The sequence below is a fragment of the uncultured Bacteroides sp. genome (assembly GCF_937912035.1).
Lineage (GTDB): Bacteria > Bacteroidota > Bacteroidia > Bacteroidales > Bacteroidaceae > Phocaeicola.
In genome coordinates this window covers 1-57,671 of record NZ_CALDPF010000023.1, presented here as the reverse complement: position 1 = coordinate 57,671, position 57,671 = coordinate 1, and the positions used below count along the sequence as shown (strand labels likewise).

General features: G+C 40.4%; 45 protein-coding genes and 1 tRNA gene (1 of these 46 running past the window's edge). 13 read left to right on the top strand and 33 right to left on the bottom strand.

The window, feature by feature from the left end; translation table 11 throughout:
* Together Q0486_RS04040 and Q0486_RS04035 are read right to left on the bottom strand one after the other, a co-directional pair.
* Positions 1-65, bottom strand: partial view of an ATP-binding protein gene (locus Q0486_RS04040; protein WP_299230476.1) — the beginning only. Its footprint begins 1,183 nt before the window's first position; 65 of the gene's 1,248 nt are visible here — the first part of the coding sequence; it begins with the start codon at positions 63-65; its stop codon lies beyond the left edge, outside the window.
* The gene (locus Q0486_RS04035) at positions 62-1,420 is read right to left on the bottom strand and encodes a sigma-54 dependent transcriptional regulator (RefSeq protein ID WP_299230474.1); all 1,359 of its coding nucleotides are present in this window, start codon (positions 1,418-1,420) and stop codon (positions 62-64) included. Before Q0486_RS04035 ends, Q0486_RS04040 begins: the two co-directional genes overlap by 4 nt.
* A gap of 259 nt (positions 1,421-1,679) precedes the next feature.
* Here Q0486_RS04035 and Q0486_RS04030 point away from each other — a divergent pair, with 259 nt between their 5' ends.
* Positions 1,680-2,141, top strand: a complete 462-nt coding sequence (locus Q0486_RS04030; RefSeq protein WP_299230472.1) for a hypothetical protein — start codon at positions 1,680-1,682, stop codon at positions 2,139-2,141.
* The gene (locus Q0486_RS04025; protein WP_299230471.1) at positions 2,138-2,338 is read left to right on the top strand and encodes a helix-turn-helix transcriptional regulator; all 201 of its coding nucleotides are present in this window, start codon (positions 2,138-2,140) and stop codon (positions 2,336-2,338) included. Before Q0486_RS04030 ends, Q0486_RS04025 begins: the two co-directional genes overlap by 4 nt.
* Before the next feature lie 76 nt (positions 2,339-2,414).
* Here the strand turns inward: Q0486_RS04025 and Q0486_RS04020 are convergent, their stop codons facing one another.
* The 8 genes from Q0486_RS04020 to Q0486_RS03985 form a co-directional block, all read right to left on the bottom strand.
* On the bottom strand, positions 2,415-4,754 hold the full coding sequence (locus Q0486_RS04020) for an ABC transporter permease (protein WP_299230469.1): 2,340 nt from the start codon (positions 4,752-4,754) through the stop codon (positions 2,415-2,417).
* 15 nt (positions 4,755-4,769) lie between these two features.
* On the bottom strand, positions 4,770-7,106 hold the full coding sequence (locus Q0486_RS04015) for an FtsX-like permease family protein (RefSeq protein WP_299230467.1): 2,337 nt from the start codon (positions 7,104-7,106) through the stop codon (positions 4,770-4,772).
* Between the two features lie 18 nt (positions 7,107-7,124).
* Positions 7,125-9,515, bottom strand: coding sequence for an ABC transporter permease (locus tag Q0486_RS04010; protein ID WP_299230466.1), 2,391 nt, complete (start codon positions 9,513-9,515; stop codon positions 7,125-7,127).
* A gap of 49 nt (positions 9,516-9,564) precedes the next feature.
* The gene (locus Q0486_RS04005) at positions 9,565-11,916 is read right to left on the bottom strand and encodes an FtsX-like permease family protein (RefSeq protein WP_299230464.1); all 2,352 of its coding nucleotides are present in this window, start codon (positions 11,914-11,916) and stop codon (positions 9,565-9,567) included.
* A gap of 80 nt (positions 11,917-11,996) precedes the next feature.
* The gene (locus tag Q0486_RS04000) at positions 11,997-12,677 is read right to left on the bottom strand and encodes an ABC transporter ATP-binding protein (protein WP_154043934.1); all 681 of its coding nucleotides are present in this window, start codon (positions 12,675-12,677) and stop codon (positions 11,997-11,999) included.
* Between the two features lie 135 nt (positions 12,678-12,812).
* Positions 12,813-15,158 (bottom strand): ABC transporter permease, encoded by a 2,346-nt coding sequence (locus Q0486_RS03995; protein WP_299230461.1) that lies wholly within the window; start codon positions 15,156-15,158, stop codon positions 12,813-12,815.
* A 13-nt stretch (positions 15,159-15,171) separates the two neighbouring features.
* Complete coding sequence (locus tag Q0486_RS03990; protein WP_299230460.1) at positions 15,172-16,431, bottom strand: efflux RND transporter periplasmic adaptor subunit; 1,260 nt, start codon at positions 16,429-16,431, stop codon at positions 15,172-15,174.
* A 16-nt stretch (positions 16,432-16,447) separates the two neighbouring features.
* The gene (locus Q0486_RS03985; protein WP_299230458.1) at positions 16,448-17,824 is read right to left on the bottom strand and encodes a TolC family protein; all 1,377 of its coding nucleotides are present in this window, start codon (positions 17,822-17,824) and stop codon (positions 16,448-16,450) included.
* 293 nt (positions 17,825-18,117) lie between these two features.
* On the opposite strand from Q0486_RS03985, the gene Q0486_RS03980 reads away from it, so the two are divergent.
* From Q0486_RS03980 to Q0486_RS03955, 6 genes are all read left to right on the top strand, one after another.
* Positions 18,118-18,378 carry an OadG family protein gene (locus Q0486_RS03980; protein WP_154043931.1) on the top strand — a complete coding sequence of 87 codons (261 nt, stop codon included), beginning with the start codon at positions 18,118-18,120 and terminating at the stop codon, positions 18,376-18,378.
* Positions 18,379-18,405: 27 nt separating this feature from the next.
* Positions 18,406-20,250: a biotin/lipoyl-containing protein gene (locus Q0486_RS03975; RefSeq protein WP_299230455.1), complete on the top strand. Its 1,845-nt coding sequence runs from the start codon at positions 18,406-18,408 to the stop codon at positions 20,248-20,250.
* 7 nt (positions 20,251-20,257) lie between these two features.
* Positions 20,258-21,493, top strand: a complete 1,236-nt coding sequence (locus Q0486_RS03970; RefSeq protein WP_235339505.1) for a sodium ion-translocating decarboxylase subunit beta — start codon at positions 20,258-20,260, stop codon at positions 21,491-21,493.
* 128 nt (positions 21,494-21,621) lie between these two features.
* Positions 21,622-22,479 (top strand): enoyl-ACP reductase, encoded by an 858-nt coding sequence (locus Q0486_RS03965; protein ID WP_299230452.1) that lies wholly within the window; start codon positions 21,622-21,624, stop codon positions 22,477-22,479.
* An 11-nt stretch (positions 22,480-22,490) separates the two neighbouring features.
* The gene (locus Q0486_RS03960; protein WP_299230451.1) at positions 22,491-23,486 is read left to right on the top strand and encodes a gliding motility lipoprotein GldB; all 996 of its coding nucleotides are present in this window, start codon (positions 22,491-22,493) and stop codon (positions 23,484-23,486) included.
* A gap of 16 nt (positions 23,487-23,502) precedes the next feature.
* Positions 23,503-24,207, top strand: coding sequence for an SAM-dependent methyltransferase (locus tag Q0486_RS03955; protein WP_299230449.1), 705 nt, complete (start codon positions 23,503-23,505; stop codon positions 24,205-24,207).
* Here the strand turns inward: Q0486_RS03955 and Q0486_RS03950 are convergent.
* The 12 genes from Q0486_RS03950 to gdhA form a co-directional block, all read right to left on the bottom strand.
* Positions 24,198-25,154 (bottom strand): hypothetical protein, encoded by a 957-nt coding sequence (locus Q0486_RS03950; protein WP_299230447.1) that lies wholly within the window; start codon positions 25,152-25,154, stop codon positions 24,198-24,200. The two genes, Q0486_RS03955 and Q0486_RS03950, sit on opposite strands and share 10 nt — an antisense overlap.
* A 64-nt stretch (positions 25,155-25,218) precedes the next feature.
* Positions 25,219-26,070, bottom strand: a complete 852-nt coding sequence (lipA, locus tag Q0486_RS03945; protein ID WP_299230446.1) for a lipoyl synthase — start codon at positions 26,068-26,070, stop codon at positions 25,219-25,221.
* Between the two features lie 81 nt (positions 26,071-26,151).
* On the bottom strand, positions 26,152-28,353 hold the full coding sequence (locus tag Q0486_RS03940; protein ID WP_299230444.1) for a S9 family peptidase: 2,202 nt from the start codon (positions 28,351-28,353) through the stop codon (positions 26,152-26,154).
* Positions 28,354-28,371: 18 nt separating this feature from the next.
* On the bottom strand, positions 28,372-29,757 hold the full coding sequence (locus Q0486_RS03935) for a TonB family protein (protein ID WP_299230442.1): 1,386 nt from the start codon (positions 29,755-29,757) through the stop codon (positions 28,372-28,374).
* Between the two features lie 115 nt (positions 29,758-29,872).
* On the bottom strand, positions 29,873-31,138 hold the full coding sequence (locus tag Q0486_RS03930; protein WP_299230440.1) for an ABC transporter permease: 1,266 nt from the start codon (positions 31,136-31,138) through the stop codon (positions 29,873-29,875).
* A gap of 14 nt (positions 31,139-31,152) precedes the next feature.
* Positions 31,153-32,325, bottom strand: coding sequence for an ABC transporter permease (locus Q0486_RS03925; RefSeq protein WP_289090766.1), 1,173 nt, complete (start codon positions 32,323-32,325; stop codon positions 31,153-31,155).
* A gap of 9 nt (positions 32,326-32,334) precedes the next feature.
* Positions 32,335-33,321: an efflux RND transporter periplasmic adaptor subunit gene (locus Q0486_RS03920; protein WP_289075448.1), complete on the bottom strand. Its 987-nt coding sequence runs from the start codon at positions 33,319-33,321 to the stop codon at positions 32,335-32,337.
* Positions 33,322-33,330: 9 nt separating this feature from the next.
* The gene (locus Q0486_RS03915; protein WP_299230434.1) at positions 33,331-34,794 is read right to left on the bottom strand and encodes a TolC family protein; all 1,464 of its coding nucleotides are present in this window, start codon (positions 34,792-34,794) and stop codon (positions 33,331-33,333) included.
* Between the two features lie 102 nt (positions 34,795-34,896).
* Entirely contained in the window at positions 34,897-36,249 is a 1,353-nt protein-coding gene (locus Q0486_RS03910) for a S41 family peptidase (protein ID WP_299230431.1), read from the bottom strand.
* A gap of 31 nt (positions 36,250-36,280) precedes the next feature.
* Positions 36,281-37,153, bottom strand: a complete 873-nt coding sequence (locus tag Q0486_RS03905; protein ID WP_299230429.1) for a hypothetical protein — start codon at positions 37,151-37,153, stop codon at positions 36,281-36,283.
* 89 nt (positions 37,154-37,242) lie between these two features.
* The gene (locus Q0486_RS03900; RefSeq protein ID WP_299230427.1) at positions 37,243-38,943 is read right to left on the bottom strand and encodes a fimbrillin family protein; all 1,701 of its coding nucleotides are present in this window, start codon (positions 38,941-38,943) and stop codon (positions 37,243-37,245) included.
* 183 nt (positions 38,944-39,126) lie between these two features.
* Positions 39,127-40,464 (bottom strand): NADP-specific glutamate dehydrogenase, encoded by a 1,338-nt coding sequence (gene gdhA, locus Q0486_RS03895; protein WP_299230425.1) that lies wholly within the window; start codon positions 40,462-40,464, stop codon positions 39,127-39,129.
* A 312-nt stretch (positions 40,465-40,776) separates the two neighbouring features.
* Here gdhA and Q0486_RS03890 point away from each other — a divergent pair, with 312 nt between their 5' ends.
* The gene (locus Q0486_RS03890) at positions 40,777-42,246 is read left to right on the top strand and encodes a sialate O-acetylesterase (protein ID WP_299230423.1); all 1,470 of its coding nucleotides are present in this window, start codon (positions 40,777-40,779) and stop codon (positions 42,244-42,246) included.
* A 90-nt stretch (positions 42,247-42,336) separates the two neighbouring features.
* Entirely contained in the window at positions 42,337-45,234 is a 2,898-nt protein-coding gene (locus tag Q0486_RS03885) for a glycoside hydrolase family 2 TIM barrel-domain containing protein (RefSeq protein WP_299230421.1), read from the top strand.
* 155 nt (positions 45,235-45,389) lie between these two features.
* Here the strand turns inward: Q0486_RS03885 and Q0486_RS03880 are convergent, their stop codons facing one another.
* The 6 genes from Q0486_RS03880 to Q0486_RS03855 are packed head-to-tail and all read right to left on the bottom strand — an operon-like array spanning position 45,390 to position 49,711.
* Entirely contained in the window at positions 45,390-46,403 is a 1,014-nt protein-coding gene (locus tag Q0486_RS03880; protein ID WP_299230419.1) for an FAD:protein FMN transferase, read from the bottom strand.
* An 18-nt stretch (positions 46,404-46,421) separates the two neighbouring features.
* Positions 46,422-46,988: a manganese efflux pump MntP family protein gene (locus Q0486_RS03875; RefSeq protein WP_299230417.1), complete on the bottom strand. Its 567-nt coding sequence runs from the start codon at positions 46,986-46,988 to the stop codon at positions 46,422-46,424.
* Between the two features lie 3 nt (positions 46,989-46,991).
* On the bottom strand, positions 46,992-47,699 hold the full coding sequence (locus Q0486_RS03870) for a DUF6048 family protein (protein ID WP_299230415.1): 708 nt from the start codon (positions 47,697-47,699) through the stop codon (positions 46,992-46,994).
* Complete coding sequence (locus Q0486_RS03865) at positions 47,650-48,198, bottom strand: DUF6452 family protein (protein ID WP_299230413.1); 549 nt, start codon at positions 48,196-48,198, stop codon at positions 47,650-47,652. The genes Q0486_RS03870 and Q0486_RS03865 overlap by 50 nt, the downstream gene beginning before the upstream one ends.
* Positions 48,199-48,204: 6 nt before the next feature.
* Positions 48,205-49,155, bottom strand: coding sequence for a glycosyltransferase (locus Q0486_RS03860; protein ID WP_299230411.1), 951 nt, complete (start codon positions 49,153-49,155; stop codon positions 48,205-48,207).
* A gap of 22 nt (positions 49,156-49,177) precedes the next feature.
* Positions 49,178-49,711 (bottom strand): DUF4199 domain-containing protein, encoded by a 534-nt coding sequence (locus Q0486_RS03855; RefSeq protein ID WP_299230409.1) that lies wholly within the window; start codon positions 49,709-49,711, stop codon positions 49,178-49,180.
* Between the two features lie 300 nt (positions 49,712-50,011).
* Here Q0486_RS03855 and Q0486_RS03850 point away from each other — a divergent pair.
* Positions 50,012-50,085 (top strand) — tRNA-Thr (locus Q0486_RS03850).
* A 172-nt stretch (positions 50,086-50,257) separates the two neighbouring features.
* Here the strand turns inward: Q0486_RS03850 and eno are convergent.
* The 3 genes from eno to crcB all read right to left on the bottom strand — a co-directional run bounded on the left by eno (position 50,258) and on the right by crcB (position 52,758).
* Positions 50,258-51,547 carry a phosphopyruvate hydratase gene (gene eno / locus Q0486_RS03845; protein ID WP_005785741.1) on the bottom strand — a complete coding sequence of 430 codons (1,290 nt, stop codon included), beginning with the start codon at positions 51,545-51,547 and terminating at the stop codon, positions 50,258-50,260.
* A gap of 147 nt (positions 51,548-51,694) precedes the next feature.
* A complete protein-coding gene (locus Q0486_RS03840) occupies positions 51,695-52,360 on the bottom strand; it encodes a pentapeptide repeat-containing protein (protein ID WP_005785742.1) in 666 nt (221 codons plus the stop codon).
* A gap of 14 nt (positions 52,361-52,374) precedes the next feature.
* A complete protein-coding gene (crcB, locus tag Q0486_RS03835; protein WP_005785744.1) occupies positions 52,375-52,758 on the bottom strand; it encodes a fluoride efflux transporter CrcB in 384 nt (127 codons plus the stop codon).
* A 154-nt stretch (positions 52,759-52,912) separates the two neighbouring features.
* On the opposite strand from crcB, the gene Q0486_RS03830 reads away from it, so the two are divergent.
* Positions 52,913-55,072 carry a glycoside hydrolase family 97 protein gene (locus Q0486_RS03830; RefSeq protein WP_045899175.1) on the top strand — a complete coding sequence of 720 codons (2,160 nt, stop codon included), beginning with the start codon at positions 52,913-52,915 and terminating at the stop codon, positions 55,070-55,072.
* Between the two features lie 411 nt (positions 55,073-55,483).
* Here the strand turns inward: Q0486_RS03830 and Q0486_RS03825 are convergent, their stop codons facing one another.
* Together Q0486_RS03825 and Q0486_RS16150 are read right to left on the bottom strand one after the other, a co-directional pair.
* Positions 55,484-55,843 carry a helix-turn-helix domain-containing protein gene (locus Q0486_RS03825; RefSeq protein ID WP_032496694.1) on the bottom strand — a complete coding sequence of 120 codons (360 nt, stop codon included), beginning with the start codon at positions 55,841-55,843 and terminating at the stop codon, positions 55,484-55,486.
* Complete coding sequence (locus Q0486_RS16150; protein ID WP_005795714.1) at positions 55,815-56,033, bottom strand: hypothetical protein; 219 nt, start codon at positions 56,031-56,033, stop codon at positions 55,815-55,817. Before Q0486_RS16150 ends, Q0486_RS03825 begins: the two co-directional genes overlap by 29 nt.
* A 37-nt stretch (positions 56,034-56,070) precedes the next feature.
* Here Q0486_RS16150 and Q0486_RS03820 point away from each other — a divergent pair, with 37 nt between their 5' ends.
* Positions 56,071-57,585 carry a hypothetical protein gene (locus Q0486_RS03820; RefSeq protein WP_032572851.1) on the top strand — a complete coding sequence of 505 codons (1,515 nt, stop codon included), beginning with the start codon at positions 56,071-56,073 and terminating at the stop codon, positions 57,583-57,585.
* Positions 57,586-57,671: the final 86 nt, after the last annotated feature.

The following is a 57,671-nucleotide window of genomic DNA, read 5'->3' as shown; positions in this document are numbered from 1 at the left end:
GAAATTATTGCAGATATTAATGCAGTTGCAATAATGATTAATATGACATTTTCATACGAAATCATATATTATATTTTTTCAGTTTCGTATATAGGGTAGGGCGGCTTATGTTCAACGATTTTGCCACATGAGTAAGATTGCCGTTATATCTTTCCATTGCGGCACGTATGGTTCTTTCCTCCACTTCTTCCAGTGTTTCTTCTCCTGATGCTGATACTTGCTGAACCTCATAGGTGTGCTGTCTGTCAGGCAGACAGAAGTCCGAAAGCTGAAGCTCCGTACTGTCGGTCAGGATTACAGCCTTTTCTATCGTGTTCTGCAGTTCACGGATGTTTCCGTTCCATCTGCATGAAACCAATGCCTTTTCCGCTTCACTTGAAATACCCGATACTTCACGATGATATTTCTCGGCATATCTCTTTATGAATATTTCTGCCAGAGGGATAATTTCGTCAGTCCTTTCTCTTAACGGAGGAAGTTGTAGATGCATGGTGTTGATACGGTAATAGAGGTCCTCGCGGAACTCGCCGTTTCGTATCATTTCCTCAAGGTTGCGGTTTGTGGCACAGATGAGGCGTATATCTACAGGAGTTGATTGCGAACTTCCCACCTTGCTTACCGTCCTGTTCTGAAGAACTCTGAGCAATTTGGCCTGCAGATTAAGAGGGATATTTCCTATTTCGTCAAGAAACAGGGTGCTACCGTTTGCCTGTTCTATTTTTCCCACACGGTCTGTATGGGCATCAGTAAATGCTCCTTTTACATGTCCGAACAGTTCGCTTTCGAATAATGTTTCCGTTATCGCTCCAGCATCCACACAAACCATCGGCTTCATTCCTCTGTCCGATAGACGGTGAATTTCTGCCGCAAGCACATCTTTTCCCGTACCGTTTTCTCCCGTAATGAGAATGCTTGCATCTGTTGAGGCTATTTTATTTACAGTGCGGAATATGTTTTTCATTGCAGGACTGCTACCCCAGTGCATTGTTGCAGTCTGACTCACCGCAGGTTTTATGTTTTTCTTTTTTGTTCCTGCATCCCTGTGCTTGTAGGCGGCATCAAGCACAGAAATCAGTTTATCGTTTTCCCAAGGTTTTACAATGAAGTCGAATGCTCCGCGCTTCATTCCCTCTACCGCCAGTGATATGTCAGCATAAGCGGTGAAGAGTACAACTTCGGTAGTAGGGCTTGTCTTTTTGATTTCCGAAAGCCAGTACAATCCCTCATTTCCGGTATTGGCAGACGACTGGAAGTTCATATCCAGCAAAATTACGTCAGGCATAAATTCTCTTAACTGTGAACTTATGACGTTTGGTGATGCCACAGCCTTTACTTCCTTGAAGTATTTAGGCAGTAGCAGTTGGAGTGCTGCCCTTATTCCGCTATTATCATCTACTACTAATATTTTGGCTTTGTTCATAGTTGTTGTATATAAAAAACAATTAATGCAAAAATAAAAGTTTTATATGTCATGTTTGGCATAATCATATAAAAATGTTAGTTCAATCATAATTTGCACAATTGTATAGATCTATAATATTTATATCAAAGTCTCTTTTTTATGTTAAATAAACACGATATAATGTAAAGTATACTTGTCTATATGGAAAATATACTTTATATTTGTGGGGAGATAAAAATAAATAGTACATTGTCTGTTTTCTTAAAATTAAATCATTATGAAAAAGAATTATTTATTACCGCATCGTTACATGAAGATTGGTCTTTTCATGTTGGTCCCGTTTTTTATCATGGCTTGTATTGATTTTTTAGGTATGGCACCCTCTATTGAAATTTCTTTTCCTTATATTTATAATGATTTGTTAACTTCCAGGCACTGGTTCAGTATTGCAGAAGGAGAAGATGTTTTTATGGAGATATGGATGCTAGGTGTTTTTTCATCTCTTATATTCATAGCCCTGTCAAAAGAGAAAGTAGAAGACGAGATGATTATGCAGATTCGTCTTCAGTCAATGTTGTTCTCATTAAGATGTACAGCGGTCATATTTATTTTTGAAACTATATTTTTCTTTGGCTTTGCTTATGTATATTGTTTGGGAGCATTGTTTTATATATTCCTTATTGTGTCTGTATTGAGGTTCAGATATGTACTTCATAAACTAAACAAAATTGAAAAATGAAAAATACCATAAGAATAGAGCGGGCTATAAAAGACATCACCCAGCAGGATCTGGCCGTAGCGGTAGGGGTCAGCCGTCAGACGATAAATTCCATAGAGTCAGGTAAATATGTTCCTTCTACAGTTCTTGCGCTTAAGATAGCGTCTTATTTTGGCAAGACGGTGAACGATATATTCCAACTTGAGGAAGATGATTGAAATATTATCCGCAGGCACATCCATTCATCACGAACAGGTGTAGCCTGCGGATTGATTAGAGAGAGATTTTTTTTATTTATTCGGTCTCCAATGATATGTTTGGAGATTCAAGTGCCAGTGAATTATATCTCACGACTACAAGTATTGCAGTAAGCACCTGTATGAACAGGAACACCAGCAGGAATATCCACCATGACACATTTACTTTCATGGCAAATCCCCGGAGATATTCGTTTATTGCTGTCACTGCTACGGGTATTGAGATTATGAAACCTGCCAGGACAATAAAGAAGTACGGCTTGTTTCCCAGCCAGAGTACATCGGTGTAGTCTGCACCGAACACTTTGCGGATGGCTATTTCCTTTCTCTTATGCTGAATGTCGAATATTACCATAGAGAAGACGCCGACCAGTGACAATACTATTGCTATTATTGAAAAACATAGCATCGTGCGGGCGAAAGAATTCTCACGCTGATATTGTGCGGCAGCCACATTGTCGTAGAACAATACTTCGGTAGGATATTCGGGTTCCACTTTGCTGATTATCTCCTTTATGCGGGATGCCGCCGCGGTTCTGTCGTGTCCGGAAGCAAGTCTCACAAACATATCCGACAGATATCCGCTTTCAGTCGGTAGGGAAATGAAGCATACAGCACTCTGGCTTTTGCGCATGGACGTGAAGTTTACATTGTCGCATATACCTATTGCCTCCGCTTCCATGGAAGGGATGTTCCCGAGTTCCATACCGTAATTGTCTTTCATATAGCGGTTTACTATGATGTCTCCTTTGCTCGTTTTAGGGAATGTTTTCCCTTCTGTCATCTTTATTCCCATCACTTCAGGAAAATCAGGAGTGACATATATCAGGAAGCTCGGAATGTCTGTTCCGTTATATTCTATTCCCTCAGTGCAGTAAGTGTCCTGTGCCCCGAATCTTTCGGACGTGAATGCCACATTTTCTATTTCAGGATATTTCTGAAGTTCTTCCTTTATCCACGAGCCTTTGTTCTTCACTATATCGCTTGTCAGTCCTACAATGGCTATGCGATCCTTGTCAAACTTCGGGTCGAACTGAAGCATCATCCTGTTCTGCAGATAGATTGCCGCTATAAACAGAATCAATGAGCACGAAATGGCATACTGCACGCACAGGAGGGTTTTCTTGATTTTCATACCAGAAGAACTTAGGTTGAAGTTGCCTCTCATTGCAAGTTCTCCGGTATATGATGTGGCGAAAAATGCAGGATATATTCCGGAAAGCATTCCTCCGGACAGAGCCAGAAGCAGTGTTATGATTACGATGGAGGAATTCTTCCCGAAGCTGAACACAGTGTTTACGATTCCTATTTCCGTGACAGCAGGAGAGAGGAAAACGACTGCAATCACAGCTCCGGCAAATGCTATGAGCGACAGCAGGACAGTTTCCTGAATTATCTCCATACGTATCGTACGGGTGTCCTCGCCAAGTATAATCCTGGTGTTGATGGATTTTAGTCTTGACGGAATGAGTGAGGTATAGAAATTTGTGAAGTTCAGCAGACCGACAATGATTATGAGGAATGAGATAATGGTCAGTACATTGTATTGTGTGAGACTTCCGCTCCGGAATACACGTCCGTCCGATTTCTCTTCCTGAAAATATACGTCAACCAGCGGTGTGAGATAAATTGGGGTGAGACCACGGTATTTATCAAACTCGAACTTGCTGTTGAATTCATCCTCAACCAGAGAAACATTCCCGTTGTCATCAAGACGGAGATAGCATACAAAGTTGCTTGCCCCGAAGTTCTGAAGGAAAAAGTCCGGAATCTTCATGTATATCTCGTTACGTATCTGCGAGTTTGCGGGCAAGTCCTCGTAAACGGCACCTACAGTCCATTTGTCGGAACGCAGAAATCCGGTACCGGACTTAATCTTCACCTGTTTACCTATGGGGGATTCGTTGCCGAAAATCTTGCGTGCCATGCTTTGAGGAATGGCAAGCTGTTCGTTTTTCGACAGTGTTGCGGAATCGCCTTCTACAATCTTTATTCCGAAGACCTTGAAAAAGTCTTCACTCACCACATTGGCGGTTTCTATGAATCCGCTGGATACTCCGTCTTTCATAGTGGTGATATATACCTCTCCCAGAAACGGACATACCACTGTTCCCGCTACTATATGACTTGAAGAGCGTATAACCTCGTCCGAAAATCCCGGAGGAAGAATCGAGCGGAAAATGGTATTGTTGTCCGAAAGATCCACCCTGTAGATGTTCCCGGCATCAGGATGGAATCTGTCGAAGCCTTTTTCGAAGTCCAACTGTACGGATATGAGCATAAAGGCGCTGAATGCCAGAATCAGACCTATAAGGCTCATAAGCATTGGAACGAAGTATTTCCTCAACGTATATTTTATGTTTCTCAGTGCTTGCATATGAATTCGTGTTTGTTATTCATTTTTAAGTGACAATACCGGATTTGCATTCGATATTTTCAGGCTGCAGATTACCACAGTAGCTACTACTATTATAGCTACTATCAGGTCTGCTGCAAGGAAATATAGCAATGACAGACTTACTTTCTCGGCAAACTGTTCCAGCCAGAGTCCTGCCACATAATATGCCAGTGCGTCGCCTATGATAAAGGCAACAACGAGCCATTTCATTATGCTGGCTACGAAAAGCGAAAGGATTTCTGCCGTAGTGGCTCCGTTAATCTTGCGTATGGCAATCTCCTTGCTTCTTCGTTGTGCTTCATCGCGGACGTATCCCACGAGTCCGAGGAAGGCTATCGCTATGGAGAATATACTTCCGGCAAGGATGGTATTCTTCATCTTCTTGTTGTCATCATACATGCTGTTCATTACCTGTTCGTATGAGAAAACTTCCATCTCCTTTTCGGTAATCACTTCACCCAGCTTCTTCTGAATCTTGTTTATTGTTTCAGGATTGATATCCTTTACCTTTATAAGTACGTATGGCATATATTCATTCTCAGCATTGCCTGTAAAGCGTACGCTCGGACGTTCGTCCATTCTGTTCAGCAGTCCGATACGGTAGTCCTCGTAAACTCCCGAGATTGTCAGAATTCCAAGATTCATTGCCGAAGAGTCTGAATGTTCGGTCAGATAAATGCCTTTTCCTATCGGGCCGTCATTCCAGTCTGTAAACTCTTTCATCTTTTCCACGAAGCTGCGGCTGACGGCAATCTCGTTTTCTGCGGCGGGCACACGTCCTTCAATTATTGGAATGTCAAAGAACTCGAAGAACCCTTCTGTGCCGGCATACTGGTCGGCTATGTTGAAAAGTTCGCTGTCGCCTCCGGGAAGATATACATTGTTTCCAGAGCAATAGTCGAATGGAAGAGTGTATGCTCTCTCTACGTCAACTACATCTGGAAGCGATGATATTACTTCCACGCTTCTAGATGCCTGTACGTTATCTACTCCTCTGACATTATAGTATAACACGTTGTCGTAATTATATCCCGGATCATCATTCAGAGCCTTGTCGTACTGAGCGGCAATGATGAAAACAAAACTCAGAAGGAACACGTTTATGATAAACTGGATGAACAGCAGACATAGTTTCCATTTTCTTTTGTTCTCCTTGTAGTTCATGAACGCCACGCTTACCGGAATCTTGTTGTAAAGATATCCCGGAAGTAAAGCCGAAACCAGGAACAATACCAGTATCACTCCGCAGAGTACAATCATCGTCTCTTTTATGAAAAGAGCCTCCAGACTGACTCCGAGCAGATATTCTATCGTCTGTCTGAATCCCAATATCATCAGGAATGCCAAAAGCAGTGAGAAGAACAGATAAACTGATGTCTCTTTTATCAGCATACCGTATATGTTTGTTCCTTCTGCGCCATAGCATTTGTGGATACCTATCTCCTTCGAGCGTTTCACCATTTCCGATATGGATATAAGCATATAGTTCATCAGTGATATCAGTACCAGTACAAACGAAACTACGGAAAGGATGATTATAAGATTCCTTACGTACGGTTCGGATGTATGAAGCTTATGGAACGGACTGAGTACGCACCATATCTCGTATCCGCTTTTCTCAAGTTCTTCCATTGGCAGGTTCTTGTCCATCATCTTGCGTATGGCTGGATCGATGGATTCAGGTGTAACACCTTCTTCAAGTTTTACGTATCCTTTGTATCTGTCATTTCCGAGCCAGTTGTCAGTACTTTCCTTTGGATAAGTTTCCATTGAAAGCAGAATGTTGTAATACAGACTTCCGTTTTCCGGGAAATCTTCATATACTCCTCCTATGGTAAACTTTAGTTTGGGCGCCTCTTCGTTATAAATAATTTTTCCTACTGCCTTGTCAATGCCTCCCAACTTTTCGGCAAACGAACGGCTTACCATAATGTTGAATCTCTGAGCCAATACTTCCTTCGGGTTTCCTGCCAGAATCTTACGGTCGAAGACATCGAAGAATGCGGTATCCGCTAAAACCAGCATACCGGTTACAAGAGCCTTTTCTTCCGTATAGAATTTTTCGCTTTCGAAAAGGAAGGTGGTGCGTGTGGCGCTTTCCACTCCCGGTACATATTTCTTAAATCCGGGAGCGATACCGCCACTCACCTGATCAGATTCATTAACTTCGCCCCTGAGTGAATAATTCGGTTTTATCAGATATATCCGTTCCAGGCCTTTGTAGAAATTGTCGTATGACGACTCAAAGCATACCTTGGCTATAAGAATACATCCTATGGCAAGACCTATTCCTAGAGACAATATCTTCAATATGTTGTTGAACTTGAACATGATATTATTATTTATCGGTTATTCATTTTTCAGTGTTTCAGCCGGATTTTCCGAAGCTGCCTTATAACTGCATAGTGTGACAACTCCTACGGTAATTATTGCTACCATGACGAATGCCAGCAGGAATACCCACCAGTGCAATGGAGAGCGGTAGGCAAATGTGCTATAGTAATAATCCATTACAATATATCCCACAGGCGCAGCTATCAGGAAGCTTATAAGCAGTATGTAGAAGAACTTGCGGTTGAACATCTCCAGTATCTCGCGTATGCTTGCTCCATGAACTCTTCGCAGACCTATTTCCTTTCTGCGGAACTTGGTTTCGAACATAAGTAGACCTATTATTCCCATCAGTGATATGATTACTGCAAGTATGGTGAACAGCGTTATAAGGCTGATTAGTTTCTGTTCCTTACGGTATTGTGTTCCAAGTTCCTCGTCGAAGAACTTCAGGTTTATTTCTTCGGTGTTGAAGTTTGGCGAAATATCGGCCACCACTTCTTTCACTGCCTGAAGTACTTCGCTGTAAGTTGCTCCAGGATTGCTTCGGATATACAGGTGACTTACAGGCCACCACGGTTTTTTCCCGAAAACGTAGAACGCGAACGGTTCTTCCTTATAATGAAGTGGCTTGAACTTGAAGTTCTCGCAGAAACCGGCAATATCAGTTTCACCTATATGTCCGCTAACTTTGCTCTCAAGGCTGAATCCGAATTTCTCTTTAGCAATTTCGTTGAATATGAAAATACCTTTCTCGCATTTTTCGTCTGCCTGTGTGAAGTCGCGTCCCTCAACAATATCTATCCCCATAAACTTCAGAAAGTTGTATGAGACTGGATAGCTGATGAAGCTTATATTCTTACCGTTGAATTCTCTTCCCCAACCCATTCTATATACGCTGACCAGAGATGATGCTCCCCATGCCACTTCCTTGATGGCTGTCTTCTTCTGAAGTTCGGTAGTGTATAAATTGTGATTGTTTGAGTTTACCGGAACGTATGCCGTGAACAGCGATTCCTTATTGAATCCCATGTCGTAGTTCATCATATAGTCGTATTGCATCTTGATGAAGAATGCGCACAGCACGAACAGGATAGATATAAAGAATTGGAATCCTACAAGTATATATCTGAATGACTTGCCTCTGCTCACTGTGCCCATTGTACCCTTAATGGCAAGGGCAGGAGAGAATGAAGTGACGTGCATTGCAGGATATATGCTTGACGCTACAGTCATTATCAGTGCGACAAAAACCGTCAGTACCGCCACTGCGGCATTATATCCAAGATCCAGCGGACAACTTATAAGTTCGGCGTATGTGGAACTGCCTATAATCTTTATTACAATATATGAAAAGAAAAGCGAAACCACCACCAATATAGCCGATTCAGCCATAAAGCCCATTACGAGCGACAGTCTGGAACTGCCAAGAATTTTCCTTGTATTTACAGAACGCAGCTTTGCCGGAATCTGTGCCATGAAGAAGTTCAGATAGTTTATCAGTGTGATGACAAGAATAAGCACTGATACTATGAACAATGTTATTGTAGTGATAATGTTACATTGGTAAACTATGGTATTGTCTGTAATGCTTAACTCGAATTGAAATCCTTCTAGCGGGAATAGTTTTACCGTATTTCTGCCTATGTATTCGTCTATCTCTTCCTGAGTAGGAAGTTCCATATCCGGATTGGAACTTATCATTTCGTTGACCAGATTTTTAGTAAAGTTGGTGGCATTTTCGCTGAAAGCATTTACGTTGTTCTTGTCATTAAGTTTTATAAAATATCTGTAAGACCATTCGCCGAAATTGTCTAATGACTCTTTCTCATAAATATTACTGTACAGAAGATCTGTTTCTCCGAATATGGAATTCATAGCCATATCCTTGAAGATGGCAGAAACGGTTCTCTTGTCCTTTTCGCCTTCCAGCTGGATTGCATCGCCAAGTTTCAGGTTCAGCCTGCGTGACGCTCTTTCGCTGAGTGCCACTACATTTTCCTCACCTATACCTTGGAAAGTACCTGCAACGGCTTCTATTCCGAATACATCATATGTGCCGCTTGTCACCTGCATGGTGTTAAGCTCGAATGCCCTGTTGTCATTGCCGTCTGCTATTTTTATTTCAGTCTGAATATTCCCTTGTAGAACAGCATACGATTCAACCATTGACGATTGTTCTATCAATGATTCCATAACAGGGCGGCTCATGTTCACACTGTATTTCCCTTCGTCGAACCAGTCCCTATGTGTCACAACGAATATACGGTCCAAGTCTTTGATTTTGCTGTTGTAGTTCCAGTCGTAATTCACCTGGACCATTATAATGTATATTGCTGCAAAGGCAACTGTCATACCTAACAGGTTAAGTATTCCTGCACCTTTGAATAGTCTGATAATGCTTCTCATCACTTTGATTTTTTTAAAGTTGTTATAGATACTACAATCAAGTTCTTTATTATTCGCTTTTAAGATTGTTCACCGGATTGTCCGATGTGGTTTTCAGGCTGATAAGCCAGACGGAACCTAACGAAATGACAACCACCAAGACAAAAGCAGTTACCGGTATCCACCACTGGAAGTGAGGATCGTATTCCACAAACTTGTCTATCTGACGTATGCCTAAATAGATGAGCGGAGTGGCAATAACCAGACTTATGAGCAGTGATTTCATTGAGAATTTCATCAGATTGAATTGTTCCATCCATGAACTCGAACCGAAAACCTTGCGTATGGAGATGTCGCGTTTACGTTGTGATACGAAGTAGAGGCTCATGGCTGTAAGTCCCAATAATGATATGATGAGTGCCGCAAATGTGAATATGACGATAGTCTTGTTCAGACGTGTTATATTGTCGTATGTGTTGAGCACTTCGTCATGATACCATTTTGAGTCGAAAGGTATTCCGCCTATTATTTCATAGAACAAACCATCGAGCTGACGCTTGTATTCCTCATTCGCCGATGTGGTTTCTACCAGAACATTCCACGGTGAAACTTTTTCTACCGGAAGAATTCTCATCTGAAGAGGATGAACTTCACCCATCAATGAGCGTATCTTGAAGTCCTTGAACTGACCGAGAATATTGTATTTATATCCATATCTGTTGACGTAGTAATCAGGTCCCTGACCGATTGAAAGCAAATCTTTCATGGCATTTTCGCTGACAAAATAACTGTCATCAGTGTTTCCGAGTCCGCGGTCTTCAGTAATCTTTATGTTAAACATCTGCAAGAATGATGAATCAGCGATAAATGTCTGGAAACTCATACATTTCAGTGTGTCGGCACTGTTGAAGTAGTTTGTATTGTTGTTTCCTCCATTGTTGGGTGTCCCGCAAGCGAAAGAAACCCTTTTTACGAAAGGCAGTTTCAGGGCCTCACTACGGAACTGTCTCATCTGCTCATTGCCCGCCATGACAGGATAGTCTATTATACTGCCATATTCATAACCAAGCGGAGCATTGAGAATTCTATATATCTGCATGCTGAAATAGAAAGAACAAGTCAGCAATGCTATAGTAAGACAGCTTTGGAATATATTCAGTCCGCGGAAATACACCAGTTTGGTCTTGCGTCGGAACGTTCCCTTTACCACATCCATAGGATTATATCCTGACAATATTGATGCCGGCACAATGCCTGACGCGAATGCCAGAACCGCAACCAACAGTATGTATGATATTACTGTAATATATGATAAGTCGCCCAGTATATCAAGTTTTACTTTAAGCAAATCCATGGCGTATGGTTCCACTACCAATGCAAGTATGAAGGATATAATGAAAGATGCTGCTGTAAGTATAAACGACTCAAGTATCATTCGCCAGAAAATATCTTTCCGTGAAGAGCCTAAGATACGTCGTGTCGCCATTTCCTTTGCCCTGTAACTGGTCTGCGCCACACTCATACTCACGTAATTGAATATAGCCATAAGCAGGATGAGCACTCCTATTATTATAAAGGTCACAACAACCTTATAATTGTACTGTTTCAGGCCTATTGAAGACTGTATGTCTGAAAAATAAAACTCACGGATAGGAATGAATTTTACAGTTTTTTGTGTTCCGCCTTCGTATATCCAGAAAAATGTTTTGAGATATGAAACTATATCGTCAGCCTTGGAATTTAGATCTGTGTTAGGTAGCAGACGGCAAAACAGATTTGCTCCGCCGGCATTATTCATGTGTGTATTCTCTATTGCAGAACCATAGTTATAATACTTCATATTTTCGAATGGTAAAATAATTTCCCATTCGCTAGGAAAGACAGAGTTGTCTATATCCTTCATGATACCTGCCACTTTGTATTCGTTTGTTGCCATTGGCTGTATAGTCTTGAAAGTCTTGCCTATACAATCTGTGGTTCCGAACATCTTAATAGCTGCCGACTGGCTTATAACAGCATTGTCATTCGAAATCAACACATCATCAGGATTTCCATACAGAAGAGGAAAACCGAAGAAACTGAAGAAGTTCTTCTTTGCCAGACCTGTATATAAACTCATCTGTTTATCTTCAGCCATTATTGGATATTCAACACATCCGGAAATGGCACACCATTCCTCTATTTCGGGATAGCGGCTTTGCAGTTTGTCTCCTAAATTATAATGTCCTCCGGCGTATTCATCGCTTGCCATTATATACGTCCTGTCGGCATCCTTCATATCTTTATCTACTGTAAGTTGCCTGAATACCATGTTTGATATCAGCAGTATGAACATGAGCGAGATGCTCAGTCCTGCAAGATTTACCAACGTGAAAACCTTGTTTCGGCTCAGGAACTTAAAGTATGTCTTATATTCATTCATATCATCTTGAGTTTTTGAGATTTAAGTTTTTGAGTAGGTTGATAACCGACTCAAAAACTTAAAAACTAACAGACTTGCATTTACAATTCATTTCTTACATCACCCACAATACGTCCGTCGAAGAGGTTGATGATTCTTTGTGCTACTGAAGCGTCTTTCTGTGAGTGTGTCACCATTACTATGGTTGTGCCTTCCGAGTTCAGTTCTGTAAGCAGATCCATAACCTCCTTACCGTTCTTTGAGTCAAGGTTACCGGTAGGCTCGTCGGCAAGTACCAGCTTAGGGTTTGACACTACGGCACGGGCTATTGCCACACGCTGCTGCTGACCACCGGACAACTGCTGTGGGAAGTGGTGTGAACGGTGGCTGATGTTCATTCTTTTCAGAATCTCCGTAACGCGCTGTTTGCGTTCTGCCGCACCGATGTTGAGGTATTTCAGAGGCAGTTCCACGTTTTCAAATACATTCAGTTCGTCTATCAGGTTGAAGCTTTGGAACACAAAACCAAGGTTACCTTTGCGGAATTTGGTACGTTCGCGTTCTTTCAGGTTTGCCACTTCCTGTCCCAGCAGTTCATAGCTGCCTCCTGTAGGATTGTCCAGCAGACCGAGGATGTTCAACAATGTTGACTTGCCGCATCCTGACGGCCCCATGATAGCTACAAATTCACCTTCGTTTATTTCGAAAGACACTTCGTTCAATGCTGTAGTTTCAATTTCTTCTGTACGGAAAACTTTGCTGAGGTTAGTTACTTTAATCATATTCTTTAGAGTTTTTAGTTGTTAATTTTTCATTTATATATTTCGTATGATAATTATGTATAAAACGCTCTGTCGTTTTAGTCGAAATGCTTTGTCATTTCAGTTAAAATGAACTGTTGTTTTTTAAAACTTTTTTTATTCGTTCTTTAATGATCTCACAGGGTTGGTATTCATCAGTTTTATCATTTGCCAGCTTATGGACAGCAGTGCTATGACAATCATTATCACTACGTCTATAATGTAAATATATATCGGATTGTCTATCTTGTAATTGTATCCTTCAAGCCATTTGCTGACGGCTATCCATGTAATCGGCAGTGCAATTATGATGGAGATTCCTACTGACTTTATGAACCCTGATGAAGTTTCGATAAAAAGCTGCAGTCTGTTGCTTCCCATTACTTTTTTCAGAGCGGCTTCTTTTGAGTGCTGGCGGGCATAATATGTGCTCATGGCAAACATGGCCAGTATAGTCAGCAGAAGGGTAAGCATGGTGAATACACCTATGAGCTTAAGGTCTTGTTGCTCTGAGTAATACAGATCGGAAATCATTTTATTATAAGTTTTTACTATTATTTCATCTTCCGAAAAACCTTTACTTTTGTAGAAAGCCTTTATATCGTTCTCTGCCTTGTTCTCGTCGCCGGAAACTTTCACTACAAGTGTTCGCAGGATTCTGAAATCTTCTTCTTTCTCCATTTCCTTAATCCACGCTATGTTCAGAAATCCTCCTCTTGTTTGTGTATTTGCAGTTCCTTTATGATAGTCTTCTATGATACCGCAAACAGGAAACATTCCACCAGAATCAAGATTGACTTGCTTACAGTCATAATCAAGTCCTAAAGCTCTCATTGTTGATTCGGGAAGCCAGGCACACTGATTGAGTGGCTCTCCATTCTTGCGTAATATCTTGAAACCGAGTATTTCGAATGCAGACTGGTCGCCATAATACATATCAAATTTCTGGTCTATGCCGTTAATTTTGAACGAAGTTCCTGATGTTCCTAGAGTCATGGGCTCAAACTGTAGCCAACCGATCTTTTCTACACATGCCAGTGATTTCAGTTCTTCAATGTAATAATCCGAAGGTTTGCTTGCGTTCTGTATGCTTATTCTGTTTTCTTTTTCATATCCCATTGGCTTTTCAGTCATGTGTTTCAGTTGTATGAACATGACTGCCGCAAGACCTAACGTAATGAATGCCACTCCGCTCTGGAAACCTATCAGAATTTTGCCTAAAGTCATTTTGCTGGTTCGTGTAAAATTGCCGCGTACTACGTCAATAGGTTTGTATTTTGAAACTAGGAGTGCAGGTATAATACCTGATAATACCGACAATATCAGAAGCAGCAGTATAATAAACAGTATTTCCATCCATCCCATATTTTCGAGTGGAGAAATTTCTTTTCCTATAAGTTCACTAAGATGAGGAGATATCAGTTTTACAAAGATTAGCGCAAAGGCAAAAGATATAACTGTAAGAATGAACGATTCAGATATATATCTGGCGATTATTCCTGATTGTTGTGTACCGAGAAGCCTTCTTGAAGCCATTTCCTTTGCCCTGAATCCTGTTTGGGCAACCGTGAGCGAAATATAATTCAGTACGGCGAACAGCAGGAGAAATATTCCGGCTGCTGTAAACAGTTTTATGAAGCTTGCATCTATAAGACCTTCGAACGGAGCTGTAGCTTCTACCGCACTGTAGCTTATTTTGTCGAAAGGTGTAAGAAGGAAGTCTTTGCACAGTCCGTATACATACAGAAAGTCTTCTTTCCGGACAACTTCTTCCAGCTTGTCTTCAAGTGACTGAATGTCTGTTCCTCCTGCCGCTTTTATAAACAGTACAGTTGAACCGTTGCCGTTTCCTACAAGTGAACTGTCAAGATCTTTGACCAAGTCTATACGGTAAATTATTTCAGGCGAATAGAATATTGTATTTTTGAAATCGCTGAATATTCCGGTAATGTTCAGATTGGCCGTATTTCCGTTAACATCGATTTTTACGGATTTGCCGATTGGATCTTCTTTCCCGAATACCTTATTGGCGAATGTACGTGAAATAACTACCGAGTTCTTTTCTTTCAGAACAGACTCAGGTGTTCCTGACTCCAACGGAAAAGGAAAGAATCTGAAGAAATTCTCATCTACTATTGATGCCTTCTGGCGGTCGGTATAATCGCCTGCCTGAAAAGTCATTTTAAGTCCTCCGAAGATGTGCGTATTCATCATTCTGCACATATCTTCAACTTCAGGAAATTTACCTTCAAGCTGCTCTTTTATTGTGGCACTTCCGAAAAATAGTCTTTCGGAATGTCCGATATAGATATTTCCCTGTTTTTTAATTTCCGAATCGGTATTATATTCCCGTATTACAAACGAACCTATGAATACCACAAACGCAATGGCTATTGCCATACCGAATACTTCGATTGTGGTATATAGTTTGTTTCTTGACAAAAATCTGAAATAACTCTTCATATAATACTTTTTATTAATTCAACACCAGACAGTCATTATCGCCGAAATTGTCATATCCCGAAGTGATGACCTTTTCTCCCGGCTGCAGACCTTCAAGCACTTCGTAATACTGCGGGTTCTGACGACCTATACGTATTTCTCTTTTGTAAGCTTTCGAACCGTCCTCGGTAATCACGTAAATCCATCGTCCGCCAGTCTTCTGATAGAATGTGCCGCGAGGGATCATTATGGCTTCTTCCGGTTGTCCCAACTGCAGGTTCAGATAGTATGTCTGACCTGTACGGATATTCTCAGGCTGTGCTCCGCTGAATTTGAAGTCGGCCTTGAACTTTCCGTCGCGTACTTCCGGGTAGACCTTGCGTATGACGGCATGGAACGATTCATCCTGTCTTTCGAAATCGGCTTCCAGACCGGAAGTAACACGGTCGATGTAGTGTTCGTCTATTTGGGCCTCAATCTTATAGCTGTCAAGGGTGTTTATCTGTCCCACTTTGCTGCCCGACGGTACAGACTGACCGAGAACAACATCGAGCAATCCCAGTTCGCCGTCTATAGGGGCGGTAATTACAAGGTTGTCTTTTCTTTTGCGTATCATCTGCATATTGATTCGCATATTGCTCAGACTTTCCTGCATCTGTTCCACCTGAACGCTGCGGTAAAGGCTGTCCTGTATGGAACGTTCCTTCACGAGTTCCAGTTTGTCCTTTGCCAACTGATAATCTTCTTCGGCTTTCAGATAGTCCTCTTTGGCTATCAGGTCTTCGGCGTAAAGAGACTTTTGCGATTCGTATGTTCTGCGATAGCGTCTTACTTCCATTTCCAGTTGCAGCATTTCCTGATTTACGCTCAGACGTTGCTGTTCCATCGAAATCATTGTGTTGCGGAGGATATTTTCCTTTTCGGCAAGGTCGGCTTCCGAGTTCAATATCTGCATATCCAGGTTTTCGTTTGTAAGGCGCAGGATTTTGTCGCCGGCTTTCACGTGCGAGCCTTCTTCCATGAATATTTCTTTCACCACTCCCGTTTCCAGAGGGCTAAGCTGTATGGTTGTCATCGGCTGTACCTGACCTGAGATACGTATGTAATCGTTGAATTCACCTTCCATAACCTTGTTTATTGACAGGGTTTCAGCATTCACTCTCAGTGTACTTACATTATCTCTTATCAGGATGTATCCTATAAGGCACAACAGCAGTCCGCCACCCCAGTATGGTAAAGATTTTTTGCTGAACACCAGTGCCATTCCTTTTTTCTTTTCTATTGCTCTGTCCATGATATATCATTCTTTTTTATTGTTCTATATAACTTGTTCCTTTATAATACTTCACAACGCTGCGTTTCAGATAATACTGCAGCAATGCGTTCAGCTCTTCCGCCCGCGAGTTCAGGAAAGAATTTGTAATGGTCTGATAGTCGATAGGCGACACCATGCCCTGACGCATCTTCTTTTCGTGCAGCAGATATGTTGCTTCCTGTGCTTTTGAACGCTTCATGGCAAGTACAAGCGACTTACGCGCGCCTGTCTTGTCCTGTACGGCACGCTGTACTTCCGATTTTATGTCGTGCAGCGTCTGGCGGTATTGTGCCTCGGCGCGCCGGTACTCGTTTTTCTTTTTCGAAAGGTTTGAAAATCTGGAAAGTCTGTCATAAATAGGAATTGAAAGACTCAGCTGAATGTATTCGCCGGAGTTATTTTTCCATTGCGAGTTGAACGAAGGAGCAGTGTAGTTGGCTTTTCCGGGATAGCTGTAGTAACTGGTGGACCAACCACCGTTTAGCGACAGGCTTGGAAGAAACTGCCATCTGGCCGTGTTCAGAGCGAATCTCGCTTTATCCATTGTTCCTTTGGCTATGAGTGCCGCCGGCTGCGAACTGACAGCGTAATCCATTATTTCGTCCGCCCGGTCCTCTTCTTCCACCAGTGCCGAATATTTTTCGTCTATCATTGTGCGGTCTATCCTGAGTTCTTCCTCCACGGGCCACATCATTACGGATTTCAGTGTGAGCAGTGCATCCTGACTGTTGTTGTACGATGTCTCTAGCTGATATTCTCTGTCGGCAAGGTCGGCTTCCATCTGTGCTACATCGGGTCGGCTTTTCTGTCCCGTCTCATATTGTTTCTGCATCAGCAGCAGGCTGGCTTTCGAGGTTTCTACTTGTTTACGGAGAACTTCAGTCATTTCGGTATGGAACAGTACATTGAAGTAGGCTTCCATAACTGCCAGACACAGTTCGTCGCGTAACTTGTCTTCCTGAGAGATTCCCATCTTTACGGCTGTCTGCGAAATTCTGATATTGTTTATGGCCGAAAATCCGTTGAACAGTGTGATGCTTGCACTCAGTGAATAACCGTTATTGAAAGATGTAGTATTGGTATAGGTGTTTGTTTCAGGGTCCACGGCACGTCCGAAATTACTGTAGGCGTATGTTCCTGCCGAAACGGACGGGGTGAATGTCTTGAGAATCGCGTCGCGTCTCTCAGTACGTGCGTCGGCATTGTCAAGTTTTTGTATTTCATTTTTGGTGGAATATTCTATTGCATATTCCATACAGTCGCGCAGTGTCATTATTCGTGAAGTATCGGCAACGGATGTTGTGTCGATTTCGTAAGCCATGCATTGCGTTCCTGCCAAAATTAAAATTATGGGTATAAATATTTTTTTCATTTTACGGTTGTTTTTACACTAACTATAATACCATAACCGTGCCAAAAATGTAATTCGTTGATATAGTGATAGTTGATAAAAACTCTGTTGTGGTAACTGTAAGGTTTCTTTACAGTAGTGTAAAGATGGATTACAGTGTGGCGCAAGAAAGTGTAAAATATATTTCAAAGTTATGAATATTGATAATTTTAAAGTTTTTTGTGTCAATGCAATATATTTAATTGGTATATTTGAGCGCCTTTTAAGCGGCATGTCTTTAAAAGGTGTCTGTAATACATTAAAATTAGATATATATGGAAAATATTGGAACAGGTCTGATGCTGATGCTCGTAGGTATGTGCACGGTATTCGTAATCCTTCTCATTATTATCTGGCTTAGTACTCTTCTGATTAAGGCGGTTAATAAATTTGCTCCACCCGAAGAGGAAGTCAAACGTAAGCCTGCAGTAGCAACCGTTTCATTGGAAGAGGATTCCGTGAAGGCGATTAACATTGCAGTGGAAAAACTTACAGGTGGTAAGGGCAAGGTAATGAAAATTGAGAAGTTGAACTGATTAAAGAAATGAAAACACATTAAGAAAATGGAAAAAGAAGTAAAATTCAGTCTGGTCTTCCGCGATATGTGGCAGAGCGCCGGAAAATATGTACCACGTGTTGACCAATTGGTAAAGATAGCTCCTGTGATAGTGGAAATGGGATGCTTTGACAGAGTTGAGACTAACGGAGGCGGTTTCGAACAGGTAAATCTGCTGTTTGGTGAGAATCCTAATAAGGCTGTGAGAGAATGGACAAAGCCTTTTCACGAAGCAGGTATCCAGACACATATGCTGGACCGCGCATTGAACGGACTGAGAATGAGTCCTGTTCCGGCAGATGTAAGAAAGCTGTTCTACAAGGTAAAGAAGGCTCAGGGAACTGACATTACACGTACTTTCTGCGGACTGAATGATGTTCGTAATATAATCCCGTCAATAGGATATGCACACGATGCGGGAATGATTTCACAGTGCTGTCTGTGTATCACTTATTCTCCTATACATACAGTGGAATACTATCTCGATATGGCTAAGAAGCTTATCGATGCCGGATGCGATGAAATTTGCATCAAGGATATGGCAGGTATCGGACGTCCTGTATTCCTCGGTAAACTTGTTGCCGGAATAAAGAAGATAAAGGATATAACCATACAGTATCACTCTCATGCAGGTCCGGGTTTCAATATGGCTTCAATTCTTGAGGTTTGTAAGGCCGGATGCGATTATGTGGATTGCGGTATGGATCCTTTGTCATGGGGAACAGGTCATGCCGACATTATCAGTGTGCAGGCGATGCTGAAGGATGCCGGTTTCAAGGTTAAGGAAATCAATATGAATGCCTATATGAAGGCAAGAACCATGATTCAGGAATTCATGGACGATTTCCTTGGATTGTATATCAGTCCTAAGAACCGTATGATGAACTCATTGCTGGTAGGTCCGGGACTTCCTGGAGGTATGATGGGTAGCTTGATGGCTGACCTTGAAACAAACCTTGAATCTATAAATAAGTATAAGGCAAAGAATAATCTGCCGCTTATGACTCAGGATGAACTGCTCATCAAGCTGTTCGATGAGGTGTCATACGTGTGGCCGCGTGTAGGTTATCCTTGTCTGGTAACTCCTTTCAGCCAGTATGTCAAGAATCTGGCAATGATGAATGTCATTCAAATGGAAAAAGGCAAGGAACGTTGGGCTATGATAGCAGACGATGTATGGGATATGATACTCGGCAAGGCTGGAGCATTGGCAGGTCCTTTGGCAGATGAGATTGTTGAAAAGGCAAAGAGCGAAGGCAGAACATTCTTTACAGGCAATCCTCAGGACAATTATCCGGATCAGCTTGACAAATACCGTCAGATGATGGCTGAAAAAGGATGGGAAACAGGTCAGGATGACGAAGAACTGTTCGAGTATGCTATGCATCCGGCTCAGTATGAGGCATACAAGAGCGGAAAGGCTAAGGCAGACTTCCTGGCAGACGTGGAGAAACGCCGTGCTGAGGTTGAAGGCGGTTCAATGCCTAAGGAAGGTACTCAGGTGCTCACTGTAGATGTGAACGGAAAGCCTTATCGTGTGACTGTAGCTTTCGGTGACACTGCATTGCCAGCACAGTCTGCGTCTGCTGATAGCGCTCAGCCGGCTGCTGCATCTGGTGAGGGCAAGGATGTGCTTTCTCCGCTTGAAGGAAAATTCTATCTCACTAAGTCGGCTCAGGAAACACCTTTGAAGGTTGGTGATAAGGTTAATCCGGGTGACACTCTCTGCTATATTGAAGCAATGAAGACCTATATAGCTGTCAATGCCGAGTTTGGCGGTACTGTTGCTGCTATCTGCATGAACTCCGGCGACTCTGTATCTGAAGATGATGTATTAATGAAGATAAAGTGATAGATGTATGGAAGAGATTTTTGAACGATTATATGATATGACTGCGTTCAGCAATATCATTGCCGATCCGCGGTTCCTTATAATGTATGCCATAGCTTTCGTATTGCTTTATCTGGGTATAAAGAAACAGTACGAACCGCTGTTGCTTGTACCGATAGCTTTCGGAGTGTTGCTCGCCAATTTCCCGGGAGGGGAGATGGGAGTGATACAGGCCGACGAGAACGGTATGGTGATGGTGAATGGCGTGATGAAGAATATATGGGAAATGCCTCTGCATGAGATAGCACACGAACTGGGACTGATGAACTTCATTTATTATATGCTCATCAAGACAGGTTTCCTTCCGCCGGTAATATTTATGGGGGTTGGTGCGCTGACCGACTTCGGACCTATGCTGCGTAATCTGCGTCTGTCTATTTTCGGTGCTGCCGCTCAGCTGGGTATTTTTGCAGTATTGCTTGTTGCCATTATGGTTGGCTTTACTCCCCAGGAAGCTGCTTCATTGGGTATAATAGGTGGAGCGGACGGACCAACAGCGATATTTACCACTATCAAGCTGGCTCCTCATCTGCTTGGTCCTATAGCTATTGCGGCTTATTCGTATATGGCACTTGTTCCTGTAATCATACCATTGGTGGTAAGACTATGGTGCAGCAAGAAGGAACTCAGTATAAATATGAAGGAGCAGGAAAAGATGTATCCTCCTACTATAGAAATAAAGAATATGCGTGTGCTGAAAATAATATTCCCTATAGCAGTTACTACTATAGTGGCATTGTTTGTGCCAAGCGCTGTTCCATTGGTGGGTATGCTGATGTTCGGTAACCTGGTGAAGGAAATAGGTTCGAACACATCACGTCTGTTCGATGCCGCATCAAACAGCATAATGAATGCCGCAACCATTTTCCTCGGTATCTCGGTTGGTGCAACAATGACTACTGACGCTTTCCTGAACTGGACAACAATAGGTATCGTGATTGGAGGTTTCCTTGCTTTCGGCCTTTCAATATCAGGCGGTATTTTCTTTGTCAAGATCTATAATCTGTTTACAAAGAAGAAAATCAATCCGCTTATCGGTGCGACAGGGTTGAGCGCCGTGCCTATGGCGAGCCGTGTGGCAAACGAAATAGCACTAAAATATGATCCTAAAAACCACGTGTTGCAGTATTGTATGGCAAGTAATATCTCCGGAGTGATAGGTTCTGCGGTGGCTGCCGGTGTACTTATATCTTTCCTTGGTTAAAATACTTAAAGTGCGTTTGTTAAAGTGTTTTATAGCAAAACTGCACAATATTAAAGAAAAGTGAGCAAAAGTGGCATATATTGTAAATAAAGCAGTATATTTGCAGGCGTAATAACAAATTTAAATATATGAGTTATAATTTGCTTAAAGGAAAAAGGGGTATTATTTTCGGTGCCCTTAACGAACAGTCTATAGCATGGAAAGTTGCAGAAAAAGCTGTAGAAGAAGGTGCAATAATCACATTGTCAAATACTCCTGTAGCAGTACGTATGGGTGAAGTTTCTGCGTTGGCGGAAAAATTGAACTGTGAGGTTATACCTGCTGACGCAACAAGCGTTGAAGATCTTGAAAATGTCTTCAAGCGTTCTATGGAAGTATTGGGAGGAAAGATAGACTTTGTATTGCATTCTATCGGTATGTCTCCTAATGTTCGTAAAAAACGTACATACGATGACTTGGATTACGATATGTTGAGCAAGACTCTTGATATCTCTGCTGTTTCATTCCACAAGATGATTCAGGCTGCCAAGAAACTTGATGCTATAAATGAATATGGTTCAATTCTTGCATTGAGTTATGTTGCTGCTCAGCGTACATTCTACGGATATAACGATATGGCTGATGCTAAGGCTCTGCTTGAATCTATAGCACGTAGCTTCGGATATATCTACGGACGTGAACACCATGTACGTATCAACACTATTTCACAGTCGCCTACTATGACTACTGCAGGATCTGGTGTTAAGGGTATGGACAAATTGTTTGACTTTGCGAACCGTATGTCTCCTCTTGGCAATGCTTCTGCTGACGAATGTGCAGATTACTGTATTGTGATGTTCTCTGACTTAACAAAGAAAGTTACTATGCAGAACCTTTACCACGATGGTGGTTTCTCAAGTGTAGGTATGAGTCTTCGTGCAATGGCAACATACGAAAAGGGACTTGATGAATATAAGGATGAAAATGGTAACATTATCTACGGATAATTATTCAATTAATGCGATACATTTTAATCATAATATTAAGTTTATTAGTGCTTTCTGCCTGTCGTGATGATAGGCAGGAAGACTTTTTTTTATCTGAAGGAAGGTTAAAAATACATAGATATGACAGATTGCAGTTCGAAGCTTCTGCTCTGAACAGTTTTACTTCTCTCCAGAAGATGAATATGAATTTCCCTCACGCTACAAAACTTCTTATCGAGGATGTACTTGCACTTGGATCGGTAAATGATGAAAAAATAAACGACCGGTTGTGTGCCTATTATTCCGATACTTCTCTTGTAAATCTGATGCTTGATGTAGAAGATAAGTATAAGGACCTCGGCAGTTTTGAAAAGGATCTTACAAAGGGATTTCTATATCTGAAGAAGAGAATGTCCTCATTTCCGATACCGGTGGTATATTCACAGATATCAGCTTTAAACCAGTCTGTGGTGGTCTCTGACAGTCTCATAGGTATCAGCCTTGATAAATACATGGGTGAGGATTATCCTATGTACAAGCGTTATTATTATAACTATCAGCGGGTTTCGATGAATCCGGATAGGATTGTACCTGACTGTTTGTCTTTTTATCTCTTGAGTCTTTATCCATTTCCGTGGGACAGAAATCATCGTACATTGTTTGACTTAATGATGTATAGAGGCAAAATTGCATGGATTACTGAAAAAGCATTAGGAAGTGAAGAATTAGGAACAAAAGTACTCGGGTATAATGATATGCAGTTGGAGTGGTGCAGAAAAAATAAGAAACAATTTATTGAGTGGGTTAATAAGGCGAATCATCTGGAAAGTACAGATCCTATGATTATTCGTTCCTATTTACAGCCTATGCCTAACAGAATTTTGAATGAAGATGTACCACCTATGATTGGAATATGGTTGGGAATGCAGTATATTGACGAATATATGAAAAAGAATCCAGGAGTAACTTTTGAAGAACTTCTGAATAATACTGATTACGAAGGAATGTTGTTGGATATTGACATTTAATGTTTTGATGAATTATATGGAAACAGCATTATATCTATTGCCAGTTACATTGGGAGATACTCCTGTTGAAAAAGTTCTGCCGGCATATAATAAGGATATTATAACTGAAATAAAATATTTTATAGTTGAGGATGTACGCTCAGCGCGTAGATTTCTAAAGAAGGTGGACCGTTCTATAGTTATTGACGACCTGACTTTCTTTACACTTAACAAGCATACTTCTCCTGAAGAAATATCAGGCTTTCTGAAACCTTTGGCAGAAGGAAATTCTATGGGAGTCATTTCTGAAGCAGGTTGTCCGGCTGTTGCCGATCCGGGAGCTGACGTGGTGGCAATAGCACAGCGTAAAAACTATAAGGTGGTTCCGCTAGTAGGTCCGTCGTCAATTATACTTTCAGTAATGGCATCAGGCTTTAACGGACAGAGTTTCGCTTTTCATGGCTATTTGCCTATTGATGCTAATGACAGACTTAAAAGACTTAAAGAACTGGAGAGCAGGGTTTATTCGGAAAATCAGACACAACTCTTTATTGAGACTCCATATAGAAACAACAAGATGATGGAGGATATAATCAAGGCCTGCCGTCCACAGACAAAATTGTGTATAGCAGCAAATATTACTTGCGAGGGAGAGTATATAAAGACACGCACATTGAAGGAGTGGAACGGAAAACTGCCGGATTTGTCGAAAATCCCTTGTATATTTCTTATTTACAAATAAAACTCTTTCCATAGGCTGGCAGCATCCCTAAGATGTTCCAGCTCTTTTTTTATACACGGATTTATTTGTAGAATATTGTTCTCTATATCTTCAAAATTGAAAAATTTGCCGTCAAGCTTTATATCGCTTTCTGTCTTTAGAGGCAGTATGAATAGAAGAACGTTGTTACATATTCCACACGAGCACTCTTCGGTGTATTGCAGTATGAAGCGTGGCTGTACGTTTGTTCCAAGAATTCTTTTTGTTGTTTTCATTGCATATTTTTTACTGTCATCTAAAGTCCCTTCAAGGTTCCTTTCAATTGGGATATCCCATATATGAGATGTTGTGTTTTTTTGTGACAGTAGCAGTTTTCCGTTACATACAGGTGCTATACGGATTATATTATGTCTGGATTTCTCTATTTTCGCTACAAAATGTATCCCTAATGTGTTTACTATGAGGCAGATGATATATATAGATACGGGAACAATATTTATCATGAAAAATCGTCCTTCAGGACTCCAATCATGATTTAAGGTTTTTATAATGTAAAGAAGCAATAGGTGGATTGATGATAGTATTATGATTATTTTTGTTTCAAATTTATAAGAGAAACATATTCTTATTCCCAACTTACTTATGATGTCCTTATATAATTCCGGAGCCGAGTAGTATATAAACGCAAATGCCATTAGGGAGAACTCCACAGTTGGAGTTATGGTATTGAGAGGTACATATTTGTATCCCCAAAATAGTCTGAGAAAAAAACATGTACCTATTCCTAATGTACCAAGCAAGAGAAAGAAATTCAGGTCTTTCATCTTGATAATGTTGTATGTGAGCATTATCATACTTAAAAGCAGTCCCATACCTAGCATTTCTGTGTTGGGAAAGAAATGAAGACCTATTAATGTGATTATGATTGGTAAAAGCCCTATTGATACAATTTTGTTTCTTAAATTCATGCCCTATCTGTTTGTTCTCTTTCATTATATATCAAAGTTTCAACAAACAAAATACCGTGATTGTTCACTTGTGGATGATATGTTTTTCCGCATGATATGATGAACGTACCAATGGACCGCTTTCTACAGTCTTGAATCCCTTTTTTTCTCCTATTATTCTATACTCTTCGAACTGTTCCGGTGTGACATATTCTGCTACAGGATAGTGTTTATGAGAAGGCTGCAGATATTGGCCTATTGTAAGTATCTTGCATCCTGCTTCAAGCAAGTCGTCCATAGTCTCGAGAACTTCTTCCTTAGTCTCGCCAAGTCCTACCATTATTCCAGATTTTGCTGTAATTCCGCTTTCCGAAATCTGTTTTATCACGTTGAGACTTGTGTCATATCTTGCTACGCTTCTGACCAGCGGACTGATTCTCCTTACGGTCTCCATGTTGTGTGACAGGATATCAGGTCTTGCCTCTATTACCTGACTGACCAGTTCCGGTTTACCCTGGAAATCCGGTATCAGAGCTTCGATAGTAGTTTCTGGATTGACTTCTTTTATCTTCAGCAGTGTCTTGGCCCAGTGTGATGCTCCAAAGTCTTCAAGGTCGTCTCTGTCAACTGATGTGATAACTGCGTGGTTGAGTTTCATTAGTCTGATTGATTCTGCCACGTTTGCCGGTTCGTTTTCATCGAGTGGGAGAGGTTTTCCTGTACATGTATTGCAGAATTTGCATGAACGCGTACATATAGCACCGCAAATCATGAATGTAGCCGTTCCTTTCCCCCAGCATTCTCCCATATTAGGACAGCGACCACTACTGCATATTGTGTGAAGTTTGTGGGTATCAACTATCTTTTTGGTTTCTGCATATCTGGCGTTGGCTCCGATACTTATCTTAAGCCATTCCGGTTTTCTGATGTGTGTCATAGATTATGTTTTTAGGTGACAAGTAAATAAGTTGACGAGTTGACAGGACATGTTTATGCTCGTGTCAACTCGTCAAGTGTATTATAGATTTCTGATAAAGAATTCACTTACTCTGGTCATAAGGTGATGTCTGGTATTACCACCGAATATGCTGTGATTACGGTTTGTATAAATTTGCATATCAAACTGTTTGCCGGCTTGTACAAGTGCTTCTGCATATTCTGCACAGTTCTGGTAGTGGACGTTGTCGTCGGCAGTACCATGTATCAGCAAAAGGTTACCTTTCAGGTTTGCTGCTCTGCTGATAGCTGAACCTGCTTCATATCCTTCACCGTTTTCTTTAGGAGTACGCATGAATCTTTCTGTATAAACAGTGTCGTAGTATTTCCAGCATGAAGGTGCTGCTATGGCAACTCCGGCCTTGAAAGCTCCGCTTCCGTCGCTCATTGACATAAGTGTATTATAGCCGCCGAAGCTCCATCCCCAGATACCGATTCTCTTTCCGTCAATGTATGGCAGTGAACTAAGGTATTTGGCTGTTTCAACCTGGTCTTCCGACTCTTTCACACCGAGATACATATATGTACATTTTTCGAATTCAGCTCCGCGTCCACCTGTTCCTCGTCCATCGACACAAACCATGATGTAACCTTTGTCGCACATATATGCTTCGAACATACCACCATCGCCGAAACTTCCTATACCCCATTTGTCGAGTACCTGCTGTGAACCCGGACCACTGTACTGGTGCATGATTACCGGATATTTTTTGCTTGGATTGAAGTCAACTGGTTTCATTATCCAACCATTCAGTTCTGTTCCATTACTAGTCTTGAAAGTAAAGAATTCTTTCTGTGGCAAGTTCAGGGATTTGGTCTCTTCTTTAAGTTCCTTATTGTCGAGTAGAGTTACAATCTCTTTTCCCTTATTATTGTTGATAGTGATAAGGGTAGGAGTTGTCATGTTTGAGAAAGTATTGATGAAATACTCCATGTTACTGCTGAAGATAGCATTGTTTGTACCTTCTCTCATTGACAGTTTAGTAACTTCCCCTTTCTTGTTGACTTTGAAAATAGCAGTTCTCAATGGGCTGTTGTCATATCCTCTATAATAGAACTCATTAGTTTTCTGGTTCCAACCGAGAAAGTCTGTTACTTCGTATTTTCCTTTTGTAATCTGCCTTACAAGGTTACCGCCTATGGTGTAAAGATAAAGATGATTGAATCCGTCTCTTTCGCTCATCATTACTATATTGTCTGTAAAGAACTTAATGTTGGAGTATGCAGGTTCTTTGATATATTGTTCTGCTTCGTCACGTATTGTCAGTTTACAGATTCCACTTCTAGGATTTGCCATATACATGTCGAATCTGTTCTGGTGGCGGTTGAGTGTCATTATAGCCAGTTTTTCCGGATCAGATGTGAATTTGATACGAGGAATATATCCGTCTTCGTCAAGAGGCAAGTCTATTTTTCTTGTAACTTTACTTTTTATGTCAAAAGTATGAACTGTAACTTTAGAGTTAACTTCTCCTGCCTTAGGGTATTTGTATTCGTAAGCACCTGGATAGTACTCATATTCACTTTTTTCAGGTGACATTCCTTTATACCAAGGGAAAGAGAACTGTTTTACATGACTTTCATCAAATCTGATGTACGCTAGCATCTTACTGTCTGCACTGAACTCGAATGCCCTGTTGAATCCGAATTCTTCTTCGTAAACCCAGTCTGGAATACCGTTAAGAACTTTGTTGTATTCACCATCTTTTGTCACCTGCGATTCACTGTTTCCGAAAAGAAGTTTTACAAGGAATATGTTATTGTTTCTTACGAATGCAATCTGGAAACCGTCAGGAGAGAATAATGGAACCTGTTGTGGACCGTTTTTTGACAGAGGCTCTATCTTGTTGTTCTTAACATTGTAGATGTAGTATTCTGCTGTAAACGAACGCCTGTATATAGGCTTTGTTTCTGTCTGTATAAGTATAAGTTTCTCATCCGGTGACATGATATAGTCATCGAATGATTTTAGGTTGCAGTCGCGGGCAGTTGTAACATCAAAAACTGTACCTACTTCCTTTCCTGTTTTGAATGAGTATTTTACAATTCTTTTTTTGTCGGCACTGATTTGTGTATAATGTTCACCATCTAGCATTGGCCTCAAACCGTATATGTTCTTTGCACGGTAAGTTCCATTTGCTACATCTTTAAGCGTAACTTTTTCTGCATGAATGCCGAATGTCAGTCCGACAATCATTAGTAACAGTGTGAATAATTTTTTCATGCGCAAATAAATTTAATATTAAAGTTCTTTCTCTTTTTCTGATTTTATATTTTCTTGCTTTTCAGCTTCTTCTTTTGTAATCTGCAGTTCTTGTAGTTTGTTGATATCTTTGCTTTCCTCCATTATAGTTTCGTTATTGTTTTTTTTCTCCTTATCCTTTATACCGAACAGCCATCTGAAGAATCTTACGAATATGTTTCTTTTCTTTACTTTAGTAGTTTTGCTATTTACTGTAGTTTTGTTGTCAAGCTGTTTCTGGATAAGAGTAGAATCATTACTGATAGAATCATTAGCAACGGTTATACTGTCATTCAGTAACTTATTCTTTAATATACTGTCGTTCGGGATACTATCTTTGGCCAAAGTGTTTGGTTTTATGATAGTACTGTCGTTTAATACTATTATACTATCGCCTGGTATTACTTCTTTGAGAGGATTGTTGTCTACTACTACAGGTTTCGGTACAGGAATCTTGAATGCAATAGGGATGGAATATTTACATCTCACTTTTACTCCATGATCAGAAGCAGGTGTCCATCTTGGCATTCCTTTTATCAGGTTCATTGCGACAGAGTCTAGTGATGCTTCTAGGCTTCTTACTACTTTGGGACTTGTTATATCACCGTTTTTCTCTACAACAAATTGCATCACTACTACACCTTCAATTTTGTTCTTTTGCGCTTCTTCCGGATATTTCAGGTTACGGTCTACGTATTTTTTGAAATATTTCATACCTCCGGGATATTCAGGCATACTCTCTACATTGGAATAGATTTTTTCTCCATTTTTCTTTCGCATAACAATAGGATATGCATCTTTCTGATTCATGAGGAATGGGCTTACGGTCATAGACAGGTTTTCCATTCCGTCGGCTCTGATTATTATGTAATGATTGAAGTCGGCATCAATGGAGAACAGACCTATCTCGTCGGTTGTGGCATATCTTCCTGTTCCCTGTATGCTTACAGTTGCTCCCGTGATAGGTTCACCGTCTTCGGTAGTTACTATTCCTTCAATATTGAAGGTGCTGTTTTCCTGTTTGAATCTTAATATGTCTTCTTTAGTGTCAATGCAGAAATTCAGTACATTATTCTCTTTGTCTAGGGTAAATGTCTTTTCAGGATTCTTATTGTCTTCGTTAAGATAGATGTTTGCCGTCCGTTTATAGTTCTTTGGAACTTCGTATTCGAAGTTGATAATTCCACATGAATCAGCTTTATAAACTTCGCTTCTTCCTGTTATTTTCAGAAATACTTTTGTCTGAGGCTCACCAATGGAGTTTTTAATCTCTACCTTGAATTTGGTTTTCTCTTCTGCATTGATATTGTTTATAACAGGATTCGCACTCAACTTAAGAACAGTGAGTAATATAGAGAATATAATGTAAAGGTTAATTCTTTTCATCGATTTCATTAAAATAAAAAGCTTTGCAAACGTTTTTAAAACCATTTGCAAAGCTAATAGTATTCTCTCTTATAAGTATAAGATGAATTGTTAATAATGATGAACTTATTGCCTGTTATTGTGTAATAACAGTCTTTTTTTTCAGACGGAAATATTTTCTCACTTTTCTGAGTTTCTCTTCCACGTGCCTGTGGCTTATCTGTATTTGTCGGCGGTAAACGATACAGGTTGTTATGAAATATATACCTGTTTGTAGCCACAATGCTCTGAATTCAGTAAGTACGTCAGGCAGTGTAGCTCCCATGCTGTTGATTCTTACGAATCCGTTTATACCGAATGTAGAAGGGAATATCCAGGATACTACCTTCCAGAAATCAGGTATTGCAGCTCCCGGCCATGAAATACCGGAGATGAACAACAGTGGTACTGACGTAAATACATATATCATCATACACGATTCTCTGTGATGGATGAATATGGAGCATGTCATTGCAAAGAAAATACATGCCGACAGATACGGGAGAATGAACAGAAGCAATGTCGTCGGATTCGGAATCTGTACAAGGCTGAACATCCTGGGGACTACACACAGTACGTATGCCGATACTATGGCATAAATAAGGAAGTAAGCCAAAGATTTACCAAGCACAATTCGCAATGTACCGTTGTACTTTCTGCTTAAAGGTACGAGATCCTGAAATTTGTTCGTTTCTCTTGCCGTTCCCGCAGACAGGCCTATACCAAGCAATAAAGTTTGCTGGATAACCAGTATAAGTACGGCAGGAATAAGGAAACTGGCAAAGCCGTCCTGTGGATTGAACAGTGATATATCTTCGTATTCAATGGGAGCTGTACTTATTTCGTCCTGGCGTGCGGTTGTATTTCCCATTCGTTCGATTTTTATATCCTTGTTCATGTCAAGCGATACGTTTGTTGTAGCCATCAGCAGAGATTTGTAATAGAGCAAACCACTCATATCGCTGAAAATGCTTACCGAAGCCTGTTTCCCCTGTGAGATATTGCGGGTAAATTCTTCGGGGATGTATATTATTCCATATACCCTTCCTTCTTCGATAAGATTCTGTGCTTCTTCCATATCGGCACAATAGGATTGCACCTTGATGTCAGGAGTGGCATCTACCATTCGTATAAACTCCCTGCTCAAGGATGAACGGCTGTTGTCAACCACGGCTGCAGGAACGTCCCTTACAACTTCTTGTGTATATATAAAGGCATAGACCAGAGGGTATGCCAATGGGACAAGAATGAAGAATATCAGAACACCCTGATCCTTGAATACATTCCTCAGTTCTCTGGCACAGATGTGGAACAGACTTGAGAATCCCTGACGGACAATATTTTTAAATGATTGATGTTTCATAATTTAAAATAGTATTAAGGGAGATACTCGTATGTCTCCATAATAAGTCTTAGCTTCTTCAGTACAAAGAAAGGTAAGAGCAGAAAGAGCATAAGTGCCACAACGGAATGCCATGCATAGATTATAGGATATCCGTTCAAAGCCTGGTTTACGTATAGCAGGAAATAGTGTCTCAATGGGAAAAGATTGCTTAGAGCCTGAAGGGTAGGGTGCATTGCCATTACAGGGAATGTGAAGCCTGAAATGGAGAATGACAGTACTCCCCACAGTGATGCGGCACTCAGAGCAAGACGCATCGAACCGAACAATCCATAGAAGAAAATACCTACAGCCTGCGATGCCAGTACCAGCAATAATCCGGCCAATATCATAGATAGGATACCTCCATGACATGGGAAATGCATAAATCCGTACAGGTAGATATTATGGAACGTAGCCATGATGAAGAACACCAGAGTCTGAGGAAGAATCTTTCCTACCAGAGCCGTAACAATAGAATTGTCGGCAAGTGCCATCAGTTCTTTTCCTGTGTTTTCCTTTATCTCCGTTCCCAAAGTATATGCTGTTGTCATGAATATCAATAGCATAAGCACACCCGGGAAAAGAGTGTTACACAGGTAAATGGAGTAATTCAGCCAAGGATTGTTTATGGCATGTGTGTCTATAACAATGGGTTGCAGAAATGCCATTGCCTGATCCTCTGTTGCTCCTTTGGCGTAGAGAGTGGCTCTTCCTACTGCTCCACCTGCAAGCTCGGACATTGTCCTCATATCCCTGTAAATCAGTGATCCTGCAATGAGATATGAATAGTTTGCATAGAACGAAACCTTAGGCTGTCTGCTGGCGAGTGTTTCCTCTGTTGTTCCTTCAGGAATGTAGTAGAAAGCATATATATCGCCTCTTTGTACGGCTCTGCGCGCTTCAGCCACACTGGTGTAATGTGCCACTATTTTTGTCTGCTGGAATGCATCCAGATTTCTGATTATGTTTCTTGTGGTAGATGTGTTGTCGAGGTCCACCACCCCGGCAGGCAAGTCTGTCGGCAGTCCGTTACTCATCAGAGTAGCGAAAAACACATAACAGAGCAGAGGTGCAATAATCATACAAAACAGATACATCGGTTTTGTAGCGATACGAAGCACCTCGCGCCTCATTATTTTTATAAGTTTATAGGCGGTATTCGACATATTCCTTTATTATTTTTCAATTATGGCAGACATTCCGGGACGCAAGTTCTCTACTGCATCTACTGCTTTTGCTCTAACTTCAAAAGTCTTGAGGTCGAACTGTCCTGTAGTTTTTGTAGCTTTCCATGCTGCGTAGCTTCCCAGGTCTTTCATATAGTAAACCTTTAGTACGGCATCTTTTTCAAGAGCAGGAATGTAAGCCTTTATTTCTCCACCTACTGTGAAGTCTTTAAGCAAATCCTCTCTTACGTTGAATGTAAGCCACATATCGTCAAGCTGTGCCACATTCATAATAGGAGCGCCAGTACCTACCAGTTCGCCCACTTTAGGGAAAATTTCTGTCACTTCACCATCTGCCGATGCTACAAGATAAGTCTCGTTTATATAAGAAGATACTTCAGCCACGGCACCTTTTGCACGTTCCACCTGAGCGGCAGCCATAGCCTTATCTTCAGCCTGAGCTCCGTTTTTTGCCATGGTGTATTGTGCATTTGCAGCCTTTTCTGTGGCTTTCATTGCTTCGTACTGAGCTTTAGCCTCGTCTCTTTTCTGTTCTGAGATAACTCCCTGCTCATACAGATTATTTACTCTTTTATATGATTTCTCGGCTATTTCCAAACCTGCTTTAGCTTTTTGCCACATCTCGAAGGCAGCCTGAAGCTGTTCGGCACGAGTACCTCTGTTTGCTTTCTGGTTCATTGCCAGTGCAGCCTGTTCTGCAGCCTGAGCCTGCATCAGTTTGGCCATCACGTCCGGTGCTTCAAGTATGGCAAGTGTGTCGCCGGCTTTTACCTGATCGCCTTCTGTTACGAAGTATTTCAAAATACGTCCCGGTACTTTGCTTGAAACCCTGTATTCAGTAGCTTCAGCCTGTCCCTGTATGATTTCAGGACCTTTACCAAGAGTGAAGAATCCAATAACGCTAACGATGACTATAGCAGCCACCAATGTGAAAAATGCCAGCAAAACGTTGCTGTGTTGTGATTTATCAGCCATATCTTTTTATTATTTTAATGTTCCCATTGATTTTAGTAAATACAGTTCGCTCATTTTCATGTCTATCTGAGCATCTATTTTGCCCGATTGTGCAGAAAGCCATGCTGTTTGTGCCTCAAGTACATTGCTTGTAGGTATCACGCCTTCCTTGAATCCAAGGGTTGCGAAACGAAGGTTTTCTTCAGCCTTGTCCATGTTCTGTTCTGCCATGTGAAGCTGTTTTGTAGCTTCGTTCACCTTATATGAGCTTTGTGTCACCTGAAGTTCCACTTTTTCCTTTACATCTTCAAGCTGGTATCTTGCAATGTTTGCTTCAGCTTTTGCAGCTCTGACTTTATAGATACCTTCTCCCCAGTGGAACACAGGAACTTTCAATACTACTCCTGCAGCCCAGAAACCTCTGAATTTGTTTTCGAAGCCGTTAACAAGTGAAGGATTTGTTACTGCATAGTTTGCTGTAAGTGCAAGCGAAGGAAGGAATTCCGAACGTACCACGTTAACTTTCTGTCTGTATATCTGCGATGCCAGTTCAAGGCTTTTAAGCTCATGTCTGTTGGCTAAAGCAGTGTTTACATTACTTTCAGTATATAAATTAGGAAGTGTAAGGTTTTCCATATTTTCATCTTCCAGAGAAATATCTGTATCAAGAGGCAAACCGCATATCTGGCATAAAACCATCTTCGAAAGGCTCAATCCGTTTTCCACTTTCAATAGAGTCACTTCAGCCTCGTTTTTCTTAACCTTAACGCTCAGGCCGTCTGCTTTTGTTGCAACACCTTCGGCTATCATCTTGTCTATATCCGAATCAAGAGTTTCAAGCAGTTTGAGATAGCTTTCGGCCAGTTTCTTTTTGTTGACCAGAGATACAACCTGCCAATAAGCCTTGTCTGTATTCAGGATAAGGTCTTCCATACCAGTAGCATGTTGCATCTGTGCAAGCTGTTCTGCATATTTTGTAATCTTGTTATAAGCGATGATTTTTCCGCCCATGAACAATGGTTGGGTCAGGGTAGCGGCACCGGCAAACATGTTTCGTGTATCTGTGCGGAAAGCGTCAACAAGTCCTTGACCTACTCCGTTAAGTCCGGCTGTAAGTCCTGGTATCATGCCTTGAAGCGGTTCCAATAGCGAAGCCAATATAGGATTTGATGCGGCAATCTGCTGGAATTGTTGTTGCAGTTGTGCTCCGGTTGCTGTACCGATGTTACTGATTGAATTTTTCTGCTCGTCGCTGAGCAATGAAATCTCTTTTTGCGTACGCATGTAGGTTGCCATGATGTCGAACTTGGGCAGATAGTTCGTAAATGCAGCCTTTTTGTTATAGTGGGCGGCATTTATTTTCTCCTGTGCTATACGCAGTTCCTTGTTATTCTGGATAGCAAGGTTTCTGCAACTGTCCAGTGACAGGATGCGTTGGCTGAAACCGTTTATAGTAATTCCGGCCAATAGGATAATGCTAAGAAATCTTTTCATACCAAATGAAATGTTTTTATTGTTTGGTTGTTTATGCAACATTGCAAATATATGCCTTAATAACAAATAAACAAAGGATATTGTTGAAAAGATTTCTATTTTTTATTTTATGATTGCCGATTTAGGTTTCAGGTCGATTGAGTTATTAAAACGAAGTTTCTCATCAAGACTTCTTGATGCAGCATCTGGAGTCTCTGTTGTTGGGAAGCTTCCGGTTTCTATATGTTTTATTATAGGTATCATAAGTGAGTCCTGAGCTGTTCCCAACTCTCCTAATTCACCTTTGAAATTTTCTGCTATTTCATAATCCGGCTTCAGACCACTAGTGTAATAATCGCTGAAATCTTCTGCATTGCTCAGCAGGCTGTTTGTCATCCAGAATTCTAGCATCGGAGCTTTCGCTTCGTCTGTATAGAGTTGTTGTGCAACGTTTTTTCCAAAAGTTGCAGTGCCAACCTGTATGAGTCTTCCGGCCATATATGGTCTCAGACAGTTAATCACTATTTCCGAAGCTGAAGCAGTGTTGCTTGATGTTATTACATATAAGTTTTTGTAATTTAATGGTGAACCGTTAGCCAATAATGACTGTTCGAAGTTCAGGATATCGGTCTGGTTAATCTTATCGTTATGTGTCATTTTAAGGAAGACATTTCCCATAGCTTCCTGAGGTGCAAGATTAGTGGAAACCAATTGTGCAATATTTACATATCCTCCCGGATTGTATCTCAAATCTAGGATAATATCATCTACTGATTGACCAGCTATATCTTTGAACAGTTGCTTCAGATTTTCGGTATCATTGTTTCCGAATTCGTTATACATTATATATGCAACCCTTTTCCCGTCAATTTCAATTATATCGGACTTGTAGATGTTTTTGTTTTCTACAATTCTGGGTGATGGCATTTGTACCGTCTGCAATGTGTCGAATCCTCTTTCATTCAATTTGCCCATAGTGAACAGATATGCTTCTTTGGGCGATGTGATATAAAAAAGGTCAGAACTGTTTATCTTCTTATTGTTTGCGGCTATAATCAGGTCGCCTCTTTTTAATCCGACTTCTTCTGCAGGTGAATTTTCTTGGGTGTAAAGCACTCGTATTCCGTAAGAACCATTCTCGGCTCTTACCATAGTACCTTCGAAACCGAAAGTAGGAGTTGTAGATGTACTTCTTGTGGTTACAAAAACAGAATCAATGTGTGAGAAAGTGCTACCGGATTTTTTGTCTTTTGAAGAAACCATTGAGTTCAGGAAATCACTTGGCTTATTAAAGAAGTTCAGTGACTGCTTTTCCGGAATATCCTGATAGTAGAGATATTCCTGCTGCATGGTTTCGTACATCCATGTTTGGGTAGTAATGAGCGCATAATATTCTCCTGAACGGTCTTCACCACATGAAGAAACAAGGGCGGATATAGCAAGTCCGCCCATTATTCCAGATATAATTTTTTTCATCTTATTCTTGTGCTTACACATTCTGTTGTAATTATTTAAGAGTAAACGAACCTTGTCCAATCATGTTACCATCTGCAAATACATATACTTTATATGTACCTGACGGCATGAATTCCTCTACATCCCAATATAATGTAACAGTCTGTTCCTCACCTGTATATTCTATCATTTTCTTCATAGAATATGAAATGTTTCTGTCTTCGTATGCAAATGTATTAGATGCACTTTTTGTAAGAATTTCATTGTCTGGTTTGGCTATTCTGACATATACGGTCTTGTTTCCTGTTTGAGCTGTAATGTTCTTTACAATAGTAAATGATATGGCAAGCTTCTTTACGTCTTTAGCTCTTTTTGCTTCTCGATTTCGCTTATTCAGAGGTTCAGTCACAATATTTGTAGCATCTAGCTGTGATGCCAGTGTAACCTTTTCGTTAAGCGATTCCTTTTCTTTGGAAAGATTTGAAATCTGTCTTGTTGCAGCGCTGTATTTGTTTTTTACTTCTTTATTCTCCTCTTGGAGTGCAGCATTTATTTTATTTAATGAGTCAATCTGGATAACGTATGTTCTCAAAACAGCCCTTACTGTTTTCAGTTCCTTTTTTAGTCGCATTATTTCTGCGGCATTGCTAGTTTTTACTTGGCGCAGTTCTTCAAGCAGTCTTTGAGTTTTCAGTTTTTCGCTTTCCAGCTTTTCCCTAAGTGAGTCATTGTTTATCTGGATTTGGAGTTCATCATACTGTGTAGCGAAGGTACTGTATTCATTTTCCATTTCCATTTTTTCGATCTCAAACAGTTGGGACATTTCTTTGTTTTGCTGCATCTGATGAATTGCAAAAAAAGATACGCCTGCTATAATTATTGCGAGGACTACTATTGTAATAATCAGAGATTTGTTCTTATTCATATTCATATTATTTTATAATGCGTCGCAAAAATACAATAATTATGTCAAGAAGTAAGATTTTACTCTCCAAAAAAAATATAATATGGTCTTTATTCGAATACAACTTTTTCTGAAGGGTCTGTTTTCCATTTGCGGAAGGTTAAATCTGGGTATTTTGATTTGTTATCTTCTATCCATTGGTTTAATTCGTTTACCATTTTTGAATACTCTTCTAGACTTTCTGAATAATATACAGCTTTTTTAAATGCTGTTTCGCTTTTGAAATCTTCATATATTGTTTTTCCTGTGTAACTGTCAGGTAGAATGCAGTTTATATAATTCCCTTTATCATTTTTATAGCAAATACCATAATATCCAGATTCATATTCTGATATGAATATATTATACAAATTTTTTGTGTTATTTCTACAAATGCATGATGAATATTTTGAGGTAGTGTTTTTATTTATATTGTTATTAATTCTACAATTAAATATATTTCCATTGTTTTGAAATACAAAAACTCCTAGAGTTCCATTATTAGATTCTAATTGCAAATTAGATATGCTGCTGTTTATTATTGTTCCATTATTAATAATGGTGAATCCTGCGTATTGTTCTTGATTCATATACAAAACACCGTCAATTAAGTGGCAGTTATCTATTGTCCCATTATTTCTGCTGACAAATAGACTTGCCATAGTATAACTGTTGAAGTCAGGTAAATTAAATATTGAGTTTTTAACTTTTAAATTCTTTACACATGCTATTTCTGTTATTTCACCTATAATGCTAGGATTTATGGTTGTTGATTTTTTTGCTTTTAAATATGATAATGTATGATTGTTTCCATCCAATACATCATTGAATACTTTTATTAAAGCTATTTCATCAGCTTCTTCTTCCGTAAAACTTAAGTCATTATATAGATTGAATACCCTTTTGCCATTTATTTCTGTATAAAGATCTTCAATTCTTTTACCGTTATATTCAGTTTCACCATTTATCAGATGGGTGAATGCTATAAAATCTTCTTTTGTATAAATTCCATTTTCTGAATCCTTTCTGACGTTACAGATATATTCGAATCCGCTTTTGAATAACATGTTTTCTTTTACGGTTATTTCGTCTAATGTTGTGTTGTCACATTCTATTTTGAATGATAATGTCATTTCCTTATTGCAAGGTATGAAAAAACCATACTTGCCATATTCATTTTTTTCCTGACTGACAAGATTATTGTTTTCAGATGTAGTGTATTCACCTGTATTAAAGTCTATATTATCTATTTTCTGAGGAATATTTATATGAACTCTTTTTATTGTATCGTTGAGCCCTTTGTCTATATTTATAACGAATCTGGCAAAAATATGATTGAAAGTAAGATTAATTGTTTTTAGGGTATTGAATGTATCTTTACAGCAAACGATGTCTTTAAGTTCTCCATTTTCATCGTAAAGATCATTTTTTTCTTTTATTACAGGGTAAAATGCTATAATATTTGCCGGGCCATCCTCAATATACCATTTATTGTCTTTCAATCCACTCCATTCTCCATTTCCGTATTTAAGTATGTCTCCGTTAGCTCTTACTCCGCCATTACTGAAAAATAATATAGAATCACCAATAGAAATATTCTCTATGCTGCTGGCTCTTGTTTCATTGTCGGTATATCTTAGTGCAGAGTTGCCTGTAATTGTTACTTCAGAACCTGTCTGGTTCTCGTTTAAGTTGTCATGAGTAAATTCTTTTATACAACTGGTGAGAAATACTATAATACTGAGGATAATTAATGATTTATTTTTTTTCATGTCAAAATCTTAATTATTTATTATAAAAAAGAAAGTGTAATACCCAAAAGTACAATTTTTTTACTAATAAATAATGAAATACGTAAAAAAAACGCTGCCATACCTTCTCAGGCGGGCAGCGCAAGCTACAATACAAAATACAAATACAACTAAACGAGATATCTTAAATCTTTCGATTTAATTCTAAACAATACCTTGTGCCATCATCGCATGAGCAACTTTCATGAATCCTGCTATATTGGCACCTTTTACATAATTTATATATCCGTCCGCTTCAGTTCCGTATTTCACGCACTGTTCGTGGATGTTGTGCATTATATGATGGAGTTTTTCGTCCACTTCTTCAGCGCTCCAGCTTAAGTGCATAGCATTCTGGCTCATCTCAAGACCTGATGTCGCTACACCACCGGCATTCACAGCTTTACCAGGTGCGTACATAATCTTGTTTTCAATGAATGAGTCTATTGCTTCAGGGGTACAACCCATGTTCGAAATTTCTCCGACGCAAAGTACGGAATTTTTTATCAAATTTCCAGCATCTTCGCCATTTAATTCGTTCTGAGTTGCGCAAGGAAGTGCAATATCTACCTTAACTTCCCATGGACGGCGTCCTGGAACGAATTTTGAACCCGGGAATTTTTCTGCGTAAGGTTCAACAATATCATTTCCGGAAGCACGAAGTTCGAGCATGTAGTCTATCTTCTCACCGCTAATTCCGTCAGGATCGTATATATAACCGTCAGGACCTGATATTGTCACTACTTTGGCACCAAGTTGAGTCGCTTTTGTTGCGGCACCCCAGGCTACATTTCCGAAACCTGAGATTGCTACAGTCTTGCCTTTTATGTCGATACCTTTCTTGTCGAGCATGTGTTTCACGAAGTAAAGACCGCCAAATCCTGTTGCTTCAGGACGTATCAGGGAGCCTCCGAATTCAAGTCCTTTGCCAGTAAATGTTCCTGTAAATTCGTGTGTCAGCTTTTTGTACATACCGAACATGTATCCCACTTCTCTTCCTCCTACACCTATATCACCTGCCGGTACGTCCATGTCAGGACCAACGTGACGCCATAATTCTAGCATAAAGGCCTGACAGAAACGCATGATTTCAGCGTCGCTCTTACCTCTTGGAGAGAAGTCAGAACCACCTTTGCCGCCTCCCATAGGAAGGGTGGTAAGAGCATTCTTGAATGTCTGCTCGAATCCGAGGAATTTCAGTATTGAAAGATTTACTGATGCATGGAAGCGGATACCGCCTTTGTATGGACCTATGGCATTGTTAAACTGTACTCTGTAACCTATGTTTACCTGTACCTTGCCTTTATCATCAACCCAAGGCACACGGAAAGTTATGATTCTGTCCGGTTCTACCAGGCGTTCTATCAATGATACTTTTTCAAATTCTGGATGTTGATTGTATACATCTTCAATAGAGAGCAATACTTCTTTTACTGCTTGCAGATACTCCGATTCACCTGGATGTTTGGCTTCCAGGGAAGCCATGATTTGATTGATATTCATAATTCAAAATATTAAGGTCTGACAAAATGAAATGTTTTGTTATCTGCAAAGTTATGAAATTCTATATGCTAGCCAAATTTTTCTGTGCTTATTTGTGTAAAATAATGATAAAAAGTAAGTCTCCTTTAAGGCATGAAAATATTGGTAAGAGTATTTGTAAATGTCTTTTTATTGTTGAAAAAGATTTTTTCATGAAAAAAGGTTTTTAATATAATAAATCTCTGTAACTTTATCCTCGAAATATATCATTTTATGTGAATTGGGGAAAAATCGTATAAACCTAAAATTGTCTGTAGATATAAATTTAAGATTATGAATTCAAGAAAAAATTGGCTGATTTTATGCATTGGGTTACTGTTGGGCGGATACGCTTCTGCTAAAGTTACATTACCTAATGTTCTGACATCAAACATGGTATTACAACAGAAAGAACGTGTAGCCATTTGGGGAAAAGCCTTTCCAGGGGAAAAAGTGACGGTTGAGTTTGCCGGACAAAGTAGAAGTTGTATCGCTTCATCGGACAGTACGTGGCAAGTATGGTTGAAACCGATGAAGGCTTCGTTTCAGGAAAGGGAACTCGTGGTAAAAGGCGAAGACAATGAAATACGTTTGAAGAATGTCCTTGTTGGAGAAGTATGGCTTTGTGGCGGACAGTCAAATATGGAATATCCAATGGACCGCAATCTGAAGCGATATGCAGCTCCGGGACGTGGAGAGGATATTGCTGCTAAGGAATGGAAAAATCCTAAAGCCGACGGTTTGCGTCTGTTCATGGTCGAGAAAAAATATGGATTGCCTGATTGTCAGACTAAAGGATGGCAAAAACCTGAAAGTGAGTATGTAGCTCCTTTCTCTGCTGCAGCCTATTTTTTCGGAAAGACATTGTATGAAACCTTGCAGGTTCCGGTAGGTATTATTGCATCTTCGTGGGGTGGAAGCCGCATAGAGAACTGGATGCCAAAGGATGTGTATACTCAGGCTCCTTTTTATAAAAAAGAGCAGGTTCAGCATCCTAAAGTGAAACGTAGGATAGCTCTCTATTATGAAACCATGATTCGCCCGTTGGCTCCATATACTCTGAAAGGATTTACATGGTATCAGGGAGAATCGGATGCAATATCACACGATTCGCTGTACGTGGAAAAGTTTGAAACACTTCTCAATACATGGCGTACTATATTCGATGATAAGAATCTTCCAATGTATTATGTGCAGATAGCTCCGTATCTGTATTCTAACCGTCCGCGTGATGACTATAAGCATGATGCTTATGTCAAGGCATGGTTTTCTGATTTGCAGACTTCATGTATGGACCTGAAAAATACAGGACAGGTAATCGTTACGGATTTGGTGGACAATCCTAAAGATATTCATCCTTCATACAAGTGGGAAGTCGGTCGTCGTCTTGCTCTGTGGGCATTGGCAAAGGATTATAAACAGAATGTGGTATACAGCGGACCTCAGTTGAAGCAGGCTAAATTGAAAGGCGGGCAATTATATTTGACATTCAACACCGGAAAGAGTGGTCTGACTGCAGGAAAACGTGATGCAGCCACTAACGCATTTGTATCTGTCGACGATAAGCTGACATGGTTTGAAGTTGCAGGAAAAGATGGAAATTTCCGTCTGGTAGAGGCCGGGCTGACTGATGGTAAGGTAGTTCTGGATGTATCGGATATTGATGAACCGTCGAAAGTGAGATTCGGATGGAATGAAAAGGCGATGCCTAACCTGTTTAATACGGAGGGACTTCCGGCAATGCCTTTTTGCGTTGATTTATAAGTCTGAATAAGTAAAAATACATGTATGTGTACAAAATTCTATTTTTTGCATTGATATATTGTTACATCTTTGCAAAAAATAGAATTTATCATGAAAAATAATCTGGTTAAAAGTTGTATTCTGGCAGCCGCCGCGTTAATCTCCGGCGGATTGAATGCCCAGGCGCCTCATCCTGAGCGCGTCTATCTGTCGGGGACTGGTATTGATGATACCCGTACCTGGGAATTTTATTGTACCCATGGACAAAACAGTGGTAAGTGGAAATCTATAGAAGTTCCTTGTAACTGGGAGTTGCAGGGATTCGGAAATTATACATACGGACGCTGGTATACCATTGAAGGTGAGAAGCCAAGTGATGAAATAGGTACTTATCGTCATCGTTTCGATGTACCTAAGTCATGGAACGGTCAGAAAGTGAAAATCTTTTTTGACGGTGTGATGACTGATGTCGAGGTGCGTGTCAACGGTGAACTGGCAGGCGAAATGCATCAGGGAGGTTTCTACCGTTTCGATTATGACATTACCGATCTTCTGAAATTCGGACGCAAGAATACATTGGAAGTTAAGGTAGCAAAAGAATCATCCAATCAGTCTATCAATGCCGCAGAACGAAAGGCAGACTGGTGGCTTTACGGAGGTATATATCGTCCGGTATGGTTGGAAGTGCTCCCTCAGGTACATGTAAGTCATTTCACATTGGATGCTGATGCAGAAGGATGCTTGAATGTGGCACTTGAAATGGAAGGTGATGCCAGCGGATACGAATTGGTGACCAGTCTGACTTCGCTGAAAGACGGAAAGAAAATATATGATATTTCCGGACGTACCGAAGTATCACATAAAATTGAGAATGCGGATAAGGAACAGCGTTTCGCTTCACGATGGGGAAGTGTGAAACTGTGGGACACAGAGAATCCAAATCTGTATGTTGCCAAATTACAGTTGAGAAATCCGGAAGGTAAGACTGTTCAGGAACGTGAGTATAGAGTAGGATTCCGTACAGTAGAGTTCTTCCCTCAGGATGGTTTGTATCTAAACGGTGTTAAACTGGTGGTGAAAGGTGTTAACCGTCATTCATTCTCTGTTGATGGCGGGCGTGCTACGAGTGCTGCCATGAGCAGACAGGACGCCATGCTTATAAAGGAAATGAATATGAATGCTGTACGTTCGCATTATCCGCCTGATGAACATTTCCTTGACATGTGCGATTCTTTGGGATTGGTTTATCTTGATGAACTTGCCGGTTGGCAGGATGCATACGATTCAAAGGTTGGTGCCAAACTTGTACGCGAGATGGTGCGCCGTGACGTAAATCATCCTTCTATTATCCTATGGTGTAATGGTAACGAAGGTGGTTGGAATTACGATACTGACAAGCTGTTTGCAAAATATGACAAATTCCAGAAACGACACGTAATTCACCCTTGGGCTGATTTTGATGACTTGGATACTCATCACTATCCTGCATATCTTACAGGTGTTGCCCGTTTTACAAATGGTTATAAAGTGTTCATGCCTACAGAATTTATGCATGCCATGTACGATCAGGGAGGTGGTGCCGGTCTGCGTGATTTCTGGGACAGATGGATGACTAGTCCGTTGTTTGCCGGTGGATTTATATGGGTATTCTGTGATGAGGCTCCAAAGCGTACAGACAAAGGTGGAATTCTTGATTCCGACCAGTCGAATGCTCCTGACGGTGTGGTCGGTCCACGTCGAGAAAAGGAAGGTAGTTATTATGCTATCCGTGCCCAATGGTCGCCTATCCAGCTGAAGCCTTTGATGATAACTTCACATTTCGATGGAAGTTTTATGGTTTCAAACGAGTATACATATACAAATCTTAAGGATTGCAGAATGACTTATCGTGTCTTGAAGTGTAATACACCACTTCAGAATGAATCGCCAGCATCTTTAGAGTTGGCCGAGGGAGATGTAGCTCTTCCAGCTATTGGTCCGTCTGAAACTGGAAAAGCACGTTTTGAGTTGCCCGCATTGTTTGCCGATGGTGATGTCCTTGAACTTGAGGCTTTTGATAAAACAGGAAAGAGTATCTGTACGTGGAGTTATCCTATTCGTTTTGCCAAACAATATTTCGAACACAAGATGGCTCAGACTCCTATGACGTTGCAGGCCTTGCCGAAAGCAATGGCTGACAAGGATGGAGGAAACTATGTTCTTCGCAGTTCTGATGTCACTGTAAGTTTTGATGCCTCTACAGGTATGATTAATAAGATTACGTCTGGCGACAAAGAGGTTCCTTTCAAGGATGGTCCTGTAGCAGTGGGTATGAAGATGCGTTATGAACCTTCTCTAAGCTATATCCGTAATGACGAGAACGGAGCTATGTTCTGTGCAAAATATAAGGGTGCTGCCGATTCTATAGTATGGCGACTGACAGATAATGGTTTACTGTATATGGATGCAATCCTGTTGAACCGTGCTTCAGGCGGAGGTGGATTTGATGATGCCTTTATGGATACTGAGGTATATAATTTAGGTTTGACATTCTCTTATCCTGAAGCTGAATGTAAAGGTATGCGTTGGATGGGTAGGGGTCCTTATCGTGTATGGAAGAACCGTGTTCCGGGAACAAATTACGGTATTTGGCAGAAGGACTATAACAATACTATCACAGGTGAGACTTTTGAAAATCTGATATATCCGGAGTTTAAGGGTTATCATGCGAATATGTATTGGGCTACGCTGGAAAGCGATAATACACCATTTACCGTATATTCGCGCAATGATGGAATTTTCTATCATATTTTCACTCCTGAAGAACCTGTAGGACGCAAGAAAAGAACTATGCCTGTATTCCCTGAAGGAGATATCTCGTTCTTGCTTGATATTCCGGCTATAGCGTCATTCAAACCTATCAAACAGCAAGGTCCTAACAGTCAGCCAGGTAATATCCGTATTAAGAAGGGTGATGAAGGATTGCATATAGATCTGATGTTTGATTTCAGGCAGAACAAACAGAAATGACTGTAAATAAAAAGCGTGACACGCTCGTGTCACGCGTGAAACACGGACGTGTTACGCGCGCGTCACGTTCGTGTAACGGGCGGAACACGGACGTGTTCCGCTTTCTTTTATTTGTCTTTTTCTGAATTATTATTTGTCTCTTCCTGAATGGAATATTATTTGTTCCTGATAAATCTTTTCATTCCCTCGGTGTAGAATATGCGGGTTGAGTCTTTATCGTCAGAATATATGAAATAGGCATCTATTTCCGGATGTGCATTGCAAATGGCAACTGCAGAATCAAGTCCAAGAACCATGAATGCTGTGGCGTATGCATCGGCTGTAGCACAGTTTTTGGCTACAACAGTAGATGACAGTATATTGTGCTGCACTGGATAGCCCGTACGTGGGTTGATGGTGTGTGCATATTTCTTGCCGTCTTTGTAGTAGAAGTTGCGGTAGTTTCCAGAAGTGGCTAGTCCGGCATTGGTTATCTCAATTATCGTCTGAAGTTCCTGATTTACGGATAGTGAGTCGTCTATAGGTTTGTTTATTCCAATTCTCCAGAAATTCATTTTCGGATTTTTACCCTTCAGCACAAGCTCACCACCTATATCTATCATATAGTTTTCCACTCCTTTGCTGTCAAGTAGTCGTGCTACGTGGTCTACTCCATATCCTTTTGCTATTGCGCTACAATCAAGCATTGTCCTGTTGTCCTGTTTGATTATCTTTCCGTCTTTTAAAGCTATTTTTTCGAAACCGACAAACTGGCGGAGGGAGTCTATTGTTTCACGGCTTACGTTTGTTGAACTGTCAAATCCGAATCCCCATGCATTGACCAGCGGTGCCACAGTTATGTCGAAAGCCCCGTGTGTTTCTTCTGATATGTTTTTTGCCAGCAGAAAAACATCTGTCAATAGGCTATCGGCAGTCATGTCCGTATTGTTGTTTATATGTGTTATAACCGAATTTTTGTTGAATGGAGAAAGTGAGTTATCCACTTCTTTCAATGCGGCTTCAATTTCCGGTTTCAGGTTGTCGGCATGCTGATATGTTATCTTGTACATGGTGCCGAACACAAGTCCCTGATCTGTGCGGAACGGTGGTTGTTTCTTTAGGATGAGAACTGTACCAACTATAAGCAGAACCAGAAATGGTATCTGCCATTTCAATGATTTATTGTTCATGTTTCTATATAATGACTTTTATGATAAATGTTCTATCAGAATTTTAACTCCTATACCTATAAGTACCAGGCCTCCGAATATTTCCATCTTCAGGTTGAATCGTTTGCCGAAGAATACTCCTATGAGACTTCCTATGATTGATATTACGAATGATGCTACTCCTATGGCTGTCAGTGGATGAGCCAATGAACCTAATGTCTTGAATCCTGTAAATGCGAAAGATATTCCTACAGCCAACGCATCTATACTAGTGGCTACAGCCAATGTAAGTATTACTTTTATTTTACGTGGGTCGAAACTGCACGTTTCATCATCATTGAAATACTCTTTAATCATTCTTATTCCAAGAAATGTAAGCAGCCCGAATGCTATCCAGTGGTCGTATGCCTCAATATAGTGATGGAAGTTTTTTGCACCTGCCCAACCGAGGAATGGCATCATGGCCTGAAACAGTCCGAAGAAAAATCCCATTGTTAAGAATGTTTTCCATTCTATTTTGTGAAGAATTATACCGCTTGCCACTGATACTGTGAAACAATCAATTGCAAGACTTATTGCCAGAAGCCATATTTCAATTACGCTCATATATTAAAATGGAAGATTATACATCAGATGATATGAAAGGCTGAAGCCTGTTCCTGCATTCTCGCCATAGCCTGGAATGTACCATGGCTCTGTGTTGGCATATTTGGTATAACTCAGTCTCTTCTTGTACTTTATACTCCAACCCATGCAGAAACCTTTGTATATTTTAACTTTCATGCCGCCTACTATCTCCAGCCAGTGTGCGTTTGTGCTGACTCCGTGATATGAGAAAGGTACTTGTATCTGTCCGCCGTAATTAGGGTCGGTCATTGTAGGTCCGTCCACATCGTAGACGAATGATGAAAATCCGTATCTGAGTCCACCGAACAGATATCCCGGCAGATGAGACTTGTTGTAGAAAAAGTTATAGTCTGCTCCAATCTTGAAGAATGGTGCTGATGTCTTGTAATGTATGTCAGTTGCGTCACTCAATGTGTTAACTTTGCCATATCCCACTTCTACTACAGGAAGGAAACGGTTAAGCAAGTTAGCCTGAATCATAATTTCGCTGCTCAAAATATCGCTTCCAAGTGCATAGTTACCCAGACCGGCTACTTCTAAACCTATAGTAGTTCCCTGATAAAACTTTACTTTTTCTGTTTTTTCCTTTTTATTGTCCTTATTCTTTTGTGCGAAAGCATACATCGGACATATCATCAGACTACTGAGTATCAGCGACAGTAAAATATATCCTGAAGTTTTCTTTCTCATAATTGTCTATATTTGGATTTATGATTACTATGGAGTCTATTCCGTTACTATGTGTCACTTCTGTTGCTTCGTGAAACATCATTGTGCCGCAATCCACACTCATGAAATATGGAATATTGCGATGCTTGATTGTGATGTAGTCCTGTTGTTCTCCATTATAGTTTATAATAAAGGATGTCTGATCAGAATAACTCAAAGGAACCTTGAAAGTACTCAAGTTGCTTTCCTTGTTTATCAATGTGTCATTGATAATAGAGTCTTCCACTATCCTTTCTATAATTTCTCCGTTGTCAAGAGTATCGTAAACGGTAACATCGGTCGTAATCTGTCCAATGATGCTTGTAGGAACTGTAGGGGCTACAGCTGTTCCGTGCTGGTTTACCATGGTGAATTTTGCGTATGCCATGGCATTAGGCGGACAACTTTCGCCTTCGCAACTGTTTAGGAATAATGTTGCGACCAATGATATCATTATGAATATTACGGGTAGTTTCTTCATTGTCGGTTATAATTCTTTTTCTATTTGGTATTTATTTCTTTCCTGTGAGTTGCGTGCTACCAGTTCTCCAAGGAAACCTGCTATAAAGAGCTGAGTTCCAAGTATCATTGTAGTCAGTGCAAGGAAAAAATACGGATTGTCGGTCACCAGACTGTATGGGTTTCCTACATGCATGTTATATATCTTCATTACTCCTACTGCTATCACTGCCACAAATCCAAGAAAGAACATTATCGATCCCAGAAAACCGAAGATATGCATTGGTTTTACTCCAAATTTAGACAGGAACCATAAAGTGATGAGGTCAAGATATCCGTTTACAAATCTGTTTATTCCGAATTTTGTCTTTCCGTATTTGCGTGCCTGATGATGAACTACCTTTTCGCCAATCTTGCTGAAACCGGCATTTTTTGCCAGATATGGAATGTAGCGGTGCATTTCGCCGTAAACCTCAATATTTTTTATCACTTCGCGTCGGTATGCCTTCAGTCCGCAGTTGAAATCGTGCAGATTTTTGATACCCGACACTTTTCTGGCTGTTGCGTTAAACAGTTTTGTAGGAATTGTTTTCGAAAGCGGATCGTATCTTTTCTGTTTCCAGCCTGATACCAAATCGTATCCGTCCTCGGTAATCATTCTGTAAAGTTCCGGTATTTCGTCAGGACTATCCTGCAGGTCGGCATCCATGGTAATTACCACATCGCCTTCTGCTTTTTCGAAACCGCAGAACAGGGCAGGGGACTTACCGTAGTTACGGCGGAACTTGATACCTTTTATGTTATTGTTTTTCTTGCTTAGTTCCTCTATTACATTCCATGAACGGTCTGTGCTGCCGTCGTTTACGAATATGATTTCGTAACTGAAACCATGCTCGTTCATAACTCTTTCTATCCATGCCTGAAGTTCCGGCAGTGACTCTTCTTCGTTATACAGAGGTACTACTACTGATATATCCATTTTGAGTGTGAGTTTTTTAGGTTTATGAGTTTTTCTTTCTTCGCATAGCCAGCAAGGCTGTTGGAAGGGATAGAATAGCTCCGTAGAATATGTTTTGGAAGATTAATTGCATGGTGAGTTGCAGTGCCGACATCGACGCTATGGTATCAAGGTTTTGGATTAACTGGTCTACAGAAGCTTCAAGATCGCCTGTCAGTGTAGACTTCAGACTTTCCAATTGATCCATATACGTTCCTGCAAGATATCCGTTGTCTATGAACTGGAAATATACGTAGTGTGCTGCTGCTGTCAGCAGTGAAGCAAAAAAATACATGTATAGCGAAAATACCCAACCGCGCAGGAATGACAGTTCGCCGCCGCAGTAACGTTCTCTGTATTTACGGATATATATATAGCCAAGTATTGGGACAAACAATGTCATGAATATGAACAGAAGTTGCAATAGGGGTATTTTGAATCCCATAGGCAGGAACGAGAATTTTATTATCCAGAATATTCCCATCATCGTACCGAAACGCATTGCATGTTCTTGTAGTGTCTTTGGTTTGTCTTCCATGTCTTTTCTATATATGTAATTATAGTGCAAAAGTAAGTTTTTTCGGCATAGGAAGTATATAAAACGAGGAAAAATCATCTTTTTATGGGTAAAACTTTATTTTTTTACCCAAGAATAGTTGTGTAATTAAAAAAAATGCCTACCTTTGCACCCGCAATCGAGAAACACCGATATGGTTTAATCGAAAGCAGACATAACATGGGTAAGTCCCATACGGCCAGCTCCCTTCGAATCCTCCAGGGCTTGATCGCAGCAAAGGTAGTTGGTTGTAGCGGCGCGATATAGTAAGCTTACCCACTTGCCTCTTTAGCTCAGTTGGCCAGAGCACGTGATTTGTAATCTCGGGGTCGTTGGTTCGAATCCGACAAGAGGCTCAAAAAAGGAAAAGCATCTCGGCACTGCCGGGGTGCTTTTTTGCGTTTATTCTTCTGATGGTTCATGAAAAAGGAAAGGGATGAACCTGTTTATGATACATCCCTTTTCGCATTTACATTCAATTATTATAAATAACTAACCTTTTATCATGCTATGCTATCATGATTTTGTTTAGCCTTTTACTACAATTCGTTTATATCCGTATACGGCGCGGTCTCCCAACTCTTCTTCAATACGAAGCAGCTGATTGTATTTTGCCATACGGTCCGAACGACTTAGAGAACCGGTCTTGATTTGTCCGCTGTTGGTTGCTACGGCAATATCTGCAATGGTTGCATCTTCTGTTTCGCCTGAGCGGTGTGAAGTGACCGTTGTATATCCATGGCGGTGTGCCATTTCAATAGCGTTCAGTGTTTCTGTCAGTGAACCGATTTGATTAACCTTGATCAGGATAGAGTTAGCGCAACCCTTTTCGATACCTTTTGCCAGGAAGTCAACGTTAGTTACGAATAAATCGTCGCCTACCAACTGACAGCGATCCCCGATGCGTTGAGTCAATTTCTTCCAGCCTTCCCAGTCATTTTCGCTCATACCATCCTCAATGGAATCAATCGGATATTCGTTGATAAGTTTTTCCAAATAGTCAATTTGTTCGTCAGCTGTACGTTTTTTGCCTTTTTCACCTTCAAATTTGGTGTAATCGTAAATACCGTCATGATAGAATTCGGAAGAGGCGCAGTCCATGCCAATCATTACATCTTTGCCCGGTTCGTAGCCTGCAGCTTTGATAGCGGCAAGAATAGAGTTAAGTGCATCTTCTGTTCCTTCCAGGTTGGGAGCAAAACCTCCTTCATCACCGACAGCTGTACTCAGACCACGGTCTTTCAATACTTTTTTCAAAGCATGGAATACTTCGGCACCCATGCGCAACCCTTCTTTAAAAGAACTTGCACCTACCGGACGGATCATAAACTCCTGGAAGGCTATCGGAGCATCACTGTGTGAGCCTCCATTAATGATGTTCATCATTGGTACAGGCAATACATACGTATTCGTACCTCCGATGTATCTGTAAAGAGGAATATCGAGATAGTTGGCAGCAGCTTTAGCTACGGCAAGCGAAACACCCAGAATAGCGTTGGCACCCAGTTTGGCTTTTGTCTTTGTTCCATCCAATGCCAACATGGCATGATCAATGCCTATTTGGTCGAGGGCCGACATACCGATCAGATGCGGAGCAATGACTTTATTGACGTTCTCTACTGCTTTCTGTACACCCTTGCCGCCATAACGATGTTTATCACCGTCGCGGAGTTCAAGCGCTTCGTGTTCACCGGTCGATGCACCCGATGGAACGGATGCACGTCCCATAATGCCTGATTCCAATACTACGTCTACTTCTACTGTAGGGTTACCTCTTGAGTCGAGAATTTCTCGTCCTGTAATTTTTTCTATTTTCATTGTTTCTCTTGTTTTTTAGTCTCTGCAAATTTACTCACTTATGGGAAGCGGAAGAATCACTATTAATAGGTATTCCGTTCGGGTTCTTTCCCTATAAATCAGTATCATTACTTTTATATTATAAAACAAAGAAAAGAGAAGAAAGGTTCAATCGTCTTCTATTTTGACCCCTAGTAGAGGTAACAGATCTATTGCTTGTAACGAACTGACTATGGCTCCTTTCAGATCGGCTATATTGAGTTGAATACCTGCTATTCTAGAGTTTCTCAGGTCGATACCTTTGAGTGAAGTGTGCGAAAAGTCGGCTTCTAACAATTCGCAAGTATCAAAAGCTGCCGGCATCAGTTTGCTGTCATTCAGGCTGCCGTTTCGGAAATTGCAATGGCTGAAACGGGCTGTTCGCATTTTTACCATGGAGAGATTGATGTATTGTCCGTAGCAATGATCCATTAAAACATGATTGAGGGTGGCTTCCGGGAAACCGGTTCCCAGCAATTTGCAAGATATAAATTCTACCCGGTAGAAAGTAGTTCCGGCAAACGAAACGTTGGATAAATCGCAATTTTCAAAACGTACGTCTGTCAGTTGAGCTGATTTAAACTGACATTCGCTGAATATTTGTTGTTTGAAAGTGCAATTATTAATACTTAGATAAGGTTTAGCTATTTGATGTACGGTTCCCTTAAGGAAGTACAAATCGGAAACTTTCTCTTGGTCGGTAAGTGCATCCAGTGGGACCGGACTTTCGGACTGACTGTTAAGGAACGGAGCTACGACTTTGACGGGTTGCACTTTTTTGATTGTTGGCTTCATATATGATTCGTTTGTTATTTAAATTGTTCGCCAAGATATCCTCCGGCCAATACAGCCAAAAGTCCAAGCAATATGCTGATGAATACATAAAAGGTGAATATACCATAAAAACCTCCTTTCAGCAAACTCAGACTGTCGTTGGCCAAAGTGGAGAATGTGGTAAAACCGCCACAGAAACCAACGGTCAGAAATAGCCTCAGTTCAAAAGATAGATTGAAACGCTCCGAAAATGAATAAAAAAAACCGATTAATAAGCTGCCTATGATATTTACGGCAAATGTTCCCCATGGAAATGGGAAGAGAGCCGGGCTAAGCCGTTCGTTGACGGCGATTTGTGTCAGATAGCGGGTTACACTGCCCATGCCTCCTCCGATAAATATATAAATAATCTCTTTCATCTTTTTTTTGATTTTATCGGCAAAGTTACCACTGTCAACTGTTTATGCAAACGTTTTCTGATAATTCTTCTTTGTTTCGGTTCTATTCATCGAACATGAATCTGCTTCTTGCTTATCTTTGCTGCATGATTACTAATTTTTATTGAACCATATCATGAAGAACATGAAAAAACTGACTTTTAAGTTAGCTTGCTTTTTTCTCTCTCTTTTAGTGAGTAGTGTGGCAATGGCCGAAAGTATTACTTCTCCCAACGGACTCTTGAAACTGAATGTATCTGTGAATGAGAAGGGGGAACCTGTGTATGAACTTTCTTATAAAGGTAAAGAAGTGATTAAACCTTCTAAACTGGGTCTTGAACTGAAAGACGATCCGGGGTTGATGGACGGTTTTACGTTGTCTGATGCCAAAACTTCTTCTTTTGACGAGACTTGGGAGCCTGTTTGGGGCGAGGTTAAGCAAATTCGCAATAATTATAATGAACTTGCGATTACTTTAGACCAGAAAGCTCAGGATCGCAAAATGGTGATTCGTTTTCGTCTGTATAATGACGGACTCGGATTTCGCTACGAATTTCCACAACAAAAGAATCTGAATTATTTTGTAATTAAAGAGGAACATTCTCAATTTGCTATGGCCGGTGATCATACTGCTTTCTGGATACCGGGAGATTATGATACGCAGGAATATGATTATACTCGGTCGAAACTTTCTGAAATACGCGGCTTAATGAAGACGGCTGTCACTCCCAATGCTTCTCAAACTCCTTTTTCTCCTACCGGTGTACAGACTGCTTTGCAGATGAAAACAGACGACGGGTTGTATATCAATCTGCACGAAGCTGCTTTGGTGGATTATTCTTGCATGCATCTCAATCTGGACGATAAGAATTTTGTTTTCGAATCGTGGTTGACTCCTGATGCCCAAGGGACCAAAGGATATATGCAAACTCCTTGCCACTCTCCATGGCGTACGGTTATGGTTAGTGATGATGCGCGTGATATTCTTGCTTCTAAATTAACATTAAATCTGAACGAACCTTGCAAACTGGAGGATACTTCCTGGATTAAGCCTGTAAAATACGTAGGTGTATGGTGGGAAATGATTACCGGAAAGAGTACTTGGGCTTATACGGATGATGTTTATTCAGTGAAGTTGGGCGAAACCGATTATACTAAAACTAAGCCTAATGGTCGTCATGGTGCCAATAATGAGAACGTGAAACGTTATATTGATTTTGCTGCCGAACACGGTTTTGGTCAGGTGCTGGTCGAGGGCTGGAATGAAGGCTGGGAAGATTGGTTCGGCAAGTCAAAAGACTATGTGTTCGACTTCGTTACTCCGTATCCTGATTTTGATGTGAAAATGTTGAATGAGTATGCTAGAAGTAAAGGAGTGAAGCTGATGATGCATCATGAGACTTCTGCATCTGTGCGTAACTATGAACGTCATATGGATGAAGCTTATCAATTTATGGAAGATAACGGTTACAATGCGGTGAAGAGTGGATATGTTGGCAATATCATCCCACGTGGTGAACACCACTACGGTCAATGGCTGAATAATCATTATCTGTATGCGGTGAAGAAAGCTGCGGATCATAAAATTATGGTGAATGCACACGAGGCTGTTCGCCCTACTGGATTGTGCCGTACATATCCGAATCTGATTGGTAATGAATCTGCCCGTGGTACAGAATATGAAGCCTTCGGAGGCAATAAGCCTTTCCATACTACGTTGCTTCCATTTACGCGTCTGATAGGTGGTCCGATGGATTATACTCCGGGTATTTTCGATACTCAACTCTCTTTCCTGAGTGGTGAGCATAGTTTTGTACATACTACTTTGGCCAAACAGTTGGCTTTGTATGTCACTCTTTATAGCCCATTACAGATGGCTGCCGATCTTCCGGAGAGTTATGAACGCTATATGGATGCCTTTCAGTTTATTAAAGATGTAGCAGTAGACTGGGATGAAAGTAAGTATATTGAAGCAGAACCGGGAGAGTACATCACTGTGGCCCGTAAAGCTAAAAACACCAATAATTGGTTCGTTGGAGGAATTACTGGTGAAAATGCACGTACATCTACGTTTGTACTTGATTTCCTGCAACCGGGAAAGCAATATGTAGCTACTTTATATGCCGATGGTAAAGATGCGGATTATGAAAAGAATCCGACTTCTTATCAGATTAAAAAAGGTCTGGTGACTTATAAGACGAAGATTTCCACTGATTTGGCCCGTAGTGGAGGTTTTGCTATTAGTTTGATAGAGGCTACCCCTGCCGATAAGAAAGAACTTAAAAAGTGGAAATAAAGATAGTTGGTGTAAAAAAGGTTCGTTTGGTTATTTTTTGAAATGACAGAGTCCGGATATATTGAGTATATAATCCGGACTCTTTTTAATTTATAGTTGTTGTATTCTTAATAATATATACTGTTTGGAAGCTGGACTTTCTTTTTGTTATAGCTTTGTCTTTAGCTTATATATCTATTATTCAGTTGATTGCTTCCTAACTCTAATTGTTTATAATATTAGCTTTAACATGATGTTAAAACAAGTCTTGTAAATGCAAAGAACAAGTTATTTGTCTGCAAAAGCTTTGTTCTTTGTGCAAGGAAAACCAATAGCCTTCTGCCTTTATTAACATTGTTAAATTATTCTTCCCGGATGATATCTTTTTATTGGAAGTTTCTGTTCGCTATATATAATAAGGTATAAGAAGATCTATTTATTAGCCCCTCCATCCAACAGTTCTGCTATTTTCTTTTTCAAATTAAGCTTTATAATTTCATCTTGCTGTAATTCTATCTCTACCATAATTTTGGCATTTCCTAGTTTATATCTGATACCTTCGTTATCAGAATTTCTCTGTTCTCGTTTGATACTATATAAAAGGGAAAAATCATAGTCTAGCGCTATTGAAATATTGTATAATGTATCCGTGTCGATGCTTTTCCTTGTCAGTAAGTAATCTACACTTTGAGGCTTAACATCCAACCGTCTTGCGAGTTCGGCCTTTGTAACCTGTCTCTCAGACATCACATTTTTGATAATTTCACCTATATAAATATTGCTTTTTTTCATTTGCATGAAAGTACAACATAATCTGAAGAGTTAGGTTTATAGGTATAAAAGAATATCTGTCTATTTTTGTATTTTGTTCATAATTTATTTGTTTTATCAGATAAATTAGGATATATTTGCAGCGAATCACCAAGAGGGGTGAAGCAACACTTTCCGGTAGCGGGAGAAAAAACAGAGTGAAACATAACATTTATATTATTACTATTATTCATTTAAATTTTGAGATTATGAAAAAGAAACTCATGATGGTAGCAGTGCTCCTGGGTGCTTTGTCACTGGGAGCTTGCGTTGATAACAACGAATCAGCTTCTGTGGAGGCGGTACGTAATGCGAAAGCTGAACAGTTGAAAGGCTTGGCAGCATTGGCAAATGCGCAAGCTGAGGCTACAAAAATTACAGCTGAGGCTGAGGCAGCATTAAAAAATGCACAAGCTGAATACCAGAAAGAAATGACTGAAGAGGCTAAACAGAAATTTGCTGTTGATATTGAAAAAATTAAAGCCGAGGCAGAAAAAGCAATTGCTGAAGCAAAGAAAGCTGCTTCTGAGGCTGAACTGGCTATTTTAAAAAATGCTGATGAACGTGTTCAGTGGTTATACGGACAGTATACTACGGCTGCTGATGAATTGGCTACTTTGAATGAAAACTTTCTTACCAAAACAGCTGGTCTTGCTCAATTAGAAGCAGGTATAACTACAGCAGAAGCAAATGCTAAGATTAACACTATTACTTTGAATAGAAGTATCGCAGCGGAAACTGCTAAATTGGAGGTTCTGAAAGACCCAGCTAATGCAAATATTGATAAGGATGCACTTAACGCTAAAAAGGCAGCTGTTTATCAAAAATATGAGTTAGCCAATAGTACAGTGATGAATAATGAAGGTGCTGCTTTGAATGCAGACGCCAAGGGTATTCAGGAGGCTATTGATGCTTTGGATAGAGATGCTATTGATGCGGTGAATAATCTTTATAGTAATGTGGTTGCATTTACTGGGTATGAATATTTGAGCTGGGAGACTACTTCTGGATTTACTTCTCGTAGCTTGCCATCAGGAGCTTATGTAAGTGAAGCTCAAAAACTAAATGCTGAAAACTATTTTGCAACGAACTTGGAAGATGCAGCAAATGCTTTGGGTACATCAGCTGATACTAAAGATAAAAATACTGCTTATGGCCGTCTTGTTGCTGCCAATGCACAGTTGGAAGATGCAAATAAAATGGGTGAAACGACAGATGCTGAAAAGGAAGCTAAGAAGCAAGCTATAAAAGATGCAAAGACTGCAATTGCTTTGGCGAAAGATGAGATTGTGAGGGCACAAGCTTCTTATGATGAAGAAAAGGCTGCTTCTGATGAATTTACGGCTGCTCTCGCTGCTGTTGATGTAAAAGCATATAATGATGCGGTTAGTGCAATTGTAGCATTGGTTAAAGCGAATGAAACTGTTGCTAAGGCATTTAATGATGCAAATGAGACTCCGACGAAACTTTGGAATGAATACAGTGTTCTCAATACACTTTATAATAATAGTCAGAATCTTGAAGAATTAATTGCTCGATGTGAATATAATATTGCTTATGCTAAAGAGCAGATTAAATTCTATGAGGCTAATATCACAAATGCTGAGGCCCAATTAGCTAAAGGAAAAGAAGAATTGGCTAACCTGGAAAAAGAAATTGCCGCTAAAAAAATTATTGTTGACAATGCAAAAGCTGCGTTAGACGCAGAATTAAACGCTGAATAATTCCTAAAGTAACGGCAAAGACAACAAATTAAAAAAAAGTATCGTATGAAAATAAAAAGACTTTTAGTGTTGGCCGTTCTACCCAT

Coding starts and splice junctions, on each gene's coding strand:
- Q0486_RS04035 (WP_299230474.1), bottom strand. CDS start 1,420: ATGAACAAAGCCAAAATATTAGTAGTAGATGATAATAGCGGAATAAGG.
- Q0486_RS04030 (WP_299230472.1), top strand. CDS start 1,680: ATGAAAAAGAATTATTTATTACCGCATCGTTACATGAAGATTGGTCTT.
- Q0486_RS04025 (WP_299230471.1), top strand. CDS start 2,138: ATGAAAAATACCATAAGAATAGAGCGGGCTATAAAAGACATCACCCAG.
- Q0486_RS04020 (WP_299230469.1), bottom strand. CDS start 4,754: ATGCAAGCACTGAGAAACATAAAATATACGTTGAGGAAATACTTCGTT.
- Q0486_RS04015 (WP_299230467.1), bottom strand. CDS start 7,106: ATGTTCAAGTTCAACAACATATTGAAGATATTGTCTCTAGGAATAGGT.
- Q0486_RS04010 (WP_299230466.1), bottom strand. CDS start 9,515: ATGAGAAGCATTATCAGACTATTCAAAGGTGCAGGAATACTTAACCTG.
- Q0486_RS04005 (WP_299230464.1), bottom strand. CDS start 11,916: ATGAATGAATATAAGACATACTTTAAGTTCCTGAGCCGAAACAAGGTT.
- Q0486_RS04000 (WP_154043934.1), bottom strand. CDS start 12,677: ATGATTAAAGTAACTAACCTCAGCAAAGTTTTCCGTACAGAAGAAATT.
- Q0486_RS03995 (WP_299230461.1), bottom strand. CDS start 15,158: ATGAAGAGTTATTTCAGATTTTTGTCAAGAAACAAACTATATACCACA.
- Q0486_RS03990 (WP_299230460.1), bottom strand. CDS start 16,431: ATGGACAGAGCAATAGAAAAGAAAAAAGGAATGGCACTGGTGTTCAGC.
- Q0486_RS03985 (WP_299230458.1), bottom strand. CDS start 17,824: ATGAAAAAAATATTTATACCCATAATTTTAATTTTGGCAGGAACGCAA.
- Q0486_RS03980 (WP_154043931.1), top strand. CDS start 18,118: ATGGAAAATATTGGAACAGGTCTGATGCTGATGCTCGTAGGTATGTGC.
- Q0486_RS03975 (WP_299230455.1), top strand. CDS start 18,406: ATGGAAAAAGAAGTAAAATTCAGTCTGGTCTTCCGCGATATGTGGCAG.
- Q0486_RS03970 (WP_235339505.1), top strand. CDS start 20,258: ATGGAAGAGATTTTTGAACGATTATATGATATGACTGCGTTCAGCAAT.
- Q0486_RS03965 (WP_299230452.1), top strand. CDS start 21,622: ATGAGTTATAATTTGCTTAAAGGAAAAAGGGGTATTATTTTCGGTGCC.
- Q0486_RS03960 (WP_299230451.1), top strand. CDS start 22,491: ATGCGATACATTTTAATCATAATATTAAGTTTATTAGTGCTTTCTGCC.
- Q0486_RS03955 (WP_299230449.1), top strand. CDS start 23,503: ATGGAAACAGCATTATATCTATTGCCAGTTACATTGGGAGATACTCCT.
- Q0486_RS03950 (WP_299230447.1), bottom strand. CDS start 25,154: ATGAATTTAAGAAACAAAATTGTATCAATAGGGCTTTTACCAATCATA.
- lipA (WP_299230446.1), bottom strand. CDS start 26,070: ATGACACACATCAGAAAACCGGAATGGCTTAAGATAAGTATCGGAGCC.
- Q0486_RS03940 (WP_299230444.1), bottom strand. CDS start 28,353: ATGAAAAAATTATTCACACTGTTACTAATGATTGTCGGACTGACATTC.
- Q0486_RS03935 (WP_299230442.1), bottom strand. CDS start 29,757: ATGAAAAGAATTAACCTTTACATTATATTCTCTATATTACTCACTGTT.
- Q0486_RS03930 (WP_299230440.1), bottom strand. CDS start 31,138: ATGAAACATCAATCATTTAAAAATATTGTCCGTCAGGGATTCTCAAGT.
- Q0486_RS03925 (WP_289090766.1), bottom strand. CDS start 32,325: ATGTCGAATACCGCCTATAAACTTATAAAAATAATGAGGCGCGAGGTG.
- Q0486_RS03920 (WP_289075448.1), bottom strand. CDS start 33,321: ATGGCTGATAAATCACAACACAGCAACGTTTTGCTGGCATTTTTCACA.
- Q0486_RS03915 (WP_299230434.1), bottom strand. CDS start 34,794: ATGAAAAGATTTCTTAGCATTATCCTATTGGCCGGAATTACTATAAAC.
- Q0486_RS03910 (WP_299230431.1), bottom strand. CDS start 36,249: ATGAAAAAAATTATATCTGGAATAATGGGCGGACTTGCTATATCCGCC.
- Q0486_RS03905 (WP_299230429.1), bottom strand. CDS start 37,153: ATGAATAAGAACAAATCTCTGATTATTACAATAGTAGTCCTCGCAATA.
- Q0486_RS03900 (WP_299230427.1), bottom strand. CDS start 38,943: ATGAAAAAAAATAAATCATTAATTATCCTCAGTATTATAGTATTTCTC.
- gdhA (WP_299230425.1), bottom strand. CDS start 40,464: ATGAATATCAATCAAATCATGGCTTCCCTGGAAGCCAAACATCCAGGT.
- Q0486_RS03890 (WP_299230423.1), top strand. CDS start 40,777: ATGAATTCAAGAAAAAATTGGCTGATTTTATGCATTGGGTTACTGTTG.
- Q0486_RS03885 (WP_299230421.1), top strand. CDS start 42,337: ATGAAAAATAATCTGGTTAAAAGTTGTATTCTGGCAGCCGCCGCGTTA.
- Q0486_RS03880 (WP_299230419.1), bottom strand. CDS start 46,403: ATGAACAATAAATCATTGAAATGGCAGATACCATTTCTGGTTCTGCTT.
- Q0486_RS03875 (WP_299230417.1), bottom strand. CDS start 46,988: ATGAGCGTAATTGAAATATGGCTTCTGGCAATAAGTCTTGCAATTGAT.
- Q0486_RS03870 (WP_299230415.1), bottom strand. CDS start 47,699: ATGAGAAAGAAAACTTCAGGATATATTTTACTGTCGCTGATACTCAGT.
- Q0486_RS03865 (WP_299230413.1), bottom strand. CDS start 48,198: ATGAAGAAACTACCCGTAATATTCATAATGATATCATTGGTCGCAACA.
- Q0486_RS03860 (WP_299230411.1), bottom strand. CDS start 49,155: ATGGATATATCAGTAGTAGTACCTCTGTATAACGAAGAAGAGTCACTG.
- Q0486_RS03855 (WP_299230409.1), bottom strand. CDS start 49,711: ATGGAAGACAAACCAAAGACACTACAAGAACATGCAATGCGTTTCGGT.
- eno (WP_005785741.1), bottom strand. CDS start 51,547: ATGAAAATAGAAAAAATTACAGGACGAGAAATTCTCGACTCAAGAGGT.
- Q0486_RS03840 (WP_005785742.1), bottom strand. CDS start 52,360: ATGAAGCCAACAATCAAAAAAGTGCAACCCGTCAAAGTCGTAGCTCCG.
- crcB (WP_005785744.1), bottom strand. CDS start 52,758: ATGAAAGAGATTATTTATATATTTATCGGAGGAGGCATGGGCAGTGTA.
- Q0486_RS03830 (WP_045899175.1), top strand. CDS start 52,913: ATGAAGAACATGAAAAAACTGACTTTTAAGTTAGCTTGCTTTTTTCTC.
- Q0486_RS03825 (WP_032496694.1), bottom strand. CDS start 55,843: ATGAAAAAAAGCAATATTTATATAGGTGAAATTATCAAAAATGTGATG.
- Q0486_RS16150 (WP_005795714.1), bottom strand. CDS start 56,033: ATGTTATGTTTCACTCTGTTTTTTCTCCCGCTACCGGAAAGTGTTGCT.
- Q0486_RS03820 (WP_032572851.1), top strand. CDS start 56,071: ATGAAAAAGAAACTCATGATGGTAGCAGTGCTCCTGGGTGCTTTGTCA.